Genomic DNA, 54,909 nt, shown 5'->3' on the forward strand with positions numbered 1-54,909 from the left:
CGGGCCCGACCAATATCCCGGATTCGGTTCGCAAGGCCTGCGACATGGCCACTCTGGACCACCGCTCGCCCGCCTTTGCGCGGCTCTTCAAGCCTGCCGTCGAAGGCGTGCGTCGGGTGCTCAGGATGGATCAGGGCGAGGTCATCGTGATCCCCTCGACCGGGACCGGCGGCTGGGAAGCGGCGGTGACGAACACCTTGTCTCCCGGCGACACGGTGCTTGCGGCGCGGTTCGGCATGTTCAGCCACCGCTGGATCGACCTCTGCCAGCGCCACGGATTGAACGTCCAGATCATCGAGACGCCCTGGGGGCAGGGTGCCCCACTGGCAGCCATTGAAGCCGCGTTGAAGGCCGACGTTGCGGGCAAGATCAAGGCGGTGCTTGCCACCCACAACGAGACGGCGACAGGCGTGAAGTCCGACATCGCCGGCATCCGCACCGCGATGGATGCGGCGGGGCATGGGGCGATGCTCTTCGTGGACGGCGTGTCCTCCATCGCCTCGATGCCGTTCGACTTTACCGGTTGGGGTGTGGATATCGCCGTGGCGGGCAGCCAGAAAGGCTTCATGCTGCCAGCGGGCCTGGCGATCCTTGGCGTCTCGCCCAAGGCCATCGCGGCGATGGAGACTGCCACGCTTCCCCGAACCTTCTTCGATTTCAAGGACATGCTCGCCTCCTACGCCCGTGGCGGCTATCCTTACACCCCCGCCGTGGGCCTGATCGCGGGCCTCGCGCATTCCATCGACCTTCTGGAGGCCGAGGGGCTGGAGAGCGTCTACGCCCGCCACCACCGCCTCGCCGAGGGCGTCCGCCGCGCCGTCTTCGCCTGGGGAATGGAGCCCTATGCGGCCTCGCTCGACCTTTATTCCGACACGGTGACGGCGGTGAAGGTTCCCCAAGGCTGCGATGGCACCGCGCTGGTCCAGCTTGCGGCGACGAAATACGGCATGGCCTTCGGCGTGGGCCTGGGTGAGGTCGCGGGCAAGGTGTTCCGCATCGGCCACCTTGGGATGCTGACCGAAGCGATGCTGCTCTCGGGCCTTTGCGTCGCCGAGATGTGCATGGCCGATCTGGGCTGGCCGGTGAAGCTGGGCTCGGGCGTGGCGGCAGCGCAGGAGTATTATCGCGGCACGGTCCCGGCGATGGCGCTGGCGGCGGAGTGAAGAACCAAAATCCTTGAGCAAGGATTTTGACAAATTTCTTGCTCAAGAAATTTGGGTCCCAGCGGAAAGGGCAGGACATGAAGGACAACGGTTTGCTGATCCCCACCTACGACGACATGCTGGCCGCGCATGAGCGCATCCGTCCGCATATCCGGCAGACCCCGGTGCGCACCTCGGACTACCTGAACGAGCTTGCGGGTTGCGAGTTGTTCTTCAAATGCGAGAACTTCCAGGAGCCCGGCGCGTTCAAGGTCCGCGGCGCCACCAACGCCGTCTTCGGACTGACCGATGAACAGGCAAAACTGGGCGTCGCCACCCATTCCTCGGGCAACCACGCGTCGTGCCTGAGCTATGCCGCCATGCTGCGCGGCATCCCCTGCAACGTCGTCATGCCCCGCACCGCACCGCAGGCCAAGAAGGACACCGTCCGCCGGTATGGTGGTGTCATCACCGAATGCGAACCTTCGACCTCCTCCCGCGAGGCGACCTTCGCCGAGGTGCAGGCCCGGACCGGCGGCGACTTCGTTCACCCCTACAACGACCCCCGCGTGATCGCCGGCCAAGGCACCTGCTCGCGGGAATTCATGGAGCAGACCGGCGGCTTGGACATGGTCGTCGCCCCGATCGGTGGCGGCGGAATGATCTCGGGCACCTGCCTGACGCTCTCCACCCTCGCTCCGGAAACCCAAGTGATCGCCGCCGAGCCGGAACAGGCCGACGACGCCTACCGCAGCTTCAAGGCCGGCCATATCATCGCCGATGACGCGCCGAAGACCATTGCCGACGGCCTCTTGGTGCCGCTGAAGGACCTGACCTGGCACTTCGTCTCGAACCACGTCTCCGAGATCTACACGGCTTCTGAACAGGAGATAATCGACGCGATGAAGCTGACCTGGAAGCACCTGCGGGTGGTGATGGAACCATCCAGCGCCGTGCCGTTGGCCGTGGTCCTGAAGAACCCGCAAGCATTCAAGGGCAAGCGGGTCGGCATCATCATTACCGGCGGCAACGTCGATCTGGACAAACTCCCCTGGATGAAAGGCTAATCCCATGAACAAGCAGACGAATTTCCAGGGCCTGGAAGTCGGCTACGATATCCCGGCACTTCCGGGGATGGACGAGGCCGACATCCAGACGCCCTGCCTGCTCCTCGACCTCGACGCGCTGGAGCGGAACATCAAGAAGATGGGCGACTATGCCCGCGCCCACGGCATGCGTCACCGGGTGCACGGCAAGATGCACAAGTCGGTCGATGTGGCCTTGCTGCAGGAGCGGCTGGGCGGCTCCGTCGGTGTCTGCTGCCAGAAGGTGTCCGAGGCCGAGGTCTTCGCCCGTGGCGGGATCAAGGATGTGCTGGTCAGCAATCAGGTCCGCGACCCGGCGAAGATCGACCGCCTTGCGCGCCTGCCGAAGCTTGGCGCGCGGACGATCTGCTGCGTGGACATGCTGGACAACGTGGCCGACCTTTCGGCGGCCGCCGTGAAGAACGGCACCACCATCGAATGCCTGGTCGAGATCGATTGCGGTGCCGGGCGCTGTGGCGTCAAGACCACGCCGGACGTCGTGGCGCTTGCCAAGGCCATCGACGCGGCACCCGGCCTCAAGTTCTCGGGCATCCAGGCCTACCAGGGCGCGATGCAGCACATGGACGCTTTCGCCGACCGCAAGGCGAAGATCGACCTTGCCGTGGCCCAGGTGAAGGACGCGGTGGACGCGCTGAAGGCCGAAGGGATCGCCTGCGACATCGTCGGCGGTGGCGGCACCGGGAGCTACTACTTCGAAAGCACGTCAGGGGTTTACAACGAGCTTCAGTGTGGCTCCTACGCCTTCATGGACGCCGACTATGGCCGGATCCTCGACAAGGACGGCAACCGGATCGACCAGGGGGAATGGGAAAACGCGCTGTTCATCCTGACCAGCGTGATGAGCCATGCAAAGGCCGACAAAGCCATCGTCGATGCGGGCCTGAAGGCCCAGTCGGTCGACTCGGGTCTGCCGGTGATCTACGGGCGCACGGACGTGAAGTACGTCAAGTGCAGCGATGAACATGGCGTCGTTGAGGACCCGCAAGGCGTGCTCAAGGTCAACGACAAGCTGAAGCTGGTTCCTGGCCACTGCGACCCGACCTGCAACGTGCACGACTGGTATGTCGGCGTGCGGAACGGCAAGGTCGAAGTGGTCTGGCCCGTCTCGGCGCGCGGCAAGGCTTACTAAGCCTTTCATCTTGGACCAAACATCCCACTGGCGTCGCCAGCGGTGCGCCATTGGTTCAAGAGCCGCTGGCGACGGGGTGTGAAACCGCCGCTCCCACGCTTGCCGCAAAGGACCAACAGATGCTCATCGTCCCCGAGGCCCTGATCGCCTCCCTCGTCACCCCAGAAGACGCCTTCCGCGCTGTCGAGGCCTGCTTAGCCGCCATGGCGCGGGGCGATGCCTACAACTTCCCCGTCGTGCGGGAGGCCTTGGGCGAGGGTCGTCAATACGGCTTCAAGTCCGGTCTTGACCGCGCCGGTGGTCAGCTTGGGGTGAAGGCGGGGGGATACTTTCCCGGCAATGCGGCCAAGGGCATGATCAACCACCAGTCCTCGGTCTTCCTTTTCGATCCCGACACCGGACGGCCGGTGGCGATGGTGGGGGGCAACCTACTGACCGCGCTGCGGACGGCGGCGGCATCGGCAATTGCAATCGACCGGCTTGCCGCGCCGCATGCGCATGTGCTGGGCATTGTCGGTGCAGGTCATCAGGCGGGCTTCCAGCTTCGCGCGGCCGCCCGGGTCCGGCGCTTCGAACGGGTGATCGCCTGGAACCTGCACCCGGATATGCTGCCGAAGCTTGGAGCCGTCGCCGCCGAATTGGGTCTGCCGTTCGAGGCGGTGGACCTGCCCCGGATGCGCGAGGCCGAGGTGATCGTGACCATCACCTCGTCGCCCGCCGCCAGCCTGCTGGCCGGGCATGTCTCTCCAGGCACGCACCTGAGCTGCATGGGTACCGATACGAAAGGCAAGCAGGAGGTCGATCCCGCGCTGGTCGCCAAGGCTGCGGTCTTCACCGATGAGGTGGCGCAATCGGTGACCATCGGCGAGGCCCAGCACGCGGTCGCCGCAGGCTTGCTGGACGCATCGGCGATCATGCCGCTGGGCGATGTCCTGATCGGGCAGCACCCGGGGCGGCGGTCGGAGGGGGAGATCACACTCTTCGACGGCACCGGCGTCGGTCTGCAGGACCTTGCCGTTGCGGCAGTCGCGGTGGAGCGGGCGCGGGAGCGGGGGCTGGGGATCGAGGTCGGGGTCTGACCGGGGCCGGAGTTCAGGAAACTCCGGCGGCGGCGTCCCGGGGGAATTGTGCGGGGAACAAGAACCCCGTTGAAGCCCTGCGGCGCCCGTGGTGAGACTGCGGCGGGCAGGGCAGGGGCAGCTGGATGCGGGTCTTCATCAACGGGTTCGGGCGGATCGGGCGGTCGGTGCTGCGGGCCTATCTCTTGGCCCCGGAGACCTGGCCGGGATTGGAGATCGTCGGGATCAACGACATCGCCGCCCCCGAGATGTGCGCCTATCTCTTCGAGTATGACAGCGTCTTCGGGCCGTGGCGCGGGTCGGTCGTGCTGGAAGCCGGGGCGCTGGTCGTCGGTGGACGGCGGGTGCCGTTGCACCGGACAGCTGACCTCTCGGCCCTTGATCTGGCGGATGTCGATCTGGTCATGGAATGCACCGGCCGGGCCGAGGCGCGGGGGGTGGCCGAGCGCGGCTTGCTGGCAGGCGCCGCGCGGGTGCTGGTGTCGGGGCCGTCCTCGGCGGTGGATGTGACGGTGGTGCTCGGGGCGAACGACGGGGTGCTTGCGGGGCAGAAGATCGTTTCGAACGCGTCCTGCACCACCAACGCGCTGGCTCCGCTGGCGCGGTTGATCCATGAAAGGTGGGGGATCGTCACCGGGTCGATGACGACCGTCCACTGCTATACCGGCAGCCAGCCGACGGTGGATGCGCCTGCCGCCGACTATCCGCGCAGCCGGGCGGCGGCCTTGTCGATGGTGCCGACCACGACCTCGGCGGCGCGGCTCCTGGACGGGGTGCTGCCCCAGATCGCGGGGCGGGTCGTGGCGCAGGCGGTGCGGGTGCCGGTCGCCAGCGTGTCCTGCGTGGACTTCCATCTGGTGACGGAACGCCGGCCTTCGGTGGAGGAGGTGAACCTGGCTTTCCGGACGGCAGGGGGGGTGATCGGGGCGACGGACCGGCCACTGGTTTCGACCGACCTCAGGGCGCGGCCGGAGTCGGTGGTGATGGCCTGCCCGGAGACGAAGGTCTCGGCGGGGGGGATGCTGCGGGTCTTCGGGTGGTACGACAACGAGTGGGGATTTTCCAACCGGATGCTGGACATGGCCCTGCGCATGGGATGAGTGCCCACGCGTGGCGGCCTTTTCAGCCCGAGCGATTTCAAGCACTTGAGCGCGGGCGTTAGGGATTTGGCAAGGATTGCCCGCAGGCCGGCTTTCTGGTGAAACCGGCAGTCCGACGAAAAGACGCCGTCGGACGACAAGGGTTCAGAGCGGCTTGACCAGCAGAATCCATTCCGTCGCGTCGACCTGCCAGTCGTCCTTGACCACGGGGCGGCGCGCAACTTCGCGGTAACCCTTGGCGCGGTAGAGGCGCAGCGCGTCGTGATGGGTGTCTTCGGCGATCAGGCTGATCGTGGAGCGGCCAGCCTGGCGTGCCACCACCTCGGCATGGGCAAGAAGGGCCGAGCCGCAGCCCTTGCCCCGGGCTTCGGGATAGGTCGCAAGGACGTTCAGATACCAGGACCCCGGCGCCAATCCTTCCAGCTGCAGAAGGGGCACGAAGATCGAAGGCGTGCCGGGCTCGATCGGCTCGGGCTCAAGCGCGGCAGGGTAGCCAAGGAGGCAGGCTGCCACCTGACCGTCCACCTCGGCCAGCCAGGCATTGCGGTAGGAGAAGTTCCCGGTGTCCCGCGCGGCGCGTTCGCGGCCGTAGTCGAGGGGGTCCACCCCCGGCGCGGCGGACTTCTTCCAGAAATGCAGGGACAGCTCATCCGCCGCCATGTTGGTGAAGCGCACCAGATGGTCGGCGTCACTGGCTTTCGCGTCGCGGATCAGCATGGGGAACCCTCCTTTGGCCTGTTCCCAGGATGAACCAGACCGGCCGCCATCCTGCAAGGCGGAAACCGACGGGACTTGGCGACTCCCGGCACTTGCCATGCTTCTGGCCCGGTCCTACCAAGGTGCAAAAGCGGTCCTTTCTTGGATCACATCAGGGAGTGCAGCACATGACCGACACCGTATTCCGGTTTCCCGCCCCCGGACCCGAGCCGATGGTCACCGACCTGGAAGGCTGGGTGAAGATCGAGGGCGCGCCGTCGATGAAGACCTGGATCCAGCACACCTCGGCCGATGGCAGCGTCATCAGCGGGACCTGGGAAGCGACGGTCGGAAGCTGGCACGCGTCCTACAAGTTCTACGAATTCGTCCACCTGATCGAAGGCCAGATCACGATCACCCCGGACGGCGGTGCGCCCGTGACCCTGCGGCCGGGCGATGCCTTCGTGGTGGAGCCGACCTTCAAGGGGACCTGGAAGGTCGAAGCCCCGGTCCGCAAGCACTTCTGCATCAAGCTGAAGTAGTCGGGTCGGCTGGCGGCGGTGAGCCTTGGCGGCGGCCACTGAACGATGTCAGGGGTCTTTGGCCGGGCAAGCGGTCGCTCTGCGGACCACTGGAACGCGTGGCAAGGAATCGTCCACCGGGCCAGGGTTTTCCCGGTGGACGACCGACGGCCTCAAGCCTTGGGAATCACGAACTTGATCGTCTTGTTTCCCGGAATGAGGCCGCTGTAGTCCTCCAGGCAACCATTGAAGGTATGGTTGGCCGGAATCTGAACCTCGCCTTCGGCGTGGAAGCTGGTGCCCTTGTGCTCGACGGTGGAGGACGAGCTGCTGGCGGCCACGTGAATGTCGCCGTTGACGATCAGCGCGACGTTGGAGGCGGTGAAGTCGGAGCTGACACTGATGCCGCTCATGGTCATGATGTAGACCTTGCGGGAGACGTCGCAGTTGCGCAGCGGGTCGCCCACGATTGCCCCCGACGCCGCTTTCAGCACCGAGGAGGTGGAGACCCGCGTGCTGATGGCCAGCGTCGCATCGATCCGGGCATTGCTGCCGACATCGAAGCCGCAGTCGGTGATCAGCACGACCTGCCGCACCGTCTCGGCCGTGCTGGTCGTGAGGGTGGGGTCCTTGCGGTCGAGGCTGCCGCCGATCGAGATCCAGGTCGCCGGTCCGTTGCCACGGTCGCGGCAGTCGACGTTGTAGACCAGTCCGGTCGGCAGGTTGCCCTTGGTGAGGACCATGAGGTCATTGTATTGCGCGGCGGTCAGGCTGACGACCGATCCCTTCACCAGCTTCGCGGCGGCACCGTTGTTCATGATGCGCGCGTCGACCAGGGGCTTGCGGTCCGCAGCCAGGGTCTTGTCGGCGAAGAACTGGGACTTGAGGTCGGAGGTGGACGCCAGCATTGCCGCGCGGACCAGCGCGATGTGATCGGCGACCGGCATCATGTTCAGGTTCATCTCGAACTTGGCGTTCTCGACTCCCGGGTTGGCGGCGTCGAAGCATTTGGTGCCACAGTCGGCCAGGTTCGGCATCGACAGGCCCGCGCCTTCCTGGAAGTAGTTGGTCTGCGGCATCCAGACTTCTTCCTGGCTGTGCACGCAGTAGCTGCCGCCAATGGTGTTGCCCGAGGTCAGCGTGACCCGCCCCTTGGCGTAGATGCCGTCGGACGAGTTGCAATTGCCGGGCTTGCCGTAATAGGCGACGCTGGTCACCGAGAACTCGAACTTCTTCACACCCGCAAAGCGCAGAAGCGAGGTGGAGACCGGGTTGCCGACCGAACTGTCGCGGTGCAGCGTGACCTTCACGGCATTGGCTTCGCCCGCGATGATGGTGCGGGTCTTGGGATCGAAACGGACAAGCTCGACGTCGCTTGCGCCCAGGTTCGTCTTGCCGATCAGGCCGGCCGGGGCGTTCGTTTCGGCGGCGGCAAGGGCCGCGGTCCGGATGTCGAGCGGCAGTTTCTTTTCCGCCAGCGCGACGACGCCTGCATGTGCCGCCGCGTCGGCCGCGACGGAGATGAATTCCTTTTGCCGATGGACGTTGGTCACGTCGATCGCCAGGCCGAGGAACATGCAGAACACCGCCAGCGCAACCAGTGCGTAGGCAGAGATGCTGCCGTCTTCCTGCGACAGGATATCGGCGGGGCGGCGGGGCGTTTGCGGGACCATGATCAGACAGGCTCCATGCTGGTGATGGCGCGGGCGACAAGCTTGTCGCCGACCGCAATGGGGATGATCCCGAAGGGCGCGGTGGACCGCGAGTCGGTGGTCAGGCGCACGATCACGTGGTCGATCTCGATGATGACCTCGGCCGTCGCCGGTGAGGACGGGGTGCTGGCGTAGGCTTCCGCGTAGGACTTTGCCTCGTCGGCGGTCATCGCGTGGCGCGAAACAATCCGGGCGGTGTCCCGCGAGACATTCATCAACGAGGTGTGCCGCAGGAACAGCATGCTGGCATCCACGACCAGCAGGAGAAGCGTGGTGAAAAGCGGGAAAAGTATGACGAATTCGACGGTTGCCGTGCCGTCCGCATCTTGCAGGAACGACCGAAGGCTTCTGCGACGACGATGAGTTTCGTTGCCGACCATTGCTACACCCATTTCAAAGAATTTCTTTGGAGACGTTGAACTCGAATCGCACGCAACCACAGATTTAGTACTGTGCAGGAATCGAGCTTAATCGGCGAAAAACCGCCCATTCATATTCGGTTAATAAATTGTCCTGGTGGAAGGGCGGCTGGGGTCAGTCCAGGCCGTCATCGGGGATGTTCAGAACAGTCCCGCAGGCCTTGCAATGCACGGCATCGTGGTCGTGGCGGCGCAGTCCGCAGACCGGGCAGGGGAAATGCGCCTTGGGGGGCCGCAGCACGACCTGCACCAGCCGCAGGAAAAGGCTGATGCCGAAGATCATGATCACCACGGCCAGAAGCCGGCCGCCGCTGCCGACCATCGTGATGTCGCCGAAGCCGGTCGTGGTGAGGGTGGTCACGGTGAAGTAAAGCGCATCGACGTAGTTGCGGATGTCTTCGTTGCTGCCGACCTGGGTCTGGTAGACGAGGGCGGTCATCATGAAGATGAAGATCATCAGGTTCAGCGCGGCGCGGATTGCGGTCTCGTGCCGACGAAAGCCGCGGATGTCGTCGCGCAGCTGGTCCAGCGTCTGGGGGGAGTGGAAGACCCGGTAGAGCCGCAGGACGCGCAGGAAGGCGAGCCCCTCGCCCCAGATCGGGAAGAGGAGCGAGATGATCACCAGGACGTCGGCAAGACCCCAGAAGCTGACCAGATCCTTCAAGGGGCGGCGCGAGATCGAGAGCCGGGCCATGAAATCGGCAAGGAAGACCACGCCGATGGCGACGTCGATCTGGATGTGCTGCGGCCCGCGTTCGAAGAAGGACGAGGTGATAAGCCAGGCCACGGTCAGCAGGTCGAAGGCCAGAAGCGCATAGCGGAAGCGGTCGCCGGTCGGGCCTTCGCCTTCGTAGAGCGTCCGGAGGCGGGCGCGGAGGGTGGCTTCGGTCATGCGGGTCCTAACGTGGGGCGGGTTGACCAAGACTAGCGGGGCCAGTGCGGTCTGTCAGGGGGAAAGCGGGCGGAGCGGTGCCAGCGGAAATAGGGTCCGCAGAAGCGGTCCCGCCCGGTTCAAGGCCGCCGGCGGGATCAAGTCCCGGTCCAGCGCAGGCCGGACCGGGCTACCCTTTCGCTCAGGGGGCGTCGAGGAAGGGCAGGATGCGGGCTGCGACCTGGTCCGGGATCTCCCAGAACATGTTGTGGCCAAAGCCCGGATAGGCCTGGTACTCGGCCTTGGGATAGGCGGTGCGGACAGCGTCCTGGCTGGCCGCGTCGAAGAAGCCGTCCTGATCCCCCCAGAGGATCAGAACCGGCTGCGTGACCCTGGGGGCGACCTTGCCCAGGTCCATCGCGGTCAGGCCCTGAAGGACGCCCATCCAGGCCGCACGCGGGGTGGCGGCACTTTCGGCCCGCTCGCGGTCGATGAAATCCGCGGGGACGGGGTTGGGGTTCCAGTACCAGTCCAGCATGAACTGGCTTTGCGGATCGATGGTGTCGGGAAGACCGGGGACATTGGCCCAAAGCCAGTCGGTCGCGGCGGCAGGCATCTCGACCGCTGTGGAGATGAGGACCTATCTGCGGACCTTTTCGGGGTGCCAGGCCGCGAGGGTGGCGGCGGTGACCGAGCCCATCGAGTGACCGATCACGTCGGCGCTGGTCAGCCCCAGCGCATCCATCGCCAGCGCCACGTCATGTGCCAGGCTGTCGGGGCCGTAGCAGCAGGCGGGAGCGGCCGTGCCGCCGTGGCCGCGCAGGTCGAGCATGATGAGCCTGCGGTCGGCGAGATGCGGGGCCAGAAGCGACCAGCTGCGCGAGTTGTCGGTGTAGCCGTGCAACAAGATCGTCGGCGGACCTGCCGGATCACCGGCCTCGACATAGGTCATCGCCAACCCGTCGGCCGTGGTCAGGCTTTGGCGTGCGCTGGGCCAGGTTTCCTGACTGGGCAGTTCGGCCAAGGCGGCGAAGGGGAAAAGGCAAAGGGCAAGCGTGGCGAGGCGGATCATCGGCGGTTCCTTCGCTGGGATGAAACAAGCCTAGACGACAGCACGCCCATGCCACAATGCAGAAAGGCGCGGGGCCACCCGGGTCCCGCGCCCTTGGTCATCGCACGTCGATCAGTGGTCGGCCTTCGAGGCGGCAGCCTTGATCGCGTCGGTCTGATCCTCGGTGCCGTTGAAGAAGGCATTCAGGATCACGGCGGTGATCGAGGCGAGAAGGATGCCGCTTTCGATCAGCGGGTGGATGTCATGCGGCATCCACTGCTTGAAGTTCGGGGCGACCAGCGGGATCATCCCCATGCCGATGGACACCGCGACCACGAAAAGGTTGTTGCGGTTCTTGGCGAAGTCCACCCCCGCAAGGATGCGGATGCCGGTGGCGGCGACCATGCCGAACATCACGAGGCCGGCGCCGCCGAGGACCATTGTCGGGACGGATTCCACCAGCGCGCCCATCTTCGGCATCAGTCCAAGGACGATCAGGATGATCCCGCCCGCGACGCAGACAAACCGGCTGCGGACCCCGGTCACGCCGACCAGACCCACGTTCTGGCTGAACGAGGTGTAGGGGAAGGTGTTGAAGATGCCGCCGATCAGGGTGCCAAGGCCGTCGGTCCTGAGGCCAGCCGAGAGCATCGGCCGGGTGACGGGCTTGCCGGTCATGTCGCCCAGGGCGAGGAACATGCCGGTGGATTCGATCATCACCACGATCATCACCAGGGTCATGGTGATGATCATCACGAGGTCGAACGTCGGCATGCCGAAGTGGAAGGGCGTGATCAGGCCGAACCAGTCAGCCTCGCCCACCTTGCCGAAGTTCATCTTGCCAAGCGCCACGGCGACGACGGCGCCGATGATGATGCCAAGCAGGACCGAGATGTTGGAGACGAAGCCCTTCGCGAAGCGGGCGATAAGCAGGATCGAGATCAGGACGATCGCCGAGATGCCGATGTTGCCCAAGGGTGCGTAGCCCGGGTTCATCATCGTCGCGGCGGGGGCGAACTTCGGCGGCAGTTCGGTCACGCCGGTGACGGTGCCTGCGGCAGCGCCCTCGGTCACGGCCTTCAGCCAGTCCGCGTGCGCCGGGTCGACGATCATCGGCGCGGTGGGGCCGACGGGGTTGCCGAAGATCCAGTTGATCCCGATCCGCATCAGGCTGACGCCGATCACAAGAATGATCGTGCCGGTGACGACGGGCGGAAAGAAGCGAAGGAGACGGCTGACGATGGGCGCGATCAGGATCGAGATCACCCCGGCGGCGATGATCGCGCCGAAGATGGCGCGGGCGCCTTCCGATCCGCCATTGGCGTTGGCCATCGCGACCATCGGGCCGACGGCGGCGAAGGTCACGCCCATCATGACGGGCAGTTTGATCCCGAACCACTGGGTTGCACCCATCGACTGGATCAGGGTGACAAGGCCGCAGACGAAGAGGTCGGCCGAGATCAGGAAGGCGACGTCGGCGGGCTCCAGTTTCAGGGCGCGGCCGACGATCAGGGGCACGGCGACGGCGCCGGCGTACATGACTAGGACGTGCTGCAGGCCAAGCGTGAAAAGCTTTGGCGGTGGCAGCATCTCGTCCACGGGATGCGTGGTGGTCATTCGGTTACTGTCCTTTTCCCTTGGGGCTTGTTGGTATTCTCGCCGTCTGCGCATTGCCCCTGCCTGCGCTCCGGTTAGGACGCCCCCCGGGTTCAGGGGGCGAGGACCGTCCACGGTTCGGTGTAACGGTGTTCTTCTAGGTTCGGCGTCGGGCCGATCCGGTCCACGACGGCGAAGAGGCCGGGCGCGTGGAGCGGGGTGAGGACCCCGTGCCAGGTGCCGCGGTGCAGGTTGATGCCCTGCGCGCCGCTGGTGAGGAAAGCTTGCGGCGTGGCCTCGGGGCCGGTGGCGACGATGACGAGGAACGGGTGATCGGTCATCGGCAGGAAGGCCTGTGAGGCCTCGGGGTGGCGTTCGATCAGGTCGAAGCTGTAGGGCAGCGCGCGGGGTTGGGCCTGGAAGATCGAGATGCCGGCGCGGGCCCCGCCGTCCTGCGGCCCGAAGTCGAGCGTCGCGCGGTCGTGGTGGCGCTGGCAGAGGCCGGCGTTGATCAGGCGGAAGTCTCCGGTCGCGTCCAGGACGTCGCCGAAGGGGGCGAAGGCTTCGGCGGTCAGGGGGAAGGGGCGGAGGGTTCTCATGCGTGGCACCGCTTGGCCGCCGTGGGAGCGAGGGGTTTCACACCCCTCGCGCTCCCCGTGGGATATTTGTGGACAGATGAACGCATCAGCGAAGGGGGCCAAAGGCGCCGGGGCCGCGCAGTTTGGCGTGGCGGTTGACGTCCTTGTAGAGAAGGTAGCGGAAGGGGCCCGGGCCAGCGGCGTAGCAGGCCTGCGGGCAGTAGGCGCGCAGCCACATGAAGTCGCCGGCCTCCACTTCGACCCAGTCCTGGTTCAGCTTGTAGGCGGCCTTGCCTTCCAGGACATAGAGGCCGTGTTCCATCACGTGGGTTTCCTCGAACGGGATCACGCCGCCGGGCTGGAGGGTCACGATGTTCACATGCGCGTCGTGGCGCAGGTCGTCGGGTTCGACGAAGCGGGTGGTGCCCCAGCGGTTCTGGGTGTCGGGCATCCATCGGACGGGGACATCGCGTTCGTTGATGACCAGCACCTCGGGCGCGGGGATGCCGGGGGCGGGCTCGTAGATCTTGCGCAGCCAGTGGAAGCGGCTGGGCTGGCTGCCTTCGGCAAGGAGGGTCCAGGGGGTGCCGGCGGGGATGTAGGCGTAGGAGCCTTCCTCCATCTCGTATCCGGTGCCGTCGATGGTGAGGGTCGCGAGGCCACCCGTGAAGAAAAGCCAGTGTTCCGCGCCAGTTTCGGCGTCGGGGGCGTCGGAGCCGCCGCCGGGGGCGACCTCCATCACGTATTGGCTGAAGGTTTCGGCAAAGCCGGACATCGGGCGGGCGATCAGCCAGAGCTTGGTCTTGGTCCAGCCGGGCAGGAAGCTGGTGACGATGTCGGAAAAGCAGCCCTTGGGGATCACGCAGTAGCTGCCGGTGAAGACGGCGCGCTGGGTCATCAGGGCGGATTGGGGCGGCAGGCCGCCGGGGGGCGTGTAATAGGTGCTCACGGCAGTTGGTCCTTCAGGCGCAGTTCGGCGATGCGTTCCACCTGGCGGCAGGCGGTGGCGAATTCGGTCGGGGTGTCGTTGTCGATGCGGGTCTGGAAGGCCTGCAGGATGGTGTCCTTGGAGTTGTCGCGGACGGCGATGATGAACGGAAAGCCGTGCTTGGCGACATAGGTTTCGTTCAGGCGCTGGAAGCTGGTGCGTTCATCGTCCGTGAGTGCGTCGAGGGCGGCGCTGGCCTGTTCGGCCGTGCTTTCCGGCGTGAGACGCTTGGCTGCGGCCAGTTTGCCCGCAAGGTCGGGGTGGGCTTTCAGGACCTTGAGCCGTTCGTCGGGCGAGGCCGACCGGAAGATGCGGGCCAGCGCGTTGTGCAGGCCCGTGGCGCTGTCATGGGCGGGCCCGAGTTCCAGGTCGAAGGCGCGGTCGGCGATCCAGGGGGAATGTTCGAAAATGGAGCCGAACCGTTCGACGAACCTTTCGCGCGACATCTGGCTTGGGCGTTCGTAGCGCTTGTGCGGATGGGTCTTTTTCCAATGTTCGGCAATCTCGATCCGACGAGGAAACCAGACGCCGCTGTGGGATTTTGCATAGTCGAGAAAACGCTTCAGCCCGGCGATCTTGCCGGGGCGTCCGATCAGGCGGCAGTGGAGGCCGATGGAGAACATCTTGGCCGCACCCGCCTCGCCCTCGGCATAAAGCGTGTCGAAGCTGTCCTTGAGATACTGGTAGAACTGCTCGCCCGTGATGTAGCCGGGTGCCGTGGCGAAGCGCATGTCGTTGGCTTCGAGGGTATAGGGGATCACCAGCTGGTCGTGGTCGCCGTACTCGCGCCAGTAGGGCAGGTCGTCGTCATAGGTGTCCGAGATCCAGGCAAGGCCCTGCGTCTCGGCCGTCAGGCGCACCGTGTTCATCGAGCAGCGGCCGGTGTACCAGCCCTGGGGCGGAGAGCCGACGACTTCTTCGTGCAGGCGGAAGCTTTCGGCGATCTGGGCGGCTTCCTCGGCCTCGGACATGTCGCGGTGGTCGACCCATTTGAGGCCGTGGCTGGCGATCTCCCAGCCCGCGGCCTTCATCGCGGCGACCTGTTCGGGGTTGCGGGCCAAGGCCGAGGTCACGCCGTAGATCGTGACGGGAATATCCATGCCGGTGAACAGGCGATGCAGCCGCCAGAACCCGGCGCGGGCACCGTAATCGTAGATCGACTCCATGTTCCAGTGGCGCTGGCCGGGCCAGGGGGCGGCCCCGGCGATGTCGGACAGGAACGCCTCGGACTGGGCGTCGCCGTGCAGGACATTGTTCTCGCCGCCCTCCTCGTAGTTCAGGACGATGGACACGGCGATCTTCGCCCCGCCCGGCCAGCGGGCGTCGGGGGGAGTGGGGCCGTGGCCTCGGAAGTCGCGGGGATAACGGTTCACGGGAGCGTCTCCTTCTTGTCGGCGAGACTACGGAGTTTTCTGGAAGATATTTTCAGGATTTCACGGAAAGTCATATGCAGACATCGCCGGGTCGCGCCGAGGCCGCATTCGTGGTCAGATAGGGGGCAAAGCGATGGAGGATGATCAATGGGACGGCTGTCGACGCATGTGCTGGACACTGCCAAGGGCAAGCCCGCGGCGGGGGTGAGGATCATGCTTTACCGGATTTCCGGACAAAGTCATCGCAAGGTGAAGGACGTGGTCACCAACGCCGACGGCCGCACCGACGGGCCGCTTCTGGAGGGAGAGGCGCTGGAGGCGGGGACCTACGAGCTGGTCTTCTGTGCCGGAGATTACCTGCGCCAGAGTGGGCAGGCGGGCGAAGGTGTTCTTTTCCTTGACGAAATCCCGATCCGCTTTGGTGTGCCCAATGCCGACCAGCACTATCATGTGCCGCTCTTGATCTCGCCATTCGGCTATTCGACCTATCGGGGGTCCTGACCCGGATCATTTGCCCATAAAAGGTGCGAAAAGCGTCCCTTGCGTAATGGCGGCGACAGGTCTTATGTGACTGGGCAATTTTTTTGGCTTCAGGGAGAACCGCATGTTTCGGATGAAGACTTATTTGGCCGCCCCGGCCGTCGCGATTTTGATGAGCGGGACCGCGCATGCCGCATTGACCGCCGACCAGGTTTGGCAATCGTGGAAAGACGCAGGGTCGATGGTCGGTCTGACCATTTCGGCGGCGACCGAAAACAATTCGGGCGGCATTCTGACGCTGAACGGCGTGTCGATCGGTGCTGAGGGGATGCCGGGCCTGACGATTTCGGACCTGACCCTGACCGAGCAGGCGGACGGGTCGGTGGAAATCGTTCCGGGTGCCGAGATCGGCGCATCGATGACCGGCGAGGCCGAAGGTTCGGTCAAGGTGACGCATGACGGCCTGACGATCCTGGCGCGCGAAGCCGAAGGCGGGCTGGCCTATGACTATTCGGCGGCGGCGCTGGATGTGGTCTATGACAGCAGCTATCCCGGCGTGTCCTTCGACGGATCGGAAGCCCCGACGGTGACCGCTGCCGGTGACGTGAAATTCGCCAACCTGTCGGGCACCTATTCCGACACCCCCGGCGCCAACCGGACCTTCGGCTGGTCGCTGGTTGCGGACACTCTGGCCTACAACACATCGTCGGACGATCCGGGGATGGAGATGAAGACGGTCTCGACCAGCTCGACCGATGGCATCGACATGTCGCTGACCTTCGCGCTGCCCTCGACGATCGCGCTGACGGCCATCGCGTCGCCCGCCGACTTCACCACGGCCCTGAACGAAGGGCTGAGCTTCACGCTGGCCACCAAGCAGGGCGCATCTTCCGGCACGATGAAGCAGGAAAGCGCCTTCATGCCGATGGACCTGGTGATGAACGCCGGTGGCGGTGAAGGCTCGGTGGTGTTCAACAAGGACACGTTCTCGATCAAGTCCACGGCGGAGGGCCTGGATATCTCGTCGGGCCCGGGGATGATGCCGGTGCCGCTGCAGGTGACCTCGGGGCCGATGCAGTTCGACCTGACGACGCCGGTCATCGCGACCGAAGCGGCGGGCGATTACGCGATCCTGTTGAAGCTTTCGGACTTCAGCCTGAACGAGGAAGCCTGGGCGATGTTCGACCCGAACGGCGCGCTGCCGCGTGATGCGGCGCAGATCGCCATCGACATCTCGGGCAAGACCACGATGGATCTCGGCGCGCTGGTGGCGGCGGAGGAGAGCGGGGTTCCCTACACTCCGGCGCCGGAAAGCCTGAACATCACCGAACTGGGCGTGCAGGTTGCGGGTGCGGCTCTGGCGGCGACCGGGGCCTTCACCTTCGACAACTCGATGGGCATCCCGATGCCGCTGGGCGAGGCGAACGTGACCGTGACCGGTGCCAACGCGCTGATCGACGGGCTGATCGCCACCGGCCTGATCAGCGAGGACGACGCGATGGGCGCCCGGATGATGATGGGGATGTTCATGGTGCCTGGCGCCAATGCCGACGAGCTGACCTCGAAGATCGAAGCCAAGGAAGGCATGCAGATCCTGGTGAACGGTCAGCCGCTGCCGATGTAAGGCTTGGACGGTTTTGAAGATCAAGGGCGGGGCTTCGGTCCCGCCCTTTTCCTATGCGGCGGTGGGCGGATCGCCCACCCTACGTTTGCAGAAGGCGGCGCAGGTCGTCGCGGATCTGCCCGGCCATGTAATCGGTGAAGAGCTGGACCTTGGGGTCCTTCAGGCGACGGTGCTGGCTTAGCGCCGAAAGCTGGATCGGAAGCGGCGGCGTGGCGGTGGCGACAGGGACCAGACGGCCTTCGCGCAGGTCATCGGCGACCTCGAAAAGCGGCTTCAGCACGATCCCGCGTCCATCCAGCGCCCAGCCGGTCAGCACATCGCCGTCATCGGATTCGAACGGCCCGGTGATCTCGAACCGGCGGGGGCCCTCGGCGGTCTGCAGGGTCCACTGGAATTCCTTGGCACCGGGGAAGCGGAGGTTCAGGCAGTCATGCTTGTCGCGCACCAGCGCCTCGCCGTCGGCGGGTATCCCGCGCCGGGCGATATAGGCGGGGGCGGCGCACAGAAGGCGCGGGCAGTCGGCGATGGTGCGGACCTTGAGGGTGGAGTCCTCCAGGAGGCCGAGGTGGAAGGCGACATCGATCCCTTCCGCGACCACGTCGATGCCGCGGTCGGACAGGCGCAGGCGGACGTCGATCTGGGGATACTGATCCTTGAAGGCGGGGACGCGCGGCGCGATGAGGCGGCGGCCGATCCCCAGGGGGGCTGCGACAAAGATCGTGCCGCGCGGGTTTTGCGTGACGTCCATCACGGCGGCTTCGGCGTCGTCGATGGCTTCCAGCACCCGCCGGGCCCCGTCATAGAATATGCGGCCGTTCTCGGTCGGTTGCAGGCTGCGGGTGGTGCGGCTGAAGAGACGCACCCCAAGGTGCTTTTCCAGTTCCGAGATCCGGGCCGAGGCGACGGCGGGCGAAGTGCGCTGATCGCGGGCGGCGGCGGACATGCTGCCCAATTCGTAGACGCGGACGAACATGCGGATGTTGTTCACATATGACATGCAGGGGCCATTCTTCGTCCGTGCTTGAAAGTGATGCGGGCTTTCTATGGATTAACAGAAAGGTGCCGCGCAGGATAGCGTTTCGGAAACCGGGGGAGGCGCAACGATGTACGACTGGGTCGTCTTGTGGGAATGGGTCGAGATCGCGGCACGCTGGCTGCATGTGATCACCGCCATCGCCTGGATCGGATCAAGCTTCTACTTCATCGCGCTGGACCTGGGCTTGCACCGGGACCGGAACCTGGCATCCGGTGCGGATGGCGAGGAATGGCAGGTCCATGGCGGAGGATTCTACCACATCCAGAAATACCTCGTGGCCCCGGGCTCGATGCCCGACCACCTCGTGTGGTTCAAATGGGAAAGCTATGCGACCTGGCTGTCGGGCTTCGCCATGCTGGTCCTCGTCTACTATCTCGGGGCCGAGCTTTACCTGGTCGATCCGACGGTGATGGAACTGGAGGTCTGGCAGGCCGTGGCGATCTCGCTTGCGTCGCTGGCCTTTGGCTGGGTGGCCTACAACACGCTGTGCAAGGTCTTCGTGAACGCGGATCAGAACGTGCTGATGGTGGCCTTGTTCGTGGTGCTGGTGGGGATGAGCTGGTTTTACACGCAGGTCTTCAGCGGCCGGGCGGCGATGCTGCATCTGGGGGCCTTCACGGCGTCGATCATGTCGGGGAACGTGTTCTTCATCATCATGCCGAACCAGCGCATCGTGGTCGCCGACCTGAAGGCGGGGCGGAAGCCAGACCCGAAGTACGGCAAGATCGCGAAGCAGCGGTCGACCCACAACAACTACCTCACGCTGCCCGTCGTCTTCCTGATGCTGTCGAACCATTACCCGCTGGTCTTTGCGACCGAGTGGAACTGGGTCATCGCGAGCCTTGTCTTCCTGATGGGCGTTACGATCCGGCACTGGTTCAACTCCCAGCATGCCCGCAAGGGCAACCCGCACTGGACATGGTTCGCCACCGTGCTTCTGTTCCTGGCCATCGCCTGGCTTTCGACCGCACCAATGCGGACCGTCGAAGGCGAAGCCAAGCTGCAGGGCGCGGCGCTGGTCTATGCCTCGGCCGAGGGGTTCGAGGATGTCGTCGGGATCGTGCGGGGCCGCTGTTCCATGTGCCACGCGGCGGAACCGGGGTGGGAGGGCCTCCACTGGGCGCCCAAGGGCGTGGTGCTGGAGACCGAGGCTCAGATCGCGCATGAGGCGCGGCGGATCTACCTGCAGGCAGGCGTAACCCATGCGATGCCGCCGGGGAACCTGAGCTACATGGAGCCAGAGGAGCGCGCGGCGATTGTGGAGTGGTTCCGACGGGCGGGGTCGGACGACCCGGTCTGATTTCGCGCAAGCGCCGATTTCTTCGAAGAAATCGGACCCGAGCCTTTGAAGGCTCCGTTGCGGAGTTTTCGAAAACGCCGCTTTCGCGCCGGCATGTGGTTCAGGCCTCGGACCGTCCGTCGCTTTCGCGGTTCTTCTCGTAGTGACGCATGCCGGGAAACTCTGGCAGCCAGCCTTCACGGCGGATGGTCCACAGCTCGTAAGTCGGGCGGAACTGGTCGGGTGCGTCCAGCGCGCCAAGGTTGATCCCGATCTCGTCGCCGATATGCGCAAAGACTGGCGAGCCGCAGACAGGGCAGAAGCTGCGATCTCGGTAGTGGCGCACTTCGCCGGTGATGGTCACGGCAGTTTCAGGAAAGATCGCAGAGGCGTGGAAAAGGGCGCCATGGTTCTTGCGGCAGTCCAGGCAGTGGCAGATGCCGACGCGGTAGGGCGCTCCCGTGGCCGAAAACCGAAGCGCCCCGCAAAGACAGCCGCCCGTGACTGCGTCCATCTCAGTCCCCCAGCTTGGCGTGAACCTCGTCGAGGTCAACCGGACCCTTCGGCAGCTTGTTCCCCGGGTTCTCGAAATCATAGCGGAAAAGCTGGAAATCCCGTTTGTAGATTTCCCACATGAGATGCATCGAGAGATCGTCGAAATAGGCCTCGACCGGATGGGCGCGTTTCGGGCCGTGGCCTTCGCTTTCGTTGAAGCGGGGAATTGCGGCAAGATCGACGGGGTGTTTCACCTGGATATTGTCCAGCACGACCTGCATGCCGGGATTGAAATCCTCGGTGAAGAAGATGTGGTTGTAGCGCCCGCCATTGACGATGAAGGTCGAGACATGGCCCGCCATTGCCGACCAGTGGATGTCCGGCTCCATCGGCTTTTTCCAGCGGATCGTGTCGCGGGCGAACAAGAGGAAGCGGCGGAAGCTGGCGATCTGGTCGAACTCCTGCTTGCCGTCGTCGCCGCCAACCTCGATCCCGTATTTCTGCACCAGAAGCGGCACGAGGTTGCCGCGGTAGCGCTTGCCGTTCCTTTGGATGCCGCAAATCTTGTCGAAGAAGGACGACATGATGCGGGTGTAGGGGTTGCGGACGCAGGTGAAGGCAAAGACCTGGCGGGCGCGCACGGTGCGTTCGATCACCGGCTGGCTGGCATCCAGCGCCCATTTGTGCAGGCCCGTCGTCGCATCATGGATGTCGCCGTCGAAGAAGCGGCCGTGGTCGGAGTAGTACATGATCTGCCCGATGGTCGAGCAGGCGCATTTCGGCACCACCCGGTAGACGACGCTTTCGCTTTCCGTCATCCAGGTTCCGGGAAACCCCATTGCGCAATACCCTCTCCAACTGCAAATACCACGGAGTGATGCGTGATATCCTATTGCGGCAATCAAGCAGACATATTCGGGCTTTTCAAGGAACCACGGGCCGGTTTAGTCAGGTCGGGTGCGTTCCAGACAGAATGGTCCTGAAGTAATGACGCAGATCGCCTTCATTCTTCTGTGCCACAAGGACCCCGAAGGGATCATCGCGCAAACGCTGCGCCTGACGGCAGCGGGGGATTGCGTCGCGATCCATTTCGACGCGCGGTCGAAGACATCGGACTATGCCCGCATCCGTTCGGCGCTGGAGGCCAATCCGCAGGTGACCTTCGCGCGTCGGCGGATCAAGTGCGGCTGGGGAGAGTGGAGCCTTGTCGCGGCCACGCTGGAGGCCCTGCGCGCCGCGGTCGACGCGTTTCCGGGGGCCACGCATTTCTACATGCTGTCGGGCGACTGCATGCCGATCAAGACGGCGGAATACATCCACGCCGCGCTGGAGCGTGAAGAGGCCGACCATATCGAAAGCTTCGACTTCTTCGGCTCGGGCTGGATCAAGACCGGCATCCAGGAAGAACGTCTGACGTATCGGCACTGGTTCAACGAACGGCGCCGCAAGAAGCTGTTCTACGCGTCGATCGAGGTGCAGAAGAAGCTGGGCCTCGCGCGCAAGGTGCCCGAGGACCTGAAGATCCGGATCGGCAGCCAATGGTGGTGCCTGCGCCGCCGCACGGTCGAGGCGGTGCTGGAGTTCATCGCGCGGCGGCCGGATGTGCGGCGCTTTTTCATGACGACCTGGATTCCGGACGAGACCTTCTTTCAGACCCTCGTCGCGCATCTGGTGCCCGACCGGGAGATCCGCGCGCGGACGCTGACGTTCCTCATGTTCACCGACTACGGGATGCCGGTGACCTTTTACGACGATCATTTCGACATGCTGATCGCGCAGGGCTTTCTCTTTGCGCGCAAGATCAGCCCCGATGCCAGGCACCTGAAAGAGCGGCTGGGCGCGCTTTATGCCGAGACCGGGCGGGAGTTCGCGATTTCCGACGACGGGCGGCAGCAGTTCGCCTTCCTGACCGGGCGCGGGCGCGAGGGACGGCGCTTTGCGCAGCGGTTCTGGGAGGCGGAGGCCAGCCTTGGCCGCGACCGGACGCTTCTGGTGGTGGCCTGCAAGAAATGGCACGTCGCCAAGCGGCTGGTCGAACGGGTGCGCGGGCTGACCGGGCTGCCGGCGGTTGATTACCTCTTCAACGAGGTGGCCACGCCGCTGCCGGACCTGGGCGGCATCCAGAGTTCCATCGACAAGCGGATGCGGCACCGCCGGGCGCTGGTGCGGATGTTGTTCGAACATTGGGGCACGGACCGGCTGGTGCTATGCGTCGATCCCGGCAGTATCGAGCTGATCCAGGATTTCCGGCAGGACCGGTCGCGGATGCGGCTTTTGGAGATCGAGTGCGATTTCACCGACGATTACCTGCGCGGGCATGCCCGTCGGGTGGGTCTGGCCAGTCCCGACACACCGTTGGCATCGATGGAGCTTTTGCTGCCGACGATCCGTCATGACGTGAAGTTTGAAAGCGACCGGTTGCGCGACGTGGACTTTTCCGGCCATTACCGGATGCGACAGGTCGCAGGCGTGGTCGAGAACGCCGCGGCGCTGGCCGAATTTCTGGGCGTCCCGGCCGAGCAGGCGCAGGAGATTGCCGCAACCGACTATCTATTCGTGGATTGACCGACATGAGCTGGAACTATGACCCGACCAACATCTTCGCCCGCATCCTGCGGGGCGAGATCCCGAACAAGACGGTGATGGAGACGCCGCACACGCTGGTGTTCCATGACATCCATCCTCAGGCTCCGGTCCATGTGCTGGCGATTCCGAAGGGCGCCTATGTCAGCCTGGACCATTTCGGGGCCGAAGCCCCGGCCGAGGAGTTGGTGGATTTCCACCGCACGGTCGCCAAGGTCTGCGCGATCCTGGGGTTGACGGGGGACGAGGGGTTCCGGGCGATCACCAATGCGGGCGCGCACGGAATGCAGGAGGTGCCGCATTATCACCTGCACATCCTGGGCGGCCGCGTCCTGGGCCGGATGGTCGAGCGGGACTGATCCCGCAAGGATCGGGTCGTCAGGTCCGTTCAAGGCGGGCATCTTCCGGGGAAAGCGGAGGATGACATGCGGTTTCAGGCGATACCCACGGAAATTGTCCGGGCCTACCAGGCCGGCGGAGCTGATGCCAACGGGCAGGTGCCCGAACGGGGGGTGTCGGACGGGGGCGGGAACCCCTGTCGGCATTGTCTGGGGATGATCCCGAAAGGGGCCGGAATGCTGGTGCTGGCGCATCGGCCCTTCCCCAGCCTTCAGCCCTATGCCGAGGTCGGGCCGATCTTCCTTTGTGCCGAGGTCTGCGACGCGGGGGGAGGGCAGGCGCTGCCGGCGATCCTGGCGTCGCCGGATTACATCGTCCGGGGTTACGGCGCGGACGACCGGATCGTCTATGGCACGGGCGGTGTGGTGGCGACCGCGTCGATCCCGGGGCGTGCGGAAGAACTTTTCGCGGATGCGAGGGTGACTTACCTGCATGTCCGGTCGGCGCGGAACAATTGCTATCAATGCCGGATCGACCGCTAGAGCGGGGCGGTTTTCGAATGGAGCGACTTGCGTCGCAAGCCTTTTCTCTCGGCCCTGCGCGTGAAGAACGCGCAGGGCCGAGGCTGATGGGGCGCTGCCCCAAGCCCCGGGATATTTGGAGCCAGGTGAAAGGGTTCGGGTCAGGACGGCGGGTTGGCCGCGTCCCAGGCCTTCAGCCAGCGTTTGGGGGCGGCGTCGCGCCACTGCTGGATCAGGCGCGCGCGCGCCCAGCCTTCGTCGATCTTTCCGGCGCGGACGAGGATCAGGTTGTGCGGGGCGTAATGCGGGTGAAGCGTAAAGGTGTCGGGGTCGGCGGCGATGAGCATCTCGCGTTCATCCCGGGCGGCCTTGAAGACGGCGGCATCCACATAAGGCGACCACCAGCACCACATCCTGCCATGCGCCTTCAGGCATTCGTTGCCCCAGGGGTGGTCGATGGTGACCTCGGGCAGGTTCAGGGCGAGGGCGAAGATCTTGAGGGCGGGCCAGGTGTGGATCAATGGAACCTCTCTCCCTTTTCCAGCATGGCGAGATAGTCGGCCATGCGCTTGGCGCGGGTTTCGGGGCGTTTGGCGGTGGTCAGGCGGTAGTAGAGGGCGAAGCGGTTCTGGGCGTTCAGCGTGGCGTAGGTCGCCTTTGCGGCGGGGTTGCCCTCCAGTGCCGCAAGGAAATCGGCGGGGACCTGGGCGGTCTTCCCGCCGGCGTAGGCATTGTCCCAGCGGCCATCCGCCTTGGCGGCATCGACCTGGGCCTGGCCTGCGGGGGCCATGCGGCCATCGGCGATCAGCTTTTCGGCATGGGCGCGGTTCTTCTGGCTCCAGGAGGAGCGGGGTTTGCGCGGGGTGAAGCGTTGCAGCCAGTGGTCAGGGCCGCCGGGGCGTTTGACGCCGTCGATCCAGCCGAAGGCGAGGGCTTCGACGACCGCTTCCTCCCAGGTTATCGAGGGGGTGCCGCTAGCCTTCTTGTAAAGCTTCAGCGTCACTTCGGTCCGGGCGGCGTGGTTCGCGTTAAGCCAGGCGCGCCAGTCTGCGGGAGTGGCAAAGGGGAGCGGCTCGTCGGTCAATGCGCCTCGGCCCAGTTGCGTCCCTTTCCGGCCTCCACCGCGAGGTGGACGTTCAGGGTGACGGCGGGGGCGGAGGCGGTTTCCATCACCTCTTTGGCGATGGGGATCAGGCGGTCGGCATCGGCCTCGGCCACTTCGAACAGAAGTTCGTCGTGGACCTGCAGGAGCATCTTCGCGTCGAGGCCCTTGATCGCCGCGGGCATCCGGATCATCGCGCGGCGGATGACATCGGCGGCGGTGCCCTGGATGGGCGCGTTGATCGCGGCGCGTTTGGCGAAGCCCGCGCCGGGGCCTTTGGCGTTGATCTCGGGAGTATTGATCTTGCGGCCAAAGAGGGTTTGGACGTGGCCGTTGGCTTGGGCGAACTTCACCGTGTCGGTCATGTAGCCGCGGATGCCGGGGAAGCGTTCGAAGTAGCGGTCGATGAAGCCCTGCGCCTCGGCGCGGGGGATGCGCAGGTTGCGGGCAAGGCCGAAGCCCGAGATGCCGTAGATCACCCCGAAGTTGATCGCCTTGGCCTTGCGGCGGATGTCGCTGGTCATCTGGTCGAGGGGGACGTTGAACATCTCGGAGGCTGTCAGGGCGTGGATGTCGATGCCGTCCTCGAAAGCCTGCCGCAGTTCGGGGATTTCGGCAATGTGGGCGAGGATGCGAAGCTCGATCTGGCTGTAGTCGAGGCTGACGAGGATGCGGCCCGGCGGGGCCACGAAGGCCTCGCGGATGCGGCGGCCTTCGTCGGTGCGCACGGGGATGTTCTGCAGGTTCGGGTCGGTCGAGGCCAGCCGCCCGGTGTTGGCCCCCGCGATGGAGTAGGAGGTGTGGACGCGGCCCGTGTCGGGGTTGATCGCCAGTTGCAGCGCATCGGTGTAGGTGGATTTCAGCTTGGCGATCTGCCGCCAATCCAGGATACGGGCCGCCAGTTGTGCGCCCTGGGGGTGGGTTTCCAGCGTGGTGATGTCTTCCAGGATGTCCGCGCCGGTGGCGTAGGCGTCGGTCTTGCCCTTGGTGCCGCCGGGGATTTGCAGCCGGTCGAACAGGATCTCGCCCAGCTGTTTTGGTGAGCCGACGTTGAACTTCTCGCCGGCGACCTGGTGGATCTCTTCCTCCAGCTGCACCAGCTTTTGGGCGAAGGCGTTGGACATCATCCGCAGGACCTCGCGGTCGACCTGGATGCCGGCCATCTCCATATCGGCCAGCACCGGGACCAGAGGGCGCTCCAGCGTTTCGTAGACTGTGGTCACCTTCGCGCGGTGCAGTTGCGGCTTGAAGCGCTGCCAGAGGCGCAGGGTGACGTCGGCGTCTTCGGCGGCGTAGCAGACGGCTTCCGGGATGCCGACCTTGTCGAAGGTGACCTGTGACTTGCCCGAGCCGAGGAGCGTCTTGATCGGGATCGGGGCGTGGCCGAGATAGCGGTCGGAAAGTTCGTCCATGCCGTGATTGTGCAGGCCCGCGTGCATGGCATAGGACATCAGCATGGTGTCGTCGAAGGGGGCGATGCGGACGCCAAGGCGCGCGAAGATCTTCCAGTCGTATTTCATGTTCTGGCCGATCTTCAGGATCGACGGGTCTTCCAGAACCGGCCTTAGCGCGTTTAGCGTTTCGGTCACGGTCAGCTGGTCGGGGGCGAGCGCGGTGGCCCCGAACAGGTCGCCGCCGCCGGTGGTGTGGGAAAGCGGGATGTAGGCAGCCTTGCCCGCGTCCACCGCCAGGGAGATGCCCACGAGTTCGGCGCGCATGTCGTCGAGGCTGGTGGTTTCGGTGTCGATGGCGACGTGGCCGACCTCGCGGATGCGGTCTGTCCAGCGGGCAAGGGTGGGCAGGTCGCGGATGCATTCGTAGGCGTTGGTGTCGAAGGGCAACTGCTCCTCGTGCGCCTGCGGCTTCTCCTCGCTGGGCGTGGCGACCTGAAGCTGGGTGGTTTCGGGCAGGGACGGCCGGGCGATGCCCAGCTTGTCGGCCACGCGCTTCGTCAGGGTGCGGAATTCCATCCGGGTGAGGAAATCCATGATCTTCTCGGGTTCGGGCAGGCGGATTTCCAGGTCGTCCAGCGTCACGTCCAGGGGGGTGTCGCAGTCCAGCGTCACCAATTGGCGCGAGATGCGGATCTGCTCGGCGTTGTCGATCAGGGCCTCGCGGCGTTTGGGCTGCTTGATCTCGCCCGCGCGGGCGAGAAGCGTGTCGAGATCGCCGTATTCGTTGATGAGAAGGGCTGCGGTCTTGAGCCCGATACCGGGTGCGCCGGGGACGTTGTCGACGCTGTCACCTGCAAGGGACTGCACGTCGATCACGCGTTCTGGGCCGACGCCGAACTTTTCCATCACCTCGTCGGGGCCGATGGCGCGGGATTTCATCGGGTCGAACATGTCGACGCCGGGGCGGATCAGCTGCATCAGGTCCTTGTCCGAGGAGATGATGGTGCAACTGCCCCCCGCCTCGACCGCGCGGCAGGAGAGGGCGGCGATGATGTCGTCGGCCTCGTAGCCTTCGGTCTCCAGGCAGGCGACGTTGAAGGCGCGGGTGGCCTCGCGGGTCAGCGGGAATTGCGGGCGCAGGTCTTCGGGCAGGTCGGGGCGGTTGGCCTTGTACTTGTCGTAGATCACATTGCGGAAGGTTGTCGCTGAGTGGTCGAAAACCACGGCCAGATGGGTCGCTGCCTTGCCGTTCGACGCGGCGCGGGAAAGCTCGTTCCACAGGATGTTGCAGAAGCCCGCGACGGCGCCGACGGGCAGGCCGTCCGACTTGCGGGTCAGGGGCGGCAGCGCGTGGTAGGCGCGGAAAATGTAGGCCGAGCCGTCGATGAGGTGCAGGTGGTGGCCGGTGCCGAAGGTCATGGGTAGGTCTCCCGAGTCTGGTCGGAAGTATTGGCAGAAGGCGCGGGGAAGGGCTACCCGGTTTGGCCGGATAGGTGCCGGTTGAGCGAGAGGGTGACCGACCAGTTGGCGGGGGTCCAAAGGCCGAAGGGGATGCCGGCGGCGCGCAATGTCTCGCCCAGCCAGACGTTGCAGGTGCGCAAGAGGTGAAAGTGGCCCCGGCCGGGGAAGAACGCGTCGGAGCCGGTGAAACCGGGGTGGTCCAGCTTCGTTTCGCTGGCGATGGCGGCGGCAGTTTCGGTGAGAAGCGCCTGGAATTGCGCATCGGAAAGCTGGAGGAAGCGCAGGTTCGGAAGCGGCGGCAGAGGACCCAGGGCGTCGAGCCGCACGACCGCATCGTCTCCGGTGGCGGCGGTCAGGACCGCGCTGGCGGTGATGTCGGCGTAGGTCCCGGCGGTGGTGTAGAAGGCGGCGGACCCCCAGCCGAAGACCAGCCACGCGGCCTCGGGGTGGTTCAGGGGCACCCCGGCGGCCTCGGCAAAGGCGAAGCGGGCGCGGGTTTCCGGCGTCAGGGGGAAGAGGATGTCAGTGTGGATGGGGCCCTGCAGGAGGCCGATGCTGTGGACCTGCGGACCGGAGAGGTCGGAGCTTGCGCCGGGGATCAGCGGCAGGATCACCGAGGCGGCAAGGTAAAGGACCGGCAGCGCCAGGGTCAGGAGGGTCAGACGTAGGGCGCGGCGCATCAAGTTTCCCGGAATTGCATCAGACGCGATGCTGACATGGGATGAGCGCGGGTAAAAGGTGAGGGAGTCCGTAATGCGGACAGTCGGGTTCGTGGTCGGTGGCCTGGGGCCGGGGGCGGCCTTGCCTTGCTGCTATCCTTGCCGCAGTCCCCGATGTCCCGGGCCGTGGACCCGCATGGGATGCACCTGATCGGCGTCCTGTTCGTCTCCGGCCCGCTGGGGCGGCTCTGGGGCTGGTGACGGGCCTTGTGCTGGCGCGGGTCACGCGGCGCTAGGGGCTTGACGGACCGTCCGCCGCGACGCATGTTCGCCCCATGCTGCACCTGATGATCCCTGTCTCGTTTTATTGGACCTGCGCCACATAGGCGGCAGGGCAGCGTTTCACGACCGAAACCAACTCCCACGAAGCCGCCCGCGAGGGTTCGGCCAGTTGGTTCACAGGTTCCCCCTCGCCGGGCCCCCCGCGAAGGAAACCGAAGATGCCTACCCCCAATGTCACTGTCCGGCTTGCGACGCCGGATGACCTGCCAGAAACCCACCGGATGATCATCGCGCTGACGGCGCAGTTCGGCGGTGCGGCAACCATCACGCCGCCGATGCTGGCGCGGATCGTCGAGGGCCGCGCCTCGCGGGTCTTGGTCGCCCACCTGACCGACAGCCCGCAGCGTCACCCGGTCGGCTTCGCGCTGCTCCTGGTCGGGCGGAACATGGTGGCGGGGGCGGAGTGGGGGTTCGTCGAGCAGCTGTATGTGCAGGAACCGGACCGCAAGCGCGGCATCGGGCGCGCGCTTCTGACTGCGGCGCGCGAAACTGCGGCCAAGGCCGGGTGTCAGGGCATGACGGTCAGCTCGAAGCCCGAGACGAACAGCTCGGCGCTGGCCTGGCGCGCGCTGGGCGTGGACAGCCTTGAGCCGCGCTTTGCGGCCGAGTGACGCCCGGTGCCGGTGACTGGTACCCGTGACTAATGGTCGTCGTGAGCGTGGTCGCGGTCGATCACGTAGCGCTTGTCGCAGTAGCCGCATTCGACCCAGCCGGTGTCATCCGGGATCGTCAACCAAACACGGGGGTGCCCAAGCGCGCCCTCGCCACCGTCGCAGGCCACTTTCCAGGTGGTGACGGTCTGGGTCTCGGGGGCTTCGGTCGGCATGGGCAGGGTCCTTTGCAAGTCCGCACCGTCTTTTAGCGGCGGAGGGGGCGGCGGCACAAGGGGGATGCGGGACCCTGTGGCGCTGAACCACGCCTCTCCCCCGCCAAGATGGTCTTGACAGAATCTGTCCGTTTGTGACATCGATGTCATGACACCGATGTCATGCCCCTGGGCGGACGTTGGCCACAGCTGGCGCGGGCTTCGGGGGGAGGCACATGTCGACCATTTATGATGTGGCGCGCCGTGCTGGCGTGTCGCCGAAAACGGTCAGCCGGGTGCTGAACTCGGACGGTCCCGTCGGCGAAAAGACCCGCGAGGCGGTGGAAGCCGCGATGCGCGAACTGGGCTATGTGCGGTCCAACGCGGCGCGGATGATGCGGGCGCAAAAGTCCGGGATCATCGGGCTGATCACCGGCGCGATTTCCACCAAGAACCAGCCTTCAACGCAGCAGGGCCTGCCTGACCTGTATATCGTGCAGGGCATCCAGCGGGCGCTGGAATCCTCGGGCATGACGGTGATGATCGCCGATACGGCAGGCCGCAATGACCGCGTGCCGCACCTGATCGACACCTTCCTGTCGCACCGGGTCGAGGGGCTGATCCATGTCGCGGAATACCACCAGGAAGTGAACCTGCCGCGGCTGCCGGACGACACGCCGCTGGTGCTGGCCAACTGCTTCGATGCGCACGGGACACCGTCGGTTGTCCCGGACGACCGGCGGCTGCAGCGCGACCTCGTGCGCCGTCTGATCGCCGCGGGCCATCGCCGGATCGCCTATCTGTCGCTGCGCCCCGACATGGTCGCGGGCCGCCTGCGCCCGCAGGGCTACCGCGAGGCACTGGAAGAGGCGGGGCTGCCGTTTGATCCCGCCCTGCTTCAGCACGTCGACTTCGACCAGTTCGAGATCGGCCCGCAGCTTCTGTGGGACACCATCGACCGGATGCTGCATCTGGACCAGCCTCCGACCGTGATCTGCAGCGGCAACGACCAGATGGCGATGATGGTCTACGGCATCCTGCGCAGCATGGGCCGGAAGATGCCGGACGAGATCGGCGTCGCGGGCTTCGACAATTACCGCGCCATCGCCGAGACGCTGTATCCGCCGCTGACCACGGTGGACCTACCCTACAACGCGATCGGCGTGCGTGCCGGCGAGCGTCTCATGCAACTGATTTCCGGCGTGGGCCGGGATGACCACAGCCCGGTCCTGGTGGCCGGTCCTGTGCACTGGCGCGGCTCGGTCACCGAGCTGCGCCCCGAAAACGTGATAAGTTTCAAAACCCTCAGGGAGGAAAAGCAATGAAGATGTTCACCTTCGCGGCCTCGGCCGCGATCCTGGCGTGGGGGTCTGCCGCCCAGGCGCAGCAGACCTTGTCGATGTGGTACCACGGTGCCGGCAACGAGGTCGAAAGCAAGATCATCAATCAGATCATCGCCGACTTCAACGCGAGCCAAGCCGACTGGAAAGTGGAACTGCAAAGCTTCCCGCAAGCCGCCTACAACGACTCGGTCGTCGCGGGCGCGCTGGCCGGCAACCTGCCGGACATCCTGGACGTCGACGGTCCGGTGATGCCGAACTGGGCCTGGGCTGGCTACATGCAGCCGCTGCAGATCGACGAAGCCAAGATCGAGGCCTTCCTGCCCGGCCCCAAGGGCTATTGGGATGGCAAGCTTTACTCGATCGGGCTTTGGGACGCTGCGGTCGCCCTGGTGACCCGTCAGGCCTACCTGGACGAACTGGGACTGCGCACGCCCACGCTGGAGCAGCCCTGGACCAAGGACGAATTCATGGCCGCGCTGGACGCCGCCAAGGCTTCGGGCAAGTTCGAATACGCCTTCGATCCCGGCATGGCCTGGACCGGCGAATGGTATCCCTACGCCTTCTCGCCCTTCCTGCAGTCGTTCGGTGGCGACATCGTTGACCGCACGACCTACAAGACCGCGGAAGGTGCGCTGAACGGCGAGGCCGCAATGGCCTTCGGCGAATGGTGGCAGGGTCTGTTCAAGAACGGCTATGCCGCTGCGACCCAGGACCCGGCTGACCGGGACGGCGGCTTTGCGGCTGGCAAGTATGCCTTCTCGTGGAACGGCAACTGGGCGGCGCTGAACACGCTGAAAGCCTTCCCGGACACCGTCTTCCTGCCCGCGCCCGACTTCGGCAACGGTCCCAAGATCGGTGCCGCCAGCTGGCAGTTCGGCATCTCGGCATCCTCGAAGCATCCCGAGGGTGCGTCCGCCTTCATCGAGTTCGCGCTCCAGGACAAGTATCTGGCCGACTTCTCGAACGGCATCGGCCTGATCCCGGCGACCAAGACCGCCGCGGCGATGACCGAGAACTACAAGGACGGCGGCCCGATGGCGGTGTTCTTCGGGCTGACCGAGGGTCAGGCGCTGGTTCGTCCGGTGACCCCGGGCTACGTGGTCCAGGCCAAGGTGTTTGAAAAGGCGCTGGCCGATATCGCCAACGGTGCCGACGTGGCGGCGACGCTGGACGCGGCTGTCGACGAGATCAACGCCGACATCGAAAAGAACGGCGGCTACGGCCACTAAGGCCGGCGGCCCCGGTCTTGGGATCGGGGCCGGGTTCTCCCCAGAACCTCGGTTGGCGGCGTCGCCGCCAACCGTCTTTCCCCTTCACGTATCGAGGCGATCATGGCGTCGAAGTTCACCGTGTCCAACGGGACGGGCTGGCTGATGGCGGGACCTGCGGTCCTTCTGATCGCCGGGTTCGTGATCCTGCCGTTCTTCCTGGCCTTTGCCTTTTCCTTCACCAACCAGCGCCTGATCTCGCCCAACGCGACCGAGTTCGTGGGCCTCGCCAATTACCGCCAGCTTCTCGACGTCACCACCGTGACGCTGGAGCCGGTCCGTGACGATGCGGGCGCCATCGTGATCAAGGACGGCGCGCCGGAATACCCCTCGCTGCGCACCCTGACGCGCAATAACCCCGACCGCCCGGACCTTGCCGGCATGCGGGAGTGGTTCAGCTTTTCCCTTGGCGGCGAGGATCGGACCTATGTCCTTGCCCGCGACGTCGTCTTCATGACGGCGGTCATCAACACCTTCATCTTCGTGCTGATCGTCGCTCCCGTGCAGGCGGGCGTTGCCTTGGGCCTCGCGCTCCTGATCAACCAGCGCCTGCGCGGCATCAACGTCTTCCGGGCGATCTACTTCATGCCGGTCGTCGTCTCGATCGTGGTGGTCTCGCTTCTGTGGCGGCTGATCTATGACGGCCAGTCGGGCCTTCTGAACAACCTTCTGGGGGCGATCAGCTTCGGCATGATCCCGCCCGTCGACTGGCTGGGCAACCCCTCCACCGCGCTGGGGGCGATCATCGCCATGTCGATCTGGCAGGCCGTCGGCTTTCACATGGTGATCTGGCTTTCGGGCCTGCAGACCATCAGCCCCACCCTGTACGAGGCCGCCGCCATCGAGGGCGCGTCCAAGTGGCAGGTCTTCCGCTACATCACCTGGCCCGGCCTGCGAAACACCGCGGTCCTGATCCTGATCGTCATTACCATGCAAGCCTTCGGCCTTTTCGCCCAGATCGACGTCATGACCAACGGAGGCCCGCTGGACAGCACCCAGACCATCGTCTTCCAGGCCATCGAACGCGGCTACGGCAAGCAGGACATCTCGGGCGGATCGGCGATCTCGGTGATCCTCTTCGTGATCGTGCTGTCGATTTCCCTGATCCAACGCTGGCTGACGCGGGAGAAGACCTGATGTCCATGATAGCTGCCGACAACCGTGGCCTGCGCCTTGTGACGCGCTATGCTGTCCTGATCTTGATCGCGATCATCTTCATCTTCCCGCTGGTCTTCATGCTGATGTCCAGCCTGAAACCCGACCAGCAGCTTCTGCAGGACTCGGGCAACCTCCGCGCCTTCCTTCCGGTGGGCGACATCAGCCTGCAGAACTATACCGACGCCTTCCAGCGCGCGCCTGTGGCGACCTTCGTCTTCAATTCGGTCCTTGTGACCGGAGTTACCGTCGCGCTGTCGCTTCTCCTTTGCTCTGCCGCCGGGTTCGCCTTCGTCTTCGTCCGCTGGAAGGGCCGCGACACGCTGCTGGCGCTTCTCCTTGCGACGCTGATCCTGCCGTTCGAGACCATCGCCATCCCGCTTCTGATGATGGTGGCACACCTGCCCTGGGTCGGGTTCGACGGGGTCAGCTGGGGCTGGCTCAACAGCTACCGCGTCCAGATCATTCCCTTCATCGCCGACGGCCTGACGGTCTTCCTGTTCGTCCAGTACTTCAAGGACCTGCCCGGCGAACTGATCGAGGCCGCAAGGGTCGAAGGCGCCTCCTGGTGGCAGATCTACCGCAAGATCGTGATGCCGCTGTCCGGTCCGATCTTCGCCACGGCGGCGATCCTCAAGTTTCTTGTCATGTACAACCAGTATCTCTGGCCGCTTATGGTCACCCAGGAGGAAGGCTACCGCCCGGTCATGGTCGGTCTGCAGTACTTCTTCCAGCTCAACGTCGCCTGGGGCGAGGTCATGGCCTACCTGAGCATGATCACAGTCCCCGTCCTCGCCTTCTATCTTTACCTGCAGAAAGCCTTCATCGCGTCGATCGCCTCGACCGGCGTGAAAGGCTAAGGAGTCCGAACATGTCCTTCAAACTTACCGACCGCTGGCTCTGGGACAGCTGGTACATCCAGGATGGCGACATCTGGCACGGCTATTTCTTGCAAGCGCCGAAGTCGCTGATCGACCCCGACGCCCGCCACATGAACGCGACCCAGCGCCATGCGGTGTCCAAGGACCTGACCAACTGGACCGACATGGGAACCACGTTCGAGCCGCAGCGCAATGGCGCGGCCTGGGACGACAGCACGACCTGGACCGGATCGGTGGTCAAGGGCGACGACGGACTATGGCACCTGTTCTACACGGGCACCCAGAAGTCCGAGCAGTCGATGTACCAGCGCGTCGGCCACGCCACCTCGAAGGACCTGCACAACTGGACCCGCGTCGGGGACGGGCTGGCGCTGGACCTGACCGGCCCGAACGCCGACTGCTACGAGAAGGACCACGTGATCGGCCACTGGCACGACCGGGCGATGCGCGACCCCTGGGTCATGCGCGACCCGGACGGCGGCTGGCTGATGTACTTCACCGCCCGCGTGCCCGGCGTGCCGGAGCCGAACGCCGGCGGGGCCATCGGCTTTGCCACCTCTCCCGATCTGACGACCTGGACCCTGCAACCCCCGGTCTTCCACGGCGGCTTTGGCCAGCTGGAGGTGCCGCAGGTCTTTCAGGTCGGGCAGCACTGGTACTGCCTGTTCTGCACCTCCTCGGTCCACTGGTCCGACCAGTACCGCCGCGACAACCCGGAAACACCCGTCACCGGCACTCATTACCTGATCGCCGACCACCCGCGCGGCCCCTGGCGCATCGCCCCCGGTCCCTTCCTGGACGGGGCCGAGCCCTGCCGCCGCTACGCCGCCCGCATCGCCCTTGGCCCGCAGGGGCTGGTGATCCTGGGCTTTGCCGACAGCGGCAAGGCGACCTTCGGCGGCTACATCATGGACCCCGAGCCGGTGACCATCGGCCCGGACGGACTTCTGCACGTTGAAACCCTCGCACAGGCGGCGGAGTAGCACATGGCACGGATTTCCCTCAAGAACCTGAAGAAAAGCTACGGGTCGACCCATGTGATCAAGGGTGTCGACATCGAGATCGACGACGGCGAGTTCTGCGTCTTCGTCGGCCCCTCGGGCTGCGGGAAATCCACCCTTCTGCGCATGATCGCGGGGTTGGAGGACATCTCCTCGGGCGAATTGCAGATCGGGGAAAAGGTCGTGAACGAACTGCCGCCCGCACAGCGCGGCGTGGCGATGGTGTTCCAGTCCTACGCGATCTTCCCGCATATGACGGTGCGCGAGAACGTGGCCTTCGGCCTGACGATCTCGGGCGCGTCGAAGGAAGAAAAGGACGCCAAGGTCGCCGAGGCCGCGCGCATCCTGCAGATGGAGCATCTTCTGGACCGCCGCCCCAGCCAGCTGTCCGGCGGCCAGCGCCAGCGCGTCGCCATCGGTCGCGCCATCGTGCGCAAGCCGCAGGTGTTCCTGTTCGACGAGCCCCTGTCCAACCTTGACGCTGCCCTGCGGATGGACATGCGGATGGAGATCGGCAAGCTCCACCAGCAGCTTGGCGCCACGATGGTCTACGTGACCCACGACCAGGTCGAGGCGATGACGCTGGCCGACAAGATCGTTGTTTTGAAAGACGGTCAGGTCATGCAGATCGGCGCGCCGATGGACCTCTACCACGATCCGGCGAACCTGTTCGTGGCAGGTTTCCTGGGTGCGCCGTCGATGAACTTCCTGAAGGTCAAGGTGCAGGGCGTCAACGGTGGCAAGGTGCTGGTGTCGAACGGTGCCTTGGACCCGGTCGAGGTTTCAGGCAAACGCGCGCTCTTCAAGGTTGGCGACGAGGCCATCCTGGGCCTGCGGCCGCAGTATCTGGCGGTGGCGCAAGGGGCAGGGCGCTTGCATGGCGCGGTGGCACTGACCGAACGACTGGGGGCCGAGACGGTGGTGGAGATCGCGCTCAAGGACGGCAATCCGCTGATCGCGGCCCTGTCGCAGGATGCCGTCTTCGATATCGGCGCGCAGATGAACCTGGATTTTGACCCGGACAAGGCGCATCTTTTCCCGAACGAGCCGGGTGCCGGAAGCGTTAACAAACACTGAACGCCGGCACCCAAGTCCTTGAAAGGCAACGCATTGAAACCTGCCCGCACGCGGGCAGGTCTGCGGATCGCCCTCGTCAGCCCATCGCCTGCCGCACCGCCGCCGCCCACTGATCCCGCAGTCCGGCCCGGACTTCTGTCGACATTGCCGGGGTCAGAACGGTCCCGCCCTCGGGCAGGGTCAGGCTGACCCCCAGCCCGGCCATCGCCATCGCCGCCGCCCCGAAGGCCCCGATCTCCTCGATTCCCGAGACCAGGACAGGCCGACCGATCAGGTCCGCCTGAAGCTGCATCAGGAACCCGTTCCCCGAAGCCCCCCCATCCGCCCGCAGCTCCGCCAAGGGCTGCCCGACATCCGCCTCCATCGCCTGAAGGACGTCCGCGATCTGCTGGGCAATCGCCTCGAAGGTCGCCCGGGCCAGGTGGGCCGGCGTGGTCCCGTGGGTCATGCCCGCGACGATCCCCCGCGCCCCGTCGTTCCAGTGCGGCGCCCCAAGGCCAGCCAGGGCCGGAACGAAGGTCACGCCCCCCGCGTCCGGAACGGTCTGGGCCAGATCCGACAACGCGGCGGCATCCTTCAATCCCAGTAGCCCCGCCATGAACGCCGCCGCCTGCGCTGAGACGGTGATGTTGCCCTCCAGCGCATGGGCCGTCCCGTTCCGGTCGGTCCAGGCGATGGTCCCGGAAAGTCCGTGACGGGAGGCAGTCCGGACCGGGGTCAGGGTCATCAGCGAGGATCCGGTTCCATAGGTCGCCTTCACCGCCCCCGGCGCGCGGATGCCGTGGCCATAGAGGGCGGCATGGCTGTCCCCCATCATGGCCTGGATCGGGACGCCTTCGGGCAGGGCGGTGGCACCTGCGGCGGTGGTGCCGAACCGGCTGTCTGACGGCAGCGGGACTGGCAGGCAGTCAACCGGGGCCCCGAAGATCGCGCCGAGGTCGGCAGAGAAGGTCAGACTGCGGGTGTCGAACAACTGCGTCCGGCTGGCGTTGGAATGGTCGGTCGCAAAACTTGCGCCCCCGGTCAGGTTCCAGAGAAGCCAGGCATCCACGGTCCCCGCGCGCAGGCGGCCTTCCGCATGCAGTGGAGCGGCGGAGGGAACGTTCCGCAGCACCCAGGCCAGTTTCGAAGCCGGGAAAAGCGGGTTGATGCCAAGGCCCGTCGCGGCGACTACGGCGGGGTCGTGTCCAGTCGAGACAAGCGCCGCGCAGTCCTCGGCGGTGCGGCGGCATTGCCAGATCGGGGCGGGGCAGATCGGCTTGCTGGTGGCGCTGTCCCAAAGGACCAGCGTCTCGCGCTGGTTGGCGATGGCGATGGCGTCCGGGGTTCCAGCCTGCCCGACGATCTTCGCGATGACCTGCTGGACCGAGGCCCAGATGTCGGACGCGGATTGCTCGGCCCAACCAAGGTGGGGGTAGCTGGTGGTCAGGGGCGCCGCGGCGCGGGCGAGGATGCTGCCGGTCTGGTCAATCAGCAGCGCCTTGGTGTTCGTGGTGCCCTGGTCGATGGCGAGGACACGCATCGCTCAGGCCTTGCGGGCAAGCGCGCGGTGGGCGGCGGCGGCGATGCCCTCGGGGCTCAGGCCGTATTCCTGGAAGAGCCAGTCGGTAGAGCCGGTGGGCAGGAAGCCGGGAAAGCCGACGCGTTCGACGGGGACGGGCTTGTTCGCGGACGTGAACTCGGCCACCGCGCCGCCGAGGCCGCCGCGAATGGAGGCCTCCTCGACCGTCACGATCGCGCCGGTCGCGGCGGCGGCGTGGAGAGCGGCTTCGTCCAGCGGGTTGATGGTGGAGAAGTTCAGGACGCGGGCCTGGATGCCTTCGGCCTTGAGGAGGTCGGCCGCGGAAGCGGCAAGGTGGACGGTGGTGCCGCAAGCGATGATCGCAAGGTCGGACCCCTCGTGCACGATTTCGGCATGGCCGGGGCGGAACTGGCGGTCGGGGATATTGAGGTCAGGGACCGGCATCCGGGACAGGCGCAGGTAGACCGGTCCTTCGTGCCGCGCGGCCCACTTCACCGCTTCCGCGGTTTCCCAGGCGTCGGCGGGGACGATGATGGTGAGGTTCGTCAGCGGCCGCAGCCAGGCGAAATCCTCGATGGAGTGGTGGGTGGCGCCAAGCTCTCCGTAGGCGATGCCGGAGGACTGGCCGACGAGCTTCACGTTGAAGCTGGAATAGGCGATGTCGGCCTTGACCTGTTCCAGCGCACGCCCGGTCAGAAAGCAGGAGGCGGCGGAGACAAAGGGAATGCGGCCGCCGTTGGCAAGGCCCGCGCCCACGCCGACCATCACCTGTTCGGCGATGCCGACGTTGATCAGGCGGTCGGGGAACTTCTTCTGGAAGCTGTTCAGCTTGGACGATCCGACGGAGTCGTTGACGACGGCAACGATGCGGGGGTCGGCTTCGGCCAGTTGTTCCAGTGTGGCAACCCAGGCGTTGCGGCAGTCCTGGAAGCCGGCGGCGGTGGGGGCGGCGGTTGCCATCAGACCAATTCCTTCATCGCTTGTTCGTACTGCGCGGCATTGGGAACTCCGTGGTGCCAGGAGGCGACACCTTCCATGAAGGAGACGCCTTTGCCCTTGGTGGTGTTGGCGATCACGCAGCGCGGTTTGGTGCCCGGAGACGCGCCAAGCACGGCCAAGAGGGCGGCATGGTCGTGGCCGTCGACCTCTTGCACGTCGAAGCCAAAGGCGCGGTACTTGTCGTCCAGGGGGTCGAGGCCCGAGGTTTCCTCGGTTCCGGCGCCCTGTTGCAGGCGATTGCGGTCGATGATCAGGGTCAGGTTCGCCAGCTTGCGGTGGCCCGCGACCATCGCGGCCTCCCAGTTCGAGCCTTCCTGCTGCTCGCCGTCGCCGGTCAGGACAAAGGTGCGGTAGCTGGCGCCGGTGATCTGGCCCGCGATGGCGATGCCGGTGGCGACGGGGAAGCCGTGGCCGAGGGGGCCGGTGTTGGTTTCCACCCCTGGCAGGTAGTTGCGGTTCGGGTGGCCGTTCAGAAGCGACTTTGGCTGCATGTAGGTGGGAAGCCAGTCCTCGGGGAAGTATCCCGCCGCGCAGAGGGCGGAATAGAGCGCGCCGGTGGCGTGGCCCTTGGACATGACGAAACGGTCACGCTCGGGCATGTCGGGGCGGGTGGGGTCATAGTTCAGCACGCCGAAGTAAAGCGTGGCGAGGATGTCCATCGCCGAGAAGTCGCCGCCGGGGTGCCCAAGCTGGGCGCGGTGGACCATCGTGAAGGCGGTCCGGCGCATCCAGAGCGCCTTGTCCCGGATCAAGGGGAGCTTGTCGTTTGTCAGCATGTTTTCAGAACCGGTTCGGGAGGAAAAGTTGCGGCTCGGGTTCGCCGCCGTGGTGGTAGATCGGCCAGCCGAGGTAGCGGGTGACGGCCTCGTTCACCACATCGGCGTGGTGGCCGCGGACCATCGCGACGTGGTGTTCGAAGCCGTTTTGCGTCACGAACTTCAGAAGTTTGCGGAGGCCTTGCACGCGCGTGGTGGCGATGCCGCCGTCCATGCCGAAGGGGTGGTCGGTGAACTCGCCCTGCCCAAGGTAGCACTTCACCGTGCCGCGCCGGTCGTCGGTGGAGAGGCGGAAGTAGGTCATCGGGCCGGGTTTGACCTTGCCCTTGACCGCACCGAAGCATTTCGACCGGCCGATGCTTTCGCCCAGCACATCCAGTTCGCCCACCTCGGGTGTGTCGCCGATGAAGGTTTTCGGGAAGTTGCCGCAATGGGTGCAGACGCAGAGGTCTTCCTCGTAGGCGTAGTTGTTGTTCCAGTCGAGGATAGCGGGCGGCGCGCCGGAGGCCAGCGCGAGGGTGTACATGGAGAGCGCGCCGATGATGTCGACCTCGCAGGCCGAGGGCATCAGGTCTTCGCCCATCATCGACATGGTCAGGCAGGTGGCACAGCCGAAGTTGTCCTGCAGGGACCGCCAGCACTGGATGGCCGAGGCGTCGCAGCCGTTCTCGGCGATCCAGCGGTTGACGGCGAGGGTCCAGCGGGCTTGTTTCTCGATCTGGGCGGGCTGGATGTGGGCCGGGATGTTACCGTAGGTCTTGACCTTCTGAAGGGTGGTCAGAAGGGCCGGATCGTCGGGCTGGATTGCGGAGGCGGCCCCCATCATTTCGCTGAGGTCGACGGTCACGACAGTGACGCCAGCCGCTTGCAGCAGTTTTTCACTGTAGCGCATGGTCTGGAACGCGCCGGTCCGTGCCCCGATGGAGCCGAGGCGGGCGTTGCGCAGGCCCTTCACGGTGCGGCAGACCCGGGCGAAACGGTCTAAGTCGCGGCCGAATTCCTCACCCCAGGTGTCGCAGGTGTGGCTCGTCGTCTCGGTGAACGGGACGCCGTACTGCCAGAAGTTGTTGGTCACGCTGATCTTGCCGCAGAACGCGTCGCGGCGTTCGGAAACGGAAACCTTCGCGACCTCGTCGTTGGACGCCTGCAAGAGGATGGGCACGTTCAGACGGGCGCGGTTGACAAGTTCGGCGACGGCGATCTCGTCGCCGAAGTTCGGCAGGCAGATCACCAGCCCGTCGATCTTGTCGGCATTCGCCTTGAAATGGGCTGCGTAAAGGTCGGCATCGGCGATGGATTGCACGGCACCGTTGGCGGTCGCCTCGAAGGGCAGGATGACCGCGTCGATGTTCAGCTTTGCCAATTGCGCCAGCACGTCATCGCGCGCGGCCTTGCAGGGGGCCGGGCTGAAGAAGGCGCGGCTGCCGATGACGACGCCAAGACTGATCCGGCGCTGGAAGATGGTGGACATGGTTCCCCTCCGCGGCCTGTGTTCGATACTCACAAGCTGTTTCGAATAGTTTCGATTGATGTGTTTTTATCTCGACTGATCCATTTGCACAAGCGCAGAAACCGGACGCAGCCCTGTCCACGGATGTTCGCCTGAGAAAACCGATGCGGCAAGCTAAATGATCGAAAGCAATAGAAAGCAATTGACAATGATATGAGCGGACCGGATGCATGTATCCCAGCGAATCGAATCTTATCGATATCGTTTGAAAGGGAGGACGAAATGAATCTGAACCGCCGCCTCTTCGTAGGCAGCCTGACGGCTGCTGTCTCGGGCATCCTGCCGACGCTGTCTTTTGCGCAAGCCAAGGGCATCATCGCGATCATCACCCCCAGCCATGACAACCCGTTCTTCAAGGCCGAAGCCGATGGGGCCGCCGCAAAGGCCGCCGAACTGGGCTACGAAGTCATGGTGCTGGTGCACGACGACGACGCCAACAAGCAGAACGAACTGTTCGACAGCGCCATCGCCGCGGGCGTCAAGGCGATCATCCTGGACAACGCGGGCGCCGATGCTTCCGTGGCCGCCGTCCAGAAGGCCAAGGATGCGGGCATCCCGTCCTTCCTGATCGACCGCGAGATCACCGCGACCGGCGTGGCCGTCAGCCAGATCGTGTCGAACAACTACCAGGGCGCGCAGCTGGGCGCCGAGGAGTTCGTCAAGCTGATGGGCGAAACGGGAGAGTATGCCGAGCTGGTCGGCAAGGAATCCGACACCAACGCGGGCATCCGGTCCAAGGGCTATGCCGACGTGATCTCGCAGTACCCGGACCTGAAATCAGTGGCGCGTCAGACCGCCAACTGGTCGCAGACCGAGGCCTATACGGTCATGGAATCGATGCTGCAGGCGAACCCGGGCATCAAGGGTGTGATCTCGGGCAACGACACGATGGCGATGGGTGCCTGGGCCGCGCTTGAGGCTGCGGGCCGGACCGACGTGATCGTCGTGGGCTTTGACGGCTCGAACGACGTGCGCGACAGCATCCTGAAGGGCGGCATCAAGGCCACCGTCCTGCAGCCCGCCTACGCTCAGGCGCAGATGGCCGTCGAGCAGGCGGACAAGTTCCTGGCCGAAGGCGCGACCGGCGTGGACGAAAAGCAGCTGATGGACTGCGTTCTGGTGAATGCGGACAATGCCGCAAAGCTGGAAACCTTCGCGCTGACCGCCTGAACCTGACGGACCGACGACCCGGCGCGCGCGAGATCGTCGCGCGCCGGTGTTTCCATTGGAAGACCGCCATGAAATCCCATGTTGTCGCGCTGTGCCTGATGGCCGCGCTGGCCCTGCCGGGCTGCAAGATCGTCAAGACCGTCGCCGAGGGCGAGGGCGCTGCTGCCGTCGCCGGTGAGGCCGGGGATGACGCCCGGATCGCGGCGCTGCTGGACAAGACCTATGACGCCGAGCTTCTGCCGCTGCTCGCCAAGGCTTTGCCGGTAGCTGACCTGCGCGCGGCCTTGGCCGGAGGGCTGGAGGCTGCCGGGGCGGCGCACGGCAACAAGGGGTCGGGCGAGGGTGCGGCGTGGAATTTCGCGGTGAAGGGCGAGGGGAAGGTGGTCGAGGCCAACCTCACCTCCCGCGCGCGCAAGGCGATGGTGGATACGGACGGCGATGGTGCCGCGGACGTGATGCTGCAACTGGGTCCGGTGATCAAGGGATCATCGCTGAGGGATGTGGCACCATTCTACCGCTTCGGAGATTTCCGCGACCAGATCGAATTCGCCAAGCTGGCCCGGGCGCTGAATGACCGGGCTTCGACCGCTCTGGTGGTGCCGGAGGGTGAACTGGTCGGCAAGTCCGTCAGCTTCGCCGGAACAGTGGACCTGAAGGCGGTCGGGGACGCCTGGCTGGTGACGGTCGTGACCTTTGCGGTCGCACCATGACCGACCATCCGATCGGCCTGACCATCCGGGGCGGCGTGAAGGTCTACCCCGGCACCCGCGCCTTGAAGGGCGTGGATTTCGACCTGCGGATGGGGGCGGTGAATGTCCTCGTGGGTGAGAACGGGGCGGGGAAGTCCACCCTGATGAAGGTGATCGCCGGGGTCGAGACGCTGACCGAGGGCCGGATCGAGATGGAGGGCCGCGAGGTCCACTTCCGGTCGAAGGGCGACGCGGTGAAGGCGGGGATCGGGATCGTCTTTCAGGAGCTGAACCTGTTTCCAAACCTGACAGTGGCCGAGAACATCTTCATCGGCCACGAGCCGGTCCGTGCGGGCGTGGACATCGACCAGGCCGCTCAGGCAAACGCGACGGCAGCCCTCATGCGACGGCTGGAGCAGGACATCACGCCGGACACTCCGCTGGACCATCTGCGGGTCGGGCAGCAGCAGATCGTGGAGATTGCCAAGGCGCTGTCTCAGGACGCGCGGATATTGATCCTGGACGAACCGACCAGTGCGCTTTCGGCGGCAGAGGTCGAGGTGCTGTTCCGGGTGATCGCCGAACTGAAGGCTCAGGGCGTGGGGATCGTCTACATCAGTCACCGGCTGGATGAGCTGATCCGCGTCGGCGACTATATCACCGTCCTGCGGGATGGCGAGATCACCGGGTCGCGGGCGATGGCGGGGGTGGATATCCCCTGGATCGTTCGGGCGATGATCGGGGAGAAGACCAAGGAATTCCCGCGCACCACGGCTGCGGCCTTCGGGGACGAGGTGTTCCGGGCCGAGGACGTGACGCTGCCCCGCGCGGGCGGGGGCTTTGCGGTGGACCATGTCAACCTCTCGGTCCGCAAGGGCGAGATCGTCGGGCTTTACGGGCTGATGGGCGCGGGCCGGACCGAGTTTCTGGAATGCGTGATGGCGCAGCACCCGGCCTCGCGCGGCAGGATGTTTGTCGAAGGCGCTCCGCTGGTCGAACGCGACGTGGCGGGCCGGATTGCGCGGGGGATCGCGCTGATCCCGGAAGACCGCAAGCGTGACGGGCTGGTGCAGATCATGGCGATCCGCGAAAATCTGACGCTGTCCTCGCTGGGGCTGTTCACACGGCTGATGCACCTGGACCTGAAGGCCGAGGCGGCCAAGGCGATGGAGTTCGTGAAGCGGCTGACGATCAAGGTCGCCAGCCCCGAGAACCCGGTTTCCAGCCTGTCGGGCGGCAACCAGCAGAAGGTGGTCATCGGCAAGGCGCTGATGACCTCGCCGAAGATCCTCTTGATGGATGAGCCCAGCCGAGGGATCGACATCGGCGCCAAGGCCGAGGTGTTCCGCACGATGCGCGACCTTGCGGCGCAGGGCCTCGGCATTCTTTTCGTGACCTCTGACCTGGACGAGGTGCTGGCGCTGTCGGACCGCATCCTTGTCATGGCGAACGGGCGGATTTCCGGGGAATTCCCGGCCGGCACCGAAGCCGCCACTGTGATCGCCGCCGCGACGCCGAGTTTCAAGAAGGACCAAGCCGCATGACCGCTTCCATCGCCTCACCCCAGCAGAACTGGCTGCTTCTGGTCCTGCGCTTGCGGACCTTTGTCGCTCTCCTGCTCGTGCTGGCCTATTTCAGCGTCATGGCGCCCAACTTCCTGAGTGCGGCGAACGCGGTGATCGTGTCGAAGCACGTGGCGCTGAATGCATTCCTGGCGATCGGGATGACATTCGTCATCATCACCGGGGGGATCGACCTGTCGGTCGGCTCCATCGTCGGGCTCTGCGCGATGGTGGCCGGGTGGCTGGTGCTGAACGGGGTCGACCTTGGGATCGGCTATTCGGTCTGGTTCAACACCTGGGAGATCGTCGGGATCACGCTTCTGGTCGGTGTCGGCGTGGGGCTGGTCAACGGGTTGCTGATCACCCGGCTGAACGTGGCCCCCTTCATCGCCACCTTGGGCACGCTTTACATCGCGCGGGGGGCGGCGCTGCTGTCGTCCGAAGGGCGGACCTTTCCGAACCTGTCGGGGACCGCCGAGATGGGGACCGCGAGCTTTCCCGTGATCGGGACGGGAAACCTGCTGGGCCTGCCGGTGATGATCTGGCTTCTGGTCGCGGTGGCGCTGGGGGCGCATTACGTCTCGCGCCGGACACCTTTGGGGCGGCACATCTATGCGGTCGGCGGGAACGAGCGGGGGGCGGCGCTTTCCGGGGTCAAGGTCGACCGGGTGAAGCTGTTCGTCTACATGTTCTCGGGCTTCTGCGCGGGGCTGGTGGGGATCATCATCGCCAGCCAATTGCAGGCCGCGCATCCCGCGACGGGGGAGACGTTCGAGCTGAACGCCATCGCGGCGGCGGTCTTGGGCGGAACCTCGATGTCGGGCGGGCGGGGGCGCATCTTCGGGACGATCATCGGTGCCTTCGTCATCGGCATCCTGTCCGACGGGCTGATCATGATGGGCGTGTCCAGTTTCTGGCAGACGGTGATCAAGGGCGTCGTCATCGTGCTGGCGGTGGTGATCGACCAGGCGCAAAGCCGGTTGCAGGCGCGGGTGGCGCTGGCGCAGGAGGCTGCGGTGGGCCGTTGAGGCCGTTGGTTTTTCGGTTCCGTTCGATTACGGTAGGGTTCGTTCACCTTCACTTCGGGGACCTCATTTGCTGAAACAGAAAATCGAGGCTGCCCGACAGGACCCGGTGACAGGCCTTCTGTCCGAGCCGCGCAGACGGCGGATTCTGGATTGGATTCAAGAGGAAGGCAGCGCCCGCGTGCGTGACCTTGCGGTGGCATTCCAGGTGTCCGAGGCCACGATCCGGCAGGACCTTGAACGGTTGGAAACCGAAGGCCAAATCACCCGCGAACATGGCGGGGCCTTCCTGAACACGGTGCCGGCGCAGGTCGGCACGATGACGCTGCACCACCAGGACAACATGGAAGAGAAGCGCCGGATCGGGGCGATGGCGGCGGACCTGGTAAAGGACGGCGAGACGATCATTCTGGATGCGGGCACGACGACGACGGAAATCGCGCTGCGGCTGGTGTCGCGCAAGAACCTTACGGTGATCACCAACGCACTGAACATCGCGATCATCCTGGGCGCGGTTCCGGGGAATGCGGTCCATATGCCGGGGGGCCAGTTCAAGGCTCCGACCTTGTCGCTGTCCGGCGACAAATCGGTGGAATACTTCCGCAACATCTTTGCGGGAAAGCTGTTCCTGGCCACGGCAGGGGTCGCGCTGGATGCCGGGCTGACCTATCCGTCCTTCGCCGACCTTCAGCTGAAGGAGGCGATGATCAAGGCGGCGTCGCGCGTCTACCTGGTTGCCGACAGCACCAAGATCAACAAGTCCAGCTTCACCCGTCTGGGATCGCTGGAAATGATCCACTCCTTCGTCACCGACAGCGGGATTTCCGAGGCGGATGCGAATGCTTTCCGCGCGCGCGGGATCGAGATGCTGATCGCCTGAAGGTGCTCTTCGCGGGCCGCTCGTCGATGACTGCGTCACTCCTCGCTGTGGTCAGAGCCCACCGACCGCCGAAGAAAGCCGGAAGCTGATTGCTTCGGCGATGTGCGGTTTGCGGACCGCAGCGCTTTCATCAAGATCGGCGATGGTGCGGGCTACGCGCAGGACGCGGTGATAGCCGCGGGCGGACAGCCCCATCCGCTCGGCCACGCGGGAGATGAGCGCCTTGCCCTCCGCGTCGGGGGCGGCGTGCTCTTCAAGAGCTGAGCCTTCCAGATCCGCGTTGACGCGAAGCCCGGGCGCCTCGGTGAAGCGGGCGGTCTGGCGGTCGCGGGCGGCGGCGACGCGTGCGGCGATGGTGGCAGAGCTTTCGCCCGATGCCGGCAAGTCCAGGTCGGCAAAAGCGACGGGGGGCACCTCGACCCGCAGGTCGAAGCGGTCGATCAGAGGGCCGGAAATGCGGCCCAGATAATCCTCGCCACAGATCGGCGCGCGGCCGCAGGCGCGGTTCGGGTCTGACAGGTAGCCGCATTTGCAGGGGTTCGCGGCGGCGATCAGGAGGAACCGGCAGGGGTAGCGGATATGGGCGTTGGCGCGGGCGACCATGACGGTCCCGGTCTCGATCGGCTGGCGGAGCGTGTCTAGGACGGTGCGGGGAAATTCGGGAAACTCGTCCAGAAAGAGGACGCCGTTGTGGGCGAGGGAAATCTCGCCCGGTTTCGCGCCGCGCCCGCCGCCGACGATCGCGGCCATCGATGCGGTATGGTGCGGCTCGCGGAACGGGCGGTCACGCGAGATGCCGCCTTCGGTCAAGAGGCCCGCAAGCGAATGGATCATCGAGGTTTCCAGCGCCTCGGGCGCGGAGAGCGGAGGCAGGATGCCGGGCAGACGGGCCGCCAGCATGGATTTCCCGGAGCCGGGGGTCCCGACCATGAAGAGATGATGCCGCCCGGCGGCGGCGATTTCGAGCGCCCGCTTGGCGCGCTCCTGGCCCTTCACTTCGCGGAAGTCGCGGGGGCTTGCGGTGCGCGTGACCTCGCCGGCTTCGGCAGGCACGAGGGGGGTACGACCAGTGTAATGGTGGAGCACCTCTTCGAGCGAAGCGGCGGCAAGAACCTGCGTCGCACCGACCCAGGCGGCTTCGGCCCCGCAGGCCTTGGGACAAAGAAGGGCGCGGTCCTCCACTGCGGCGGCCATCGCTGCCGGCAGCGCCCCGGCGACCGGGACAAGGCGGCCGTCGAGCGAAAGTTCCCCCAAGGCGACGGTGCCCTCGACGTCCTCGCGCGGGATGATTTCCAGCGCCGCAAGAAGCGCGACGGCGATGGGGAGATCGAAGTGCGAACCCTCCTTGGGCAGGTCGGCGGGCGAAAGATTGACGGTAATCCGCTTGGCCGGCAGCGCGATCGACAGGGCCTGCAGGGCGGCACGGACACGTTCCTTCGCCTCGGTCACCGCCTTGTCGGGCAGGCCCACGAGGGTGAAGGAAGGCGAGCCCGGGGAGACAGCGCATTGCACCTCGACCAGCCGGGCGTCGACCCCTTCGAAGGCGACGGTATAGGCGCGGGCAGTCATGCGGCGCGCCGGTGGGTGGGGGCGGTTCTTGCAAGGAGCGCGTGCCGCGCAAGGCTTTTATCTCGCCTCTGCGCGCGAAGGGCGCACAGAGGCTCGGCCGCGACAGGGTTTGCGCGACCCGATGGCGCTAACCCTGTCGCGCCTCCGGCGGGGATACTTGGGCAAAAGTGAAAGGCCTGGGCCCTCGTCCCGGCTAAGTTTTGTATCCCGCGACTTTCCTGCATTCCGCCCCACCCGATTCACCTTGGTTAACGGGTAGGGTGAAATGGTTTACGAGTGGTAAAGGGCCATGAACTTCGGCCAGGCTTCGGCATCGGCGATGGTCTTGTCGCGGCAGAAGGCGTTGCAGAAACCGTAGCGGCGACCATAGAGCTCCAGCGCATGGGTGACCGGCTTGCCGGAATAGGGGCAAGTCGCGTTCACCGTATCGGAACAGTCGGCAGCCCTGGCCGGCAGAGGGACCGGGCCCGGCCAGTCGCGGCGCGGATAGTCGCGGCGGTAGAACTCCTGATCCGCGCCATCGACCAGGCCCATCGCGCGCCAGCGGCGAAAGCTGGGATGCGCGAGGTGGGCGTTTACATAGACCGTCGCGCTGGCATCGACGGGCAGGTTGTAGGTGGCGATCCGGGTGGCGACGGGGGCGAAGAAGGCATCCGCGGCGGAATAGGCACCGCAGAGCCAGGGCGTGGTGGATTTCGTCGTCTCGCGCGCCCAGGACCACAGGGTTTCCAGGCGGCGGAGGTCGGCCAGCACTTCGGGCGGCGGCTGGCAATCGGTGTAGCTGACGCGCAGGTTCATCGGGCAGTAGGACCGCAGCGCGGTGAAGCCCGCGTGCATCTCGGCGGCCAGGACCCGGGCGGTGGCGCGGGCATGGGGGTCGGCGGGCCAGATCCCGGCCTCCGGGTGGCGGGTGGCCAGTTCCTCGGCGATGGCAATGGTCTCGGGGATGACGGACCCATCAGGCGTGCGCATCGTCGGAGCGGTCTTCGCCGGAAAGAAGTCGCGCAGGACGGTGGCAAGTTCATCGGTATAGAGCCGGGCCGAGAGGGTGCGCACGGGGATGTCGAACGCATCGAAAAGCAGCCAGCCGCGCAAGGACCAGCTGGAATAGGCCCGGTCGCCGATCACGAGATCATAGGTCATGGAGGGTGTCCTTTTTCCCCAATGAAGCGCAGGCCGACGGGAAAGGGAAACGCTGATTTGTGCGGGGGGGCATCACGGACGGTGATTGACCGAATGGACTGTCGGCGGGGCGATGGTCAGGCAGGTGACCGAAAGATTGTCGATCTTGTGCGCAAAGACCTCGGGGGCGGTCATGCGGCCGGCGCGTTGCACGGCAGCGAGGATCGGGCCGAAATGGGCCACGACGATCAGGTCGGCGCTGTGACCGTCCAGGCGGTCCAGCGCGGCCCAGCTGCGCGCGGTCAGGTCGTTCCAGCTTTCCCCCTCGGGCGGGCGGACGTCGCCGGGCGTTTCCCAGAAGGCGCGGATCAGGTCGGGTGTTTCCGCCTCGACCTCGGCAAAGCCGCGGCTTTCCCACTGGCCGAAGTGGATCTCGCGCAATCCCGGATCATGGGGCAGGCGGGGACGCGGGCCAAGGGCATCCGCAGTGGCGATGGCGCGGGAGAGATCCGAGGAGATCACCGGGGCATCGGCTGGAAGGTGGTCGGAAAGCCGGGCCAGTGCGGCATGGTCCGACAGGTCTGCGGGCAGATCGGTCCAGCCGATCATCGCTTTCGCATGGGTGGGGCCGTGGCGGACAAGCCAGAAGCGGGTCATGAAGATCTCGGAGTCAGGAAAGTTGCGGGCGTAGGGTGGGCAATCCTGCCCACCTTGTGTCAGGGGAGCGTGCCCTTCAGCACCAAGGGCAGGCCCGCGATCACGGTGACCACGAGGTCTGCGGCGGTTGCAACCCGCCGGTTCAGGCGGCCTTGTTCATCGCGGAAGCGCCGGGCCAGCGCATTCTCGGGAACAATGCCCCAGCCTGTCTCGTTGGTAACCACGACGACGGGTGCCTTGCAACTGGCAAGCGCGAGGATCAGCCCATCGGCCTCGGTCGCAAGGTCGTGGTCGGCAAGCAAGTGGTTCGTCAGCCAAAGCGTGGCGCAATCGACAAGGACGGCTTCGTCGGGCCTGGCCTCGGCCAGGGCGGCGGGAAGATCGAGGGGCGCTTCGACCGTGGTCCAGGCGGCGCCCCGGTCCTGACGGTGCTGGGCAATGCGCTCGCGCATCTCGTCGTCCCAGGCCTCGGCGGTGGCGATGTAGCGGCGGGGGCGGCTGGTGGCAGTAATCAGGCGCTCGGCAAAGGAGGATTTCCCCGACCGGGCGCCGCCGATGACAAGAGTAAGGGGCGGAAGTGATCCGGTCACGGAATTGCCTCGTAGAAGTTTCAAGAACAGGCGGAACCGCCGCGGCACGACAATCTGGAGGTGGTCATGGCACTAGACGGATATAGCGATCACGGCGTGTCGCGCCAAGCGATGAAGGCCGAACTTCTGGACGCGGAGACCGAGCTGCGTCTGGCCCGCGCCTGGCGCGACCATCGGGATGAGCGGGCGCTGCACCGGCTGATCACCGCCTACATGCGGTTGGCGATCAGCATGGCGTCGAAATTCCGCCGCTATGGCGCTCCGATGAACGATCTGATCCAGGAAGCTTCGCTGGGCCTGATGAAGGCGGCCGACAAATTCGACCCCGAACGCGGCGTGCGGTTTTCGACCTATGCGGTCTGGTGGATCAAGGCGTCGATCCAGGATTACGTGATGCGCAACTGGTCGATGGTGCGGACGGGTTCGACCTCCAGCCAGAAGGCGCTGTTCTTCAATCTGCGCCGGGTGCAGGCCAAGCTGGAGCGCGAGGCATCCCAGCGCGGCGAGGTGCTGGATCAGCACCAGCTGCGCCAGATGGTAGCGGCTGAAGTCGGCGTGCCGGTCCACGACGTCGAGATGATGGAGGGTCGGCTTTCGGGCAGCGACTATTCGCTGAACGCGACCCAGTCCTCGGACGAGGATGGCCGGGAATGGATCGACGCGCTTGAGGATGATGGCGTGCAGGCCGCCGAAGCGGTCGAGGGCGCCCATGACGGCGCGCGGTTGCGGGACTGGCTGGTCAAGGCCATGCAGGGCCTGAACCCCCGCGAGCGCTACATCGTCGCGGAACGGAAGCTGAAGGACGAGGGCCGGACGCTGGAGAGCCTGGGCGAAGAGCTGGGTCTGTCGAAGGAACGTGTGCGCCAGCTGGAAGCTGCGGCCTTCGCCAAGATGCGCAAAAGCCTGGAAGGCCAGTCCCACGAGGTGCGGCACTTTCTGGTTTAGGTCGATGCAGTTTTCAACCGTCCCGGCTTGACCGAAGCTCCCGACTGGTGGGACCATCGGATCAAGAACGGGGACTACGATGCAAGTCACCAGACCGCCCAAGCTTACTCCAGACCATATCGCCCGCGTCCATCGCGCTATCGTGGATGCCGGTCCCGCCCCGGGTGTGGAGCAGCAGACCGATGCCGATTATGCCGATTGGGTCGCGCGGATCTTGCGCGACCATCCCGCCTTGGGCCGACCGATCCAGCTTTTTGCCTATGGCTCGTTGATCTGGAAACCCGAGCTGGAGCATCGCGCCGAGCGGCCCGCCGTGGCGCGGGGCTGGCACCGGGCCTTCTGTCTGCGCACACACCGCTTTCGGGGCACTCCCGACCGGCCCGGCTTGATGATGGCGCTGGACCGGGGCGGGCAATGCCGGGGCGTGATCTACGAACTGCCGCCCGAGGACCCCGCGACGCAGCTGGACCGGCTGTTCCGGCGCGAGTTCACCGTGAAGCCGATAAACTCGATGCCGCGCTGGCTGACAGTGCAGACGCCGGATGGTCCGTTGCAGGCGCTGGGCTTCGTGATGAACCGCGCCTCGCCCTACTACGCCCGTCGCCTGCCCCCCGAGGAGGTGGCCCGGACGCTGGCCCGCGCCTGCGGCCATTGGGGGACCGGGGCGGAGTATCTTCTGAACACGGTCACGCAACTGGACGCACGTGGCATCCGCGACGCGGGCCTGTGGCGGCTGCAGGCGCTGGTGGCCGAGGAGATCGACCGGATGGCTGCACCTTGAGTTTGCCGGGGTCCACCCCTACACCTTGAGGCAGGCCTTGAAGGGGAACCTGCCGATGTTGGCTGGCAAGCGGATACTTCTGATCATCGGCGGCGGGATCGCGGCCTACAAGGCGCTGGAGCTGATCCGGCTGATCCAGAAGGCGGGCGGCTCGGTCACGCCGGTGCTGACCCGCGCAGGGTCCGAGTTCGTGACGCCGCTGTCGGTGGGGGCGCTGGCGAAGTCGAAGGTGCACGAAGCGCTGTTCGACCTGACCTCCGAGGCCGAGATGGGGCATATCGAGCTTAGCCGTTCGGCTGACCTCCTGGTGGTGGCCCCCGCGACGGCGGACCTGATGGCGAAGATGGCATCGGGGCGGGCGGACGATCTGGCCTCGACCCTGCTTCTGGCGACGGACAAGCGGGTGCTGGTGGCCCCGGCGATGAATGTGCGGATGTGGCAGCATCCGGCGACGCAGCGGAACCTTGGCGTCCTGCGGTCGGATGGGGTGCTGATGGTTGGCCCCGACGAAGGCGAGATGGCCTGCGGCGAGTATGGGCCGGGGCGGATGGCGGAACCGGCGGTCATCGTTCAGGCGATTTCGCAGGCGCTTGGCGGGGGACCTTTGGCGGGAAAGCATGTGATCGTCACCTCGGGCCCGACACATGAACCCATCGACCCGGTGCGATATATCGCCAACCGCTCGTCGGGCGCGCAGGGCGCGGCGCTGGCGGCGGCGCTTCGGGACCTTGGCGCGCAGGTGACTTTCGTCACGGGGCCGGCAGTGGTGCCGCCTCCTGCCGGGGTCGAGATCGTCCGGGTGGAAACCGCGCGGGAAATGGCGGTCGCCGTCGAAGCGGCGCTGCCCGCCGATGCGGCGGTGATGGCAGCGGCGGTGGCGGATTGGCGGGTGGCAAATGCCTCGGGTCAGAAGCTGAAGAAGGACGGCTCGGGCAAGGCCCCCGCGCTGGAGTTCGCCGAGAACCCGGACATTCTGGCGGCGGTCTCGAAGGGCGCAAGGCGGCCGCGGCTGGTCGTGGGTTTTGCGGCCGAGACGGTGGATGTGGTGGCCCACGCCACCGCCAAGCGGGCCCGCAAGGGCTGCGACTGGATCGTCGCCAACGACGTCTCGCCCGCAACGGGCATCATGGGAGGGTCGGAGAACGCGGTCACGCTGATCTCGGACACAGGGGCCGAGACCTGGCCCCGGATGGGCAAGGACGAGGTCGCGCGGAAGCTGGCGGCGCGGATTGCCGAGGCGCTGCGCTAGGGGCTTCGTGCGGAGCCTCCGGCTGGGATATTTGGACAAAGATGAAAGGCGGGGCGATGGGACCGGTGGTGCAGGTGCTGTGGGAGGATTGGGCCGACCGGAGCCTGCCCTTGCCCGCCTATCAGACGGCGGGCGCGGCAGGGGCGGACCTCTGCGCGAACTTCCCCGAGGCTGGGCGCGAGGCGGGGTTGACGCTGGCACCGATGGGGCGGGCGATCTGCCCCACGGGCGTGCGCGTCGCGATCCCGGAGGGCTATGAGATGCAGGTCCGCCCCCGGTCCGGGCTGGCGTCGAAGCATGGGATCACGCTTCCCAATACGCCGGGCACCATCGACAGTGATTACCGGGGGCCGCTCGGGGTGTCCCTGATCAACCTGGGGACCGAGCCATATACGGTGCGGCACGGGGACCGGGTGGCTCAGGTGGTCGTCGCGCCGGTGGTGCAGGTTGGGTTCGCGGTGGTGGACGCGCTGGACGAGACAGAGCGGGGCGCGGGCGGGTTCGGGTCGACCGGGTTGCGCTCGTGATCGGGCTGCTGGGTTTCGTCGGGCTCTGGGCGGTCGGGCGCTGGCGGAACTGGGGGACGCGGTGGTGGTGGCTGGCGGCGGGCTGGTGGGTGATCCTGATGGTCGCCCATCTGCCGATACCGGTGGAGAACCCCGTGGCGCGGGTCGTCGGTGGTGATTTCAGGGGCTGGACGGTGTTCGGCCTGCTGGCGGCGGTCGTGCTGGGCTACCGCGAGGTGCTGCGGGCCGTGCGGCGGCGGAAGGTCGAGGAGCCGGTGGCCGCGCCTGTGGTGGGGACCTTCCGCGAGGTCGAGCTGGACCGCTATGCCCGCCACATCATCCTGCGCGAGATCGGGGGGCCAGGGCAGAAACGGTTGAAGGCGGCGCGCGTGCTGGTCGTGGGGGCGGGGGGGCTGGGGTCTCCGGTCCTGCTCTATCTCGCGGCGGCGGGGGTGGGGGTGATCGGGGTGATCGATGACGACGTGGTGGAGGGGTCGAACCTGCAGCGGCAGGTGATCCACACCGACGGGCGGATCGGGATGCCGAAGGTTTTTTCCGCCGAGGTCGCGATGCGGGCCTTGAACCCGTTCATCGAGGTGCGGCCCTATCATCGGCGGCTGACCGAGGAGATCGCGGTGGACCTGGTTCGCGCGTTCGATCTGGTGCTGGACGGGACCGACGATTTCGACACGCGCTACCTGGTCAACCGGGCCTGTGTGGCGGCGGGGGTTCCTCTGATCAGCGGGGCGATCACGCAGTGGGAGGGGCAGGTCAGCCTCTTCGACCCGGCGAAAGGAGGGCCGTGCTATGCCTGCGTCTTCCCGGTGAAGCCTGCTCCTGGTCTGGTGCCGACCTGTGCCGAGGCGGGGGTGGCGGCGCCCTTGCCGGGGGTCATCGGGGCGATGATGGCGATGGAGGCGGTGAAGTGGGTCACGGGGGCCGGTGAGGGGCTGGCGGGGCGGCTGATGATCCACGATGCCCTCTATATGGAGACCCGGGTGATCGGGGTGAAGAAGCGGGCGGATTGTGAGGTCTGCGGGGGGGCGCATTGAGGGGTGCCCACGCGTGGACAGGTTTTTCGGTCTTTTGGAATCAAGGGGTTGAGTGTGGGCGTTTACGTTGCGTTAGGGATTAGGGTGAGTGGTTTGGAG

The 54,909-nt window shown here is 65.7% G+C and carries 55 protein-coding genes (1 of these 55 running past the window's edge); 29 read left to right on the top strand and 26 right to left on the bottom strand.

From position 1 onward, the window contains the following. The 5 genes from bhcA to Q0C42_RS08730 form a co-directional block, all read left to right on the top strand. On the top strand, positions 1–1,163 hold the 3' portion of the coding sequence (gene bhcA, locus Q0C42_RS08710; RefSeq protein ID WP_295074445.1) for an L-aspartate--glyoxylate aminotransferase BhcA. It extends 28 nt beyond the left edge of the window; only the last 1,163 of its 1,191 coding nucleotides appear in the window; its start codon lies beyond the left edge, outside the window; the stop codon is at positions 1,161–1,163. Between the two features lie 77 nt (positions 1,164–1,240). Then, positions 1,241–2,209 (top strand): beta-hydroxyaspartate dehydratase BhcB, encoded by a 969-nt coding sequence (gene bhcB / locus Q0C42_RS08715; RefSeq protein WP_295074446.1) that lies wholly within the window; start codon positions 1,241–1,243, stop codon positions 2,207–2,209. Positions 2,210–2,213: 4 nt separating this feature from the next. Then, positions 2,214–3,377, top strand: coding sequence for a 3-hydroxy-D-aspartate aldolase BhcC (bhcC, locus tag Q0C42_RS08720; RefSeq protein ID WP_295074447.1), 1,164 nt, complete (start codon positions 2,214–2,216; stop codon positions 3,375–3,377). A 119-nt stretch (positions 3,378–3,496) separates the two neighbouring features. Then, entirely contained in the window at positions 3,497–4,456 is a 960-nt protein-coding gene (gene bhcD, locus Q0C42_RS08725; protein WP_295074448.1) for an iminosuccinate reductase BhcD, read from the top strand. A gap of 125 nt (positions 4,457–4,581) precedes the next feature. Next, a complete protein-coding gene (locus Q0C42_RS08730) occupies positions 4,582–5,556 on the top strand; it encodes a glyceraldehyde 3-phosphate dehydrogenase NAD-binding domain-containing protein (protein WP_295074449.1) in 975 nt (324 codons plus the stop codon). 144 nt (positions 5,557–5,700) lie between these two features. Here Q0C42_RS08730 and Q0C42_RS08735 read toward each other — a convergent pair whose 3' ends face one another. Then, positions 5,701–6,273, bottom strand: coding sequence for a GNAT family N-acetyltransferase (locus Q0C42_RS08735; protein WP_295074450.1), 573 nt, complete (start codon positions 6,271–6,273; stop codon positions 5,701–5,703). A gap of 167 nt (positions 6,274–6,440) precedes the next feature. Between Q0C42_RS08735 and Q0C42_RS08740 the strand changes: the two genes are divergently transcribed. Beyond that, positions 6,441–6,794: a cupin domain-containing protein gene (locus Q0C42_RS08740; protein WP_295074451.1), complete on the top strand. Its 354-nt coding sequence runs from the start codon at positions 6,441–6,443 to the stop codon at positions 6,792–6,794. A 152-nt stretch (positions 6,795–6,946) separates the two neighbouring features. Here the strand turns inward: Q0C42_RS08740 and Q0C42_RS08745 are convergent, their stop codons facing one another. From Q0C42_RS08745 to puuE, 9 genes are all read right to left on the bottom strand, one after another. Further along, on the bottom strand, positions 6,947–8,446 hold the full coding sequence (locus Q0C42_RS08745; RefSeq protein WP_295074452.1) for a pilus assembly protein TadG-related protein: 1,500 nt from the start codon (positions 8,444–8,446) through the stop codon (positions 6,947–6,949). 2 nt (positions 8,447–8,448) lie between these two features. Continuing rightward, positions 8,449–8,877, bottom strand: coding sequence for a TadE/TadG family type IV pilus assembly protein (locus tag Q0C42_RS08750; protein WP_295074453.1), 429 nt, complete (start codon positions 8,875–8,877; stop codon positions 8,449–8,451). A 142-nt stretch (positions 8,878–9,019) separates the two neighbouring features. Continuing rightward, positions 9,020–9,796, bottom strand: a complete 777-nt coding sequence (locus Q0C42_RS08755) for a potassium channel family protein (RefSeq protein ID WP_295074454.1) — start codon at positions 9,794–9,796, stop codon at positions 9,020–9,022. A 181-nt stretch (positions 9,797–9,977) separates the two neighbouring features. Further along, entirely contained in the window at positions 9,978–10,391 is a 414-nt protein-coding gene (locus tag Q0C42_RS08760; RefSeq protein WP_295074455.1) for an alpha/beta hydrolase, read from the bottom strand. Positions 10,392–10,415: 24 nt separating this feature from the next. Next, entirely contained in the window at positions 10,416–10,847 is a 432-nt protein-coding gene (locus tag Q0C42_RS08765; RefSeq protein ID WP_295074456.1) for an alpha/beta fold hydrolase, read from the bottom strand. 111 nt (positions 10,848–10,958) lie between these two features. After that, positions 10,959–12,443 carry a nucleobase:cation symporter-2 family protein gene (locus tag Q0C42_RS08770; protein WP_295074457.1) on the bottom strand — a complete coding sequence of 495 codons (1,485 nt, stop codon included), beginning with the start codon at positions 12,441–12,443 and terminating at the stop codon, positions 10,959–10,961. A gap of 92 nt (positions 12,444–12,535) precedes the next feature. Further along, positions 12,536–13,030: an ureidoglycolate lyase gene (locus Q0C42_RS08775; protein WP_295074458.1), complete on the bottom strand. Its 495-nt coding sequence runs from the start codon at positions 13,028–13,030 to the stop codon at positions 12,536–12,538. Positions 13,031–13,106: 76 nt separating this feature from the next. Further along, on the bottom strand, positions 13,107–13,949 hold the full coding sequence (locus Q0C42_RS08780) for a bifunctional allantoicase/(S)-ureidoglycine aminohydrolase (protein ID WP_295074459.1): 843 nt from the start codon (positions 13,947–13,949) through the stop codon (positions 13,107–13,109). Continuing rightward, complete coding sequence (gene puuE / locus Q0C42_RS08785; RefSeq protein WP_295074460.1) at positions 13,946–15,361, bottom strand: allantoinase PuuE; 1,416 nt, start codon at positions 15,359–15,361, stop codon at positions 13,946–13,948. Before puuE ends, Q0C42_RS08780 begins: the two co-directional genes overlap by 4 nt. Positions 15,362–15,508: 147 nt before the next feature. Between puuE and uraH the strand changes: the two genes are divergently transcribed. Both uraH and Q0C42_RS08795 read left to right on the top strand, forming a co-directional pair. Further along, positions 15,509–15,862, top strand: coding sequence for a hydroxyisourate hydrolase (gene uraH / locus Q0C42_RS08790; protein ID WP_295074461.1), 354 nt, complete (start codon positions 15,509–15,511; stop codon positions 15,860–15,862). A 112-nt stretch (positions 15,863–15,974) separates the two neighbouring features. Beyond that, a complete protein-coding gene (locus Q0C42_RS08795) occupies positions 15,975–17,465 on the top strand; it encodes a DUF2125 domain-containing protein (protein WP_295074462.1) in 1,491 nt (496 codons plus the stop codon). A 79-nt stretch (positions 17,466–17,544) separates the two neighbouring features. On the opposite strand, the gene Q0C42_RS08800 is transcribed toward Q0C42_RS08795, so the two are convergent. Further along, entirely contained in the window at positions 17,545–18,462 is a 918-nt protein-coding gene (locus tag Q0C42_RS08800; protein ID WP_295074463.1) for a LysR family transcriptional regulator, read from the bottom strand. A 106-nt stretch (positions 18,463–18,568) separates the two neighbouring features. Between Q0C42_RS08800 and Q0C42_RS08805 the strand changes: the two genes are divergently transcribed. Beyond that, a complete protein-coding gene (locus Q0C42_RS08805; protein WP_295074464.1) occupies positions 18,569–19,801 on the top strand; it encodes a urate hydroxylase PuuD in 1,233 nt (410 codons plus the stop codon). 100 nt (positions 19,802–19,901) lie between these two features. On the opposite strand, the gene Q0C42_RS08810 is transcribed toward Q0C42_RS08805, so the two are convergent. Further along, positions 19,902–20,294: a GFA family protein gene (locus tag Q0C42_RS08810; RefSeq protein WP_295074465.1), complete on the bottom strand. Its 393-nt coding sequence runs from the start codon at positions 20,292–20,294 to the stop codon at positions 19,902–19,904. A 1-nt stretch (position 20,295) separates the two neighbouring features. After that, on the bottom strand, positions 20,296–21,114 hold the full coding sequence (locus Q0C42_RS08815; RefSeq protein WP_295074466.1) for a sulfotransferase family protein: 819 nt from the start codon (positions 21,112–21,114) through the stop codon (positions 20,296–20,298). A 148-nt stretch (positions 21,115–21,262) separates the two neighbouring features. Here Q0C42_RS08815 and Q0C42_RS08820 point away from each other — a divergent pair, with 148 nt between their 5' ends. The 3 genes from Q0C42_RS08820 (at position 21,263) to Q0C42_RS08830 (ending at position 23,739) form a co-directional block, all read left to right on the top strand. Further along, the gene (locus Q0C42_RS08820) at positions 21,263–22,840 is read left to right on the top strand and encodes a DUF5928 domain-containing protein (RefSeq protein WP_295074467.1); all 1,578 of its coding nucleotides are present in this window, start codon (positions 21,263–21,265) and stop codon (positions 22,838–22,840) included. A gap of 5 nt (positions 22,841–22,845) precedes the next feature. Next, positions 22,846–23,217 carry an HIT domain-containing protein gene (locus Q0C42_RS08825; RefSeq protein WP_295074468.1) on the top strand — a complete coding sequence of 124 codons (372 nt, stop codon included), beginning with the start codon at positions 22,846–22,848 and terminating at the stop codon, positions 23,215–23,217. A 66-nt stretch (positions 23,218–23,283) separates the two neighbouring features. After that, positions 23,284–23,739, top strand: a complete 456-nt coding sequence (locus tag Q0C42_RS08830) for a DUF1203 domain-containing protein (protein WP_295074469.1) — start codon at positions 23,284–23,286, stop codon at positions 23,737–23,739. A gap of 140 nt (positions 23,740–23,879) precedes the next feature. Here Q0C42_RS08830 and Q0C42_RS08835 read toward each other — a convergent pair whose 3' ends face one another. The 4 genes from Q0C42_RS08835 to Q0C42_RS08850 are packed head-to-tail and all read right to left on the bottom strand — an operon-like array spanning position 23,880 to position 28,355. After that, entirely contained in the window at positions 23,880–24,239 is a 360-nt protein-coding gene (locus tag Q0C42_RS08835; RefSeq protein ID WP_295074470.1) for an MmcQ/YjbR family DNA-binding protein, read from the bottom strand. Then, positions 24,236–24,802 (bottom strand): YdeI family protein, encoded by a 567-nt coding sequence (locus Q0C42_RS08840; protein WP_295074471.1) that lies wholly within the window; start codon positions 24,800–24,802, stop codon positions 24,236–24,238. Before Q0C42_RS08840 ends, Q0C42_RS08835 begins: the two co-directional genes overlap by 4 nt. After that, positions 24,799–27,633 (bottom strand): DNA polymerase I, encoded by a 2,835-nt coding sequence (polA, locus tag Q0C42_RS08845; protein WP_295074472.1) that lies wholly within the window; start codon positions 27,631–27,633, stop codon positions 24,799–24,801. The genes Q0C42_RS08840 and polA overlap by 4 nt, the downstream gene beginning before the upstream one ends. A gap of 53 nt (positions 27,634–27,686) precedes the next feature. Next, positions 27,687–28,355 carry a DUF2459 domain-containing protein gene (locus tag Q0C42_RS08850; RefSeq protein WP_295074473.1) on the bottom strand — a complete coding sequence of 223 codons (669 nt, stop codon included), beginning with the start codon at positions 28,353–28,355 and terminating at the stop codon, positions 27,687–27,689. A gap of 479 nt (positions 28,356–28,834) precedes the next feature. Between Q0C42_RS08850 and Q0C42_RS08855 the strand changes: the two genes are divergently transcribed. Next, on the top strand, positions 28,835–29,287 hold the full coding sequence (locus Q0C42_RS08855) for a GNAT family N-acetyltransferase (RefSeq protein ID WP_295074474.1): 453 nt from the start codon (positions 28,835–28,837) through the stop codon (positions 29,285–29,287). A 29-nt stretch (positions 29,288–29,316) separates the two neighbouring features. Here the strand turns inward: Q0C42_RS08855 and Q0C42_RS08860 are convergent, their stop codons facing one another. Continuing rightward, a complete protein-coding gene (locus Q0C42_RS08860; RefSeq protein WP_295074475.1) occupies positions 29,317–29,502 on the bottom strand; it encodes a zinc-finger domain-containing protein in 186 nt (61 codons plus the stop codon). Between the two features lie 215 nt (positions 29,503–29,717). On the opposite strand from Q0C42_RS08860, the gene Q0C42_RS08865 reads away from it, so the two are divergent. The 6 genes from Q0C42_RS08865 to Q0C42_RS08890 all read left to right on the top strand — a co-directional run bounded on the left by Q0C42_RS08865 (position 29,718) and on the right by Q0C42_RS08890 (position 36,206). Next, entirely contained in the window at positions 29,718–30,806 is a 1,089-nt protein-coding gene (locus tag Q0C42_RS08865) for a LacI family DNA-binding transcriptional regulator (protein WP_295074476.1), read from the top strand. Then, a complete protein-coding gene (locus Q0C42_RS08870) occupies positions 30,803–32,053 on the top strand; it encodes an extracellular solute-binding protein (RefSeq protein ID WP_295074477.1) in 1,251 nt (416 codons plus the stop codon). Before Q0C42_RS08865 ends, Q0C42_RS08870 begins: the two co-directional genes overlap by 4 nt. 102 nt (positions 32,054–32,155) lie before the next feature. Next, a complete protein-coding gene (locus Q0C42_RS08875) occupies positions 32,156–33,229 on the top strand; it encodes a carbohydrate ABC transporter permease (protein WP_295074478.1) in 1,074 nt (357 codons plus the stop codon). Then, the gene (locus Q0C42_RS08880; RefSeq protein WP_295074479.1) at positions 33,229–34,107 is read left to right on the top strand and encodes a carbohydrate ABC transporter permease; all 879 of its coding nucleotides are present in this window, start codon (positions 33,229–33,231) and stop codon (positions 34,105–34,107) included. The genes Q0C42_RS08875 and Q0C42_RS08880 overlap by 1 nt, the downstream gene beginning before the upstream one ends. 11 nt (positions 34,108–34,118) lie before the next feature. Then, positions 34,119–35,111, top strand: a complete 993-nt coding sequence (locus Q0C42_RS08885) for a levansucrase (protein ID WP_295074480.1) — start codon at positions 34,119–34,121, stop codon at positions 35,109–35,111. Between the two features lie 3 nt (positions 35,112–35,114). Beyond that, the gene (locus Q0C42_RS08890; RefSeq protein ID WP_295074481.1) at positions 35,115–36,206 is read left to right on the top strand and encodes an ABC transporter ATP-binding protein; all 1,092 of its coding nucleotides are present in this window, start codon (positions 35,115–35,117) and stop codon (positions 36,204–36,206) included. A 76-nt stretch (positions 36,207–36,282) separates the two neighbouring features. On the opposite strand, the gene Q0C42_RS08895 is transcribed toward Q0C42_RS08890, so the two are convergent. Genes Q0C42_RS08895 through Q0C42_RS08910 form a run of 4 tightly spaced genes read right to left on the bottom strand, consistent with a single transcriptional unit; the run spans position 36,283 to position 40,974 of the window. After that, a complete protein-coding gene (locus tag Q0C42_RS08895) occupies positions 36,283–37,728 on the bottom strand; it encodes an FGGY family carbohydrate kinase (protein WP_295074482.1) in 1,446 nt (481 codons plus the stop codon). A 3-nt stretch (positions 37,729–37,731) separates the two neighbouring features. Next, the gene (locus Q0C42_RS08900; protein ID WP_295074483.1) at positions 37,732–38,688 is read right to left on the bottom strand and encodes a transketolase C-terminal domain-containing protein; all 957 of its coding nucleotides are present in this window, start codon (positions 38,686–38,688) and stop codon (positions 37,732–37,734) included. Further along, positions 38,688–39,503, bottom strand: coding sequence for a transketolase (locus Q0C42_RS08905; protein ID WP_295074484.1), 816 nt, complete (start codon positions 39,501–39,503; stop codon positions 38,688–38,690). The genes Q0C42_RS08900 and Q0C42_RS08905 overlap by 1 nt, the downstream gene beginning before the upstream one ends. A 4-nt stretch (positions 39,504–39,507) precedes the next feature. Further along, positions 39,508–40,974: a fucose isomerase gene (locus Q0C42_RS08910; RefSeq protein ID WP_295074485.1), complete on the bottom strand. Its 1,467-nt coding sequence runs from the start codon at positions 40,972–40,974 to the stop codon at positions 39,508–39,510. 261 nt (positions 40,975–41,235) lie between these two features. Here Q0C42_RS08910 and Q0C42_RS08915 point away from each other — a divergent pair, with 261 nt between their 5' ends. From Q0C42_RS08915 to Q0C42_RS08935, 5 genes are all read left to right on the top strand, one after another. Beyond that, positions 41,236–42,183, top strand: coding sequence for a D-ribose ABC transporter substrate-binding protein (locus Q0C42_RS08915; protein ID WP_295074486.1), 948 nt, complete (start codon positions 41,236–41,238; stop codon positions 42,181–42,183). 68 nt (positions 42,184–42,251) lie between these two features. Continuing rightward, positions 42,252–42,893: a DUF2291 family protein gene (locus Q0C42_RS08920; RefSeq protein WP_295074487.1), complete on the top strand. Its 642-nt coding sequence runs from the start codon at positions 42,252–42,254 to the stop codon at positions 42,891–42,893. Beyond that, positions 42,890–44,416 carry a sugar ABC transporter ATP-binding protein gene (locus tag Q0C42_RS08925; protein WP_295074488.1) on the top strand — a complete coding sequence of 509 codons (1,527 nt, stop codon included), beginning with the start codon at positions 42,890–42,892 and terminating at the stop codon, positions 44,414–44,416. Before Q0C42_RS08920 ends, Q0C42_RS08925 begins: the two co-directional genes overlap by 4 nt. Next, positions 44,413–45,462 (top strand): ABC transporter permease, encoded by a 1,050-nt coding sequence (locus Q0C42_RS08930; RefSeq protein WP_295074489.1) that lies wholly within the window; start codon positions 44,413–44,415, stop codon positions 45,460–45,462. Before Q0C42_RS08925 ends, Q0C42_RS08930 begins: the two co-directional genes overlap by 4 nt. A gap of 67 nt (positions 45,463–45,529) precedes the next feature. Then, positions 45,530–46,339, top strand: coding sequence for a DeoR/GlpR family DNA-binding transcription regulator (locus Q0C42_RS08935; protein WP_295074490.1), 810 nt, complete (start codon positions 45,530–45,532; stop codon positions 46,337–46,339). Between the two features lie 51 nt (positions 46,340–46,390). Here the strand turns inward: Q0C42_RS08935 and Q0C42_RS08940 are convergent, their stop codons facing one another. The 4 genes from Q0C42_RS08940 to cobU all read right to left on the bottom strand — a co-directional run bounded on the left by Q0C42_RS08940 (position 46,391) and on the right by cobU (position 50,277). Then, positions 46,391–47,908 carry a YifB family Mg chelatase-like AAA ATPase gene (locus Q0C42_RS08940; protein ID WP_295074491.1) on the bottom strand — a complete coding sequence of 506 codons (1,518 nt, stop codon included), beginning with the start codon at positions 47,906–47,908 and terminating at the stop codon, positions 46,391–46,393. Positions 47,909–48,178: 270 nt separating this feature from the next. Continuing rightward, positions 48,179–49,051 (bottom strand): glutathione S-transferase, encoded by an 873-nt coding sequence (locus Q0C42_RS08945; RefSeq protein ID WP_295074492.1) that lies wholly within the window; start codon positions 49,049–49,051, stop codon positions 48,179–48,181. A gap of 72 nt (positions 49,052–49,123) precedes the next feature. Beyond that, positions 49,124–49,687 (bottom strand): histidine phosphatase family protein, encoded by a 564-nt coding sequence (locus tag Q0C42_RS08950; protein ID WP_295074493.1) that lies wholly within the window; start codon positions 49,685–49,687, stop codon positions 49,124–49,126. A 59-nt stretch (positions 49,688–49,746) separates the two neighbouring features. Then, positions 49,747–50,277, bottom strand: a complete 531-nt coding sequence (gene cobU, locus Q0C42_RS08955; protein ID WP_295074494.1) for a bifunctional adenosylcobinamide kinase/adenosylcobinamide-phosphate guanylyltransferase — start codon at positions 50,275–50,277, stop codon at positions 49,747–49,749. Between the two features lie 66 nt (positions 50,278–50,343). On the opposite strand from cobU, the gene Q0C42_RS08960 reads away from it, so the two are divergent. From Q0C42_RS08960 to Q0C42_RS08980, 5 genes are all read left to right on the top strand, one after another. Then, a complete protein-coding gene (locus Q0C42_RS08960) occupies positions 50,344–51,222 on the top strand; it encodes an RNA polymerase factor sigma-32 (RefSeq protein WP_295074495.1) in 879 nt (292 codons plus the stop codon). A gap of 79 nt (positions 51,223–51,301) precedes the next feature. After that, a complete protein-coding gene (locus Q0C42_RS08965; protein WP_295074496.1) occupies positions 51,302–52,003 on the top strand; it encodes a gamma-glutamylcyclotransferase in 702 nt (233 codons plus the stop codon). Positions 52,004–52,058: 55 nt separating this feature from the next. Next, a complete protein-coding gene (gene coaBC, locus Q0C42_RS08970) occupies positions 52,059–53,252 on the top strand; it encodes a bifunctional phosphopantothenoylcysteine decarboxylase/phosphopantothenate--cysteine ligase CoaBC (RefSeq protein ID WP_295074497.1) in 1,194 nt (397 codons plus the stop codon). Between the two features lie 56 nt (positions 53,253–53,308). Next, positions 53,309–53,779 carry a dUTP diphosphatase gene (gene dut / locus Q0C42_RS08975; RefSeq protein ID WP_295075314.1) on the top strand — a complete coding sequence of 157 codons (471 nt, stop codon included), beginning with the start codon at positions 53,309–53,311 and terminating at the stop codon, positions 53,777–53,779. Next, positions 53,776–54,810 carry a molybdopterin-synthase adenylyltransferase MoeB gene (locus tag Q0C42_RS08980; RefSeq protein ID WP_295074498.1) on the top strand — a complete coding sequence of 345 codons (1,035 nt, stop codon included), beginning with the start codon at positions 53,776–53,778 and terminating at the stop codon, positions 54,808–54,810. Before dut ends, Q0C42_RS08980 begins: the two co-directional genes overlap by 4 nt. The last annotated feature ends 99 nt before the right edge of the window (positions 54,811–54,909 follow it).

The organism is Tabrizicola sp. (genome assembly GCF_022842145.1).
Lineage (GTDB): Bacteria > Pseudomonadota > Alphaproteobacteria > Rhodobacterales > Rhodobacteraceae > Tabrizicola.

Coding starts and splice junctions, on each gene's coding strand:
- bhcB (WP_295074446.1), top strand. CDS start 1,241: ATGAAGGACAACGGTTTGCTGATCCCCACCTACGACGACATGCTGGCC.
- bhcC (WP_295074447.1), top strand. CDS start 2,214: ATGAACAAGCAGACGAATTTCCAGGGCCTGGAAGTCGGCTACGATATC.
- bhcD (WP_295074448.1), top strand. CDS start 3,497: ATGCTCATCGTCCCCGAGGCCCTGATCGCCTCCCTCGTCACCCCAGAA.
- Q0C42_RS08730 (WP_295074449.1), top strand. CDS start 4,582: ATGCGGGTCTTCATCAACGGGTTCGGGCGGATCGGGCGGTCGGTGCTG.
- Q0C42_RS08735 (WP_295074450.1), bottom strand. CDS start 6,273: ATGCTGATCCGCGACGCGAAAGCCAGTGACGCCGACCATCTGGTGCGC.
- Q0C42_RS08740 (WP_295074451.1), top strand. CDS start 6,441: ATGACCGACACCGTATTCCGGTTTCCCGCCCCCGGACCCGAGCCGATG.
- Q0C42_RS08745 (WP_295074452.1), bottom strand. CDS start 8,446: ATGGTCCCGCAAACGCCCCGCCGCCCCGCCGATATCCTGTCGCAGGAA.
- Q0C42_RS08750 (WP_295074453.1), bottom strand. CDS start 8,877: ATGGGTGTAGCAATGGTCGGCAACGAAACTCATCGTCGTCGCAGAAGC.
- Q0C42_RS08755 (WP_295074454.1), bottom strand. CDS start 9,796: ATGACCGAAGCCACCCTCCGCGCCCGCCTCCGGACGCTCTACGAAGGC.
- Q0C42_RS08760 (WP_295074455.1), bottom strand. CDS start 10,391: ATGCCTGCCGCCGCGACCGACTGGCTTTGGGCCAATGTCCCCGGTCTT.
- Q0C42_RS08765 (WP_295074456.1), bottom strand. CDS start 10,847: ATGATCCGCCTCGCCACGCTTGCCCTTTGCCTTTTCCCCTTCGCCGCC.
- Q0C42_RS08770 (WP_295074457.1), bottom strand. CDS start 12,443: ATGACCACCACGCATCCCGTGGACGAGATGCTGCCACCGCCAAAGCTT.
- uraH (WP_295074461.1), top strand. CDS start 15,509: ATGGGACGGCTGTCGACGCATGTGCTGGACACTGCCAAGGGCAAGCCC.
- Q0C42_RS08795 (WP_295074462.1), top strand. CDS start 15,975: ATGAAGACTTATTTGGCCGCCCCGGCCGTCGCGATTTTGATGAGCGGG.
- Q0C42_RS08800 (WP_295074463.1), bottom strand. CDS start 18,462: ATGTCATATGTGAACAACATCCGCATGTTCGTCCGCGTCTACGAATTG.
- Q0C42_RS08805 (WP_295074464.1), top strand. CDS start 18,569: ATGTACGACTGGGTCGTCTTGTGGGAATGGGTCGAGATCGCGGCACGC.
- Q0C42_RS08810 (WP_295074465.1), bottom strand. CDS start 20,294: ATGGACGCAGTCACGGGCGGCTGTCTTTGCGGGGCGCTTCGGTTTTCG.
- Q0C42_RS08815 (WP_295074466.1), bottom strand. CDS start 21,114: ATGGGGTTTCCCGGAACCTGGATGACGGAAAGCGAAAGCGTCGTCTAC.
- Q0C42_RS08820 (WP_295074467.1), top strand. CDS start 21,263: ATGACGCAGATCGCCTTCATTCTTCTGTGCCACAAGGACCCCGAAGGG.
- Q0C42_RS08825 (WP_295074468.1), top strand. CDS start 22,846: ATGAGCTGGAACTATGACCCGACCAACATCTTCGCCCGCATCCTGCGG.
- Q0C42_RS08830 (WP_295074469.1), top strand. CDS start 23,284: ATGCGGTTTCAGGCGATACCCACGGAAATTGTCCGGGCCTACCAGGCC.
- polA (WP_295074472.1), bottom strand. CDS start 27,633: ATGACCTTCGGCACCGGCCACCACCTGCACCTCATCGACGGCTCGGCC.
- Q0C42_RS08850 (WP_295074473.1), bottom strand. CDS start 28,355: ATGCGCCGCGCCCTACGTCTGACCCTCCTGACCCTGGCGCTGCCGGTC.
- Q0C42_RS08855 (WP_295074474.1), top strand. CDS start 28,835: ATGCCTACCCCCAATGTCACTGTCCGGCTTGCGACGCCGGATGACCTG.
- Q0C42_RS08860 (WP_295074475.1), bottom strand. CDS start 29,502: ATGCCGACCGAAGCCCCCGAGACCCAGACCGTCACCACCTGGAAAGTG.
- Q0C42_RS08865 (WP_295074476.1), top strand. CDS start 29,718: ATGTCGACCATTTATGATGTGGCGCGCCGTGCTGGCGTGTCGCCGAAA.
- Q0C42_RS08870 (WP_295074477.1), top strand. CDS start 30,803: ATGAAGATGTTCACCTTCGCGGCCTCGGCCGCGATCCTGGCGTGGGGG.
- Q0C42_RS08875 (WP_295074478.1), top strand. CDS start 32,156: ATGGCGTCGAAGTTCACCGTGTCCAACGGGACGGGCTGGCTGATGGCG.
- Q0C42_RS08880 (WP_295074479.1), top strand. CDS start 33,229: ATGTCCATGATAGCTGCCGACAACCGTGGCCTGCGCCTTGTGACGCGC.
- Q0C42_RS08885 (WP_295074480.1), top strand. CDS start 34,119: ATGTCCTTCAAACTTACCGACCGCTGGCTCTGGGACAGCTGGTACATC.
- Q0C42_RS08890 (WP_295074481.1), top strand. CDS start 35,115: ATGGCACGGATTTCCCTCAAGAACCTGAAGAAAAGCTACGGGTCGACC.
- Q0C42_RS08895 (WP_295074482.1), bottom strand. CDS start 37,728: ATGCGTGTCCTCGCCATCGACCAGGGCACCACGAACACCAAGGCGCTG.
- Q0C42_RS08900 (WP_295074483.1), bottom strand. CDS start 38,688: ATGGCAACCGCCGCCCCCACCGCCGCCGGCTTCCAGGACTGCCGCAAC.
- Q0C42_RS08905 (WP_295074484.1), bottom strand. CDS start 39,503: ATGCTGACAAACGACAAGCTCCCCTTGATCCGGGACAAGGCGCTCTGG.
- Q0C42_RS08910 (WP_295074485.1), bottom strand. CDS start 40,974: ATGTCCACCATCTTCCAGCGCCGGATCAGTCTTGGCGTCGTCATCGGC.
- Q0C42_RS08915 (WP_295074486.1), top strand. CDS start 41,236: ATGAATCTGAACCGCCGCCTCTTCGTAGGCAGCCTGACGGCTGCTGTC.
- Q0C42_RS08920 (WP_295074487.1), top strand. CDS start 42,252: ATGAAATCCCATGTTGTCGCGCTGTGCCTGATGGCCGCGCTGGCCCTG.
- Q0C42_RS08925 (WP_295074488.1), top strand. CDS start 42,890: ATGACCGACCATCCGATCGGCCTGACCATCCGGGGCGGCGTGAAGGTC.
- Q0C42_RS08930 (WP_295074489.1), top strand. CDS start 44,413: ATGACCGCTTCCATCGCCTCACCCCAGCAGAACTGGCTGCTTCTGGTC.
- Q0C42_RS08940 (WP_295074491.1), bottom strand. CDS start 47,908: ATGACTGCCCGCGCCTATACCGTCGCCTTCGAAGGGGTCGACGCCCGG.
- Q0C42_RS08945 (WP_295074492.1), bottom strand. CDS start 49,051: ATGACCTATGATCTCGTGATCGGCGACCGGGCCTATTCCAGCTGGTCC.
- Q0C42_RS08950 (WP_295074493.1), bottom strand. CDS start 49,687: ATGACCCGCTTCTGGCTTGTCCGCCACGGCCCCACCCATGCGAAAGCG.
- Q0C42_RS08960 (WP_295074495.1), top strand. CDS start 50,344: ATGGCACTAGACGGATATAGCGATCACGGCGTGTCGCGCCAAGCGATG.
- Q0C42_RS08965 (WP_295074496.1), top strand. CDS start 51,302: ATGCAAGTCACCAGACCGCCCAAGCTTACTCCAGACCATATCGCCCGC.
- coaBC (WP_295074497.1), top strand. CDS start 52,059: ATGTTGGCTGGCAAGCGGATACTTCTGATCATCGGCGGCGGGATCGCG.
- dut (WP_295075314.1), top strand. CDS start 53,309: ATGGGACCGGTGGTGCAGGTGCTGTGGGAGGATTGGGCCGACCGGAGC.